At 73.1% G+C, this 56,526-nt stretch carries 52 protein-coding genes and 1 riboswitch (2 of these 53 only partly in view); of the genes, 29 read left to right on the top strand and 23 right to left on the bottom strand.

From position 1 onward, the window contains the following. The 3 genes from C1N81_RS38210 to C1N81_RS38200 all read left to right on the top strand — a co-directional run. Positions 1 to 508, top strand: partial view of a response regulator gene (locus C1N81_RS38210; protein ID WP_394435975.1) — the 3' portion only. Its footprint begins 182 nt before the window's first position; 508 of the gene's 690 nt are visible here — the last part of the coding sequence; its start codon lies off the left edge, out of view; its stop codon occupies positions 506 to 508. Between the two features lie 77 nt (positions 509 to 585). Further along, entirely contained in the window at positions 586 to 2,025 is a 1,440-nt protein-coding gene (locus tag C1N81_RS38205) for a sensor histidine kinase (RefSeq protein WP_394438506.1), read from the top strand. Then, a complete protein-coding gene (locus tag C1N81_RS38200; protein WP_394435974.1) occupies positions 2,022 to 2,717 on the top strand; it encodes a hypothetical protein in 696 nt (231 codons plus the stop codon). The genes C1N81_RS38205 and C1N81_RS38200 overlap by 4 nt, the downstream gene beginning before the upstream one ends. Positions 2,718 to 2,722: 5 nt before the next feature. Here C1N81_RS38200 and C1N81_RS38195 read toward each other — a convergent pair whose 3' ends face one another. Further along, positions 2,723 to 3,436, bottom strand: coding sequence for a class I SAM-dependent methyltransferase (locus C1N81_RS38195; protein ID WP_394435973.1), 714 nt, complete (start codon positions 3,434 to 3,436; stop codon positions 2,723 to 2,725). 316 nt (positions 3,437 to 3,752) lie between these two features. Here C1N81_RS38195 and rho point away from each other — a divergent pair, with 316 nt between their 5' ends. The 7 genes from rho to C1N81_RS38160 all read left to right on the top strand — a co-directional run bounded on the left by rho (position 3,753) and on the right by C1N81_RS38160 (position 11,523). Continuing rightward, on the top strand, positions 3,753 to 4,886 hold the full coding sequence (rho, locus tag C1N81_RS38190) for a transcription termination factor Rho (protein WP_394435972.1): 1,134 nt from the start codon (positions 3,753 to 3,755) through the stop codon (positions 4,884 to 4,886). Positions 4,887 to 4,916: 30 nt separating this feature from the next. Further along, positions 4,917 to 5,408, top strand: coding sequence for a GNAT family N-acetyltransferase (locus C1N81_RS38185; protein ID WP_394435971.1), 492 nt, complete (start codon positions 4,917 to 4,919; stop codon positions 5,406 to 5,408). An 83-nt stretch (positions 5,409 to 5,491) separates the two neighbouring features. Then, positions 5,492 to 5,995 carry an inorganic diphosphatase gene (locus tag C1N81_RS38180; protein ID WP_394435970.1) on the top strand — a complete coding sequence of 168 codons (504 nt, stop codon included), beginning with the start codon at positions 5,492 to 5,494 and terminating at the stop codon, positions 5,993 to 5,995. 28 nt (positions 5,996 to 6,023) lie between these two features. Continuing rightward, a riboswitch (cobalamin riboswitch) is annotated at positions 6,024 to 6,255 on the top strand. Positions 6,256 to 6,285: 30 nt separating this feature from the next. Further along, positions 6,286 to 7,389 (top strand): Nickel transporter NicT, encoded by a 1,104-nt coding sequence (locus tag C1N81_RS38175; RefSeq protein WP_394435969.1) that lies wholly within the window; start codon positions 6,286 to 6,288, stop codon positions 7,387 to 7,389. 330 nt (positions 7,390 to 7,719) lie between these two features. Continuing rightward, positions 7,720 to 8,943, top strand: a complete 1,224-nt coding sequence (locus C1N81_RS38170; RefSeq protein WP_394435968.1) for a hypothetical protein — start codon at positions 7,720 to 7,722, stop codon at positions 8,941 to 8,943. 238 nt (positions 8,944 to 9,181) lie between these two features. Next, the gene (locus C1N81_RS38165) at positions 9,182 to 10,681 is read left to right on the top strand and encodes an MFS transporter (protein WP_394435967.1); all 1,500 of its coding nucleotides are present in this window, start codon (positions 9,182 to 9,184) and stop codon (positions 10,679 to 10,681) included. A 128-nt stretch (positions 10,682 to 10,809) separates the two neighbouring features. Next, positions 10,810 to 11,523: a dienelactone hydrolase family protein gene (locus tag C1N81_RS38160; protein ID WP_394435966.1), complete on the top strand. Its 714-nt coding sequence runs from the start codon at positions 10,810 to 10,812 to the stop codon at positions 11,521 to 11,523. Positions 11,524 to 11,617: 94 nt separating this feature from the next. On the opposite strand, the gene C1N81_RS38155 is transcribed toward C1N81_RS38160, so the two are convergent. From C1N81_RS38155 to C1N81_RS38145, 3 genes are all read right to left on the bottom strand, one after another. Then, positions 11,618 to 13,582 (bottom strand): M13 family metallopeptidase, encoded by a 1,965-nt coding sequence (locus C1N81_RS38155; RefSeq protein ID WP_394435965.1) that lies wholly within the window; start codon positions 13,580 to 13,582, stop codon positions 11,618 to 11,620. A gap of 99 nt (positions 13,583 to 13,681) precedes the next feature. Further along, positions 13,682 to 15,901, bottom strand: coding sequence for an NADP-dependent isocitrate dehydrogenase (locus C1N81_RS38150; RefSeq protein WP_394435964.1), 2,220 nt, complete (start codon positions 15,899 to 15,901; stop codon positions 13,682 to 13,684). A 146-nt stretch (positions 15,902 to 16,047) separates the two neighbouring features. Next, positions 16,048 to 16,743: a hypothetical protein gene (locus C1N81_RS38145; RefSeq protein ID WP_394435963.1), complete on the bottom strand. Its 696-nt coding sequence runs from the start codon at positions 16,741 to 16,743 to the stop codon at positions 16,048 to 16,050. Between the two features lie 313 nt (positions 16,744 to 17,056). Here C1N81_RS38145 and C1N81_RS38140 point away from each other — a divergent pair, with 313 nt between their 5' ends. After that, the gene (locus tag C1N81_RS38140; RefSeq protein ID WP_394435962.1) at positions 17,057 to 18,445 is read left to right on the top strand and encodes an MFS transporter; all 1,389 of its coding nucleotides are present in this window, start codon (positions 17,057 to 17,059) and stop codon (positions 18,443 to 18,445) included. 65 nt (positions 18,446 to 18,510) lie between these two features. Here the strand turns inward: C1N81_RS38140 and C1N81_RS38135 are convergent, their stop codons facing one another. The 6 genes from C1N81_RS38135 to C1N81_RS38110 form a co-directional block, all read right to left on the bottom strand. Then, positions 18,511 to 20,436 (bottom strand): helix-turn-helix domain-containing protein, encoded by a 1,926-nt coding sequence (locus C1N81_RS38135; RefSeq protein ID WP_394435961.1) that lies wholly within the window; start codon positions 20,434 to 20,436, stop codon positions 18,511 to 18,513. 22 nt (positions 20,437 to 20,458) lie between these two features. Then, positions 20,459 to 21,250, bottom strand: coding sequence for a 3-hydroxybutyrate dehydrogenase (locus C1N81_RS38130; RefSeq protein ID WP_394435960.1), 792 nt, complete (start codon positions 21,248 to 21,250; stop codon positions 20,459 to 20,461). Positions 21,251 to 21,358: 108 nt separating this feature from the next. Next, positions 21,359 to 21,838, bottom strand: a complete 480-nt coding sequence (locus tag C1N81_RS38125; RefSeq protein ID WP_394435959.1) for an NUDIX hydrolase — start codon at positions 21,836 to 21,838, stop codon at positions 21,359 to 21,361. Between the two features lie 35 nt (positions 21,839 to 21,873). After that, positions 21,874 to 23,484, bottom strand: a complete 1,611-nt coding sequence (gene lnt, locus C1N81_RS38120; protein WP_394435958.1) for an apolipoprotein N-acyltransferase — start codon at positions 23,482 to 23,484, stop codon at positions 21,874 to 21,876. Between the two features lie 100 nt (positions 23,485 to 23,584). Further along, positions 23,585 to 24,160 (bottom strand): hypothetical protein, encoded by a 576-nt coding sequence (locus tag C1N81_RS38115; protein WP_394435957.1) that lies wholly within the window; start codon positions 24,158 to 24,160, stop codon positions 23,585 to 23,587. Positions 24,161 to 24,237: 77 nt separating this feature from the next. Then, on the bottom strand, positions 24,238 to 25,008 hold the full coding sequence (locus tag C1N81_RS38110) for a glutamate racemase (RefSeq protein WP_394438503.1): 771 nt from the start codon (positions 25,006 to 25,008) through the stop codon (positions 24,238 to 24,240). 73 nt (positions 25,009 to 25,081) lie between these two features. On the opposite strand from C1N81_RS38110, the gene C1N81_RS38105 reads away from it, so the two are divergent. Then, the gene (locus C1N81_RS38105; RefSeq protein ID WP_394435956.1) at positions 25,082 to 26,254 is read left to right on the top strand and encodes a glycosyltransferase; all 1,173 of its coding nucleotides are present in this window, start codon (positions 25,082 to 25,084) and stop codon (positions 26,252 to 26,254) included. 7 nt (positions 26,255 to 26,261) lie between these two features. Here the strand turns inward: C1N81_RS38105 and C1N81_RS38100 are convergent, their stop codons facing one another. Then, entirely contained in the window at positions 26,262 to 27,524 is a 1,263-nt protein-coding gene (locus C1N81_RS38100) for a TerD family protein (RefSeq protein WP_394435954.1), read from the bottom strand. A 278-nt stretch (positions 27,525 to 27,802) separates the two neighbouring features. On the opposite strand from C1N81_RS38100, the gene C1N81_RS38095 reads away from it, so the two are divergent. The 4 genes from C1N81_RS38095 (at position 27,803) to C1N81_RS38080 (ending at position 32,379) form a co-directional block, all read left to right on the top strand. Beyond that, entirely contained in the window at positions 27,803 to 28,240 is a 438-nt protein-coding gene (locus C1N81_RS38095; RefSeq protein ID WP_394435953.1) for a DUF6643 family protein, read from the top strand. 68 nt (positions 28,241 to 28,308) lie between these two features. After that, entirely contained in the window at positions 28,309 to 29,130 is an 822-nt protein-coding gene (locus C1N81_RS38090) for an MOSC domain-containing protein (RefSeq protein WP_394435952.1), read from the top strand. A 101-nt stretch (positions 29,131 to 29,231) separates the two neighbouring features. Then, positions 29,232 to 29,837: an Rv1733c family protein gene (locus tag C1N81_RS38085; RefSeq protein WP_394435951.1), complete on the top strand. Its 606-nt coding sequence runs from the start codon at positions 29,232 to 29,234 to the stop codon at positions 29,835 to 29,837. Positions 29,838 to 29,967: 130 nt separating this feature from the next. Beyond that, positions 29,968 to 32,379, top strand: a complete 2,412-nt coding sequence (locus C1N81_RS38080; RefSeq protein WP_394435949.1) for a right-handed parallel beta-helix repeat-containing protein — start codon at positions 29,968 to 29,970, stop codon at positions 32,377 to 32,379. On the opposite strand, the gene C1N81_RS38075 is transcribed toward C1N81_RS38080, so the two are convergent. After that, positions 32,349 to 34,736 carry a hypothetical protein gene (locus tag C1N81_RS38075; protein WP_394435948.1) on the bottom strand — a complete coding sequence of 796 codons (2,388 nt, stop codon included), beginning with the start codon at positions 34,734 to 34,736 and terminating at the stop codon, positions 32,349 to 32,351. The genes C1N81_RS38080 and C1N81_RS38075 overlap by 31 nt on opposite strands. A 236-nt stretch (positions 34,737 to 34,972) precedes the next feature. Here C1N81_RS38075 and C1N81_RS38070 point away from each other — a divergent pair, with 236 nt between their 5' ends. After that, entirely contained in the window at positions 34,973 to 35,824 is an 852-nt protein-coding gene (locus C1N81_RS38070; protein WP_394435947.1) for a DeoR/GlpR family DNA-binding transcription regulator, read from the top strand. Between the two features lie 137 nt (positions 35,825 to 35,961). Next, positions 35,962 to 36,447: an SRPBCC family protein gene (locus C1N81_RS38065; protein WP_394435946.1), complete on the top strand. Its 486-nt coding sequence runs from the start codon at positions 35,962 to 35,964 to the stop codon at positions 36,445 to 36,447. A 71-nt stretch (positions 36,448 to 36,518) separates the two neighbouring features. Here the strand turns inward: C1N81_RS38065 and C1N81_RS38060 are convergent, their stop codons facing one another. Further along, the gene (locus C1N81_RS38060; protein ID WP_394435945.1) at positions 36,519 to 37,742 is read right to left on the bottom strand and encodes an L-cysteine desulfhydrase Cds1; all 1,224 of its coding nucleotides are present in this window, start codon (positions 37,740 to 37,742) and stop codon (positions 36,519 to 36,521) included. 320 nt (positions 37,743 to 38,062) lie between these two features. On the opposite strand from C1N81_RS38060, the gene C1N81_RS38055 reads away from it, so the two are divergent. Both C1N81_RS38055 and C1N81_RS38050 read left to right on the top strand, forming a co-directional pair. Continuing rightward, positions 38,063 to 38,377 carry a hypothetical protein gene (locus C1N81_RS38055; protein ID WP_394435944.1) on the top strand — a complete coding sequence of 105 codons (315 nt, stop codon included), beginning with the start codon at positions 38,063 to 38,065 and terminating at the stop codon, positions 38,375 to 38,377. 238 nt (positions 38,378 to 38,615) lie between these two features. Next, positions 38,616 to 39,176, top strand: a complete 561-nt coding sequence (locus tag C1N81_RS38050) for an ATP-binding protein (protein ID WP_394435943.1) — start codon at positions 38,616 to 38,618, stop codon at positions 39,174 to 39,176. A 115-nt stretch (positions 39,177 to 39,291) separates the two neighbouring features. Here the strand turns inward: C1N81_RS38050 and C1N81_RS38045 are convergent, their stop codons facing one another. Together C1N81_RS38045 and C1N81_RS38040 are read right to left on the bottom strand one after the other, a co-directional pair. After that, positions 39,292 to 39,555, bottom strand: a complete 264-nt coding sequence (locus tag C1N81_RS38045) for a hypothetical protein (protein WP_394435942.1) — start codon at positions 39,553 to 39,555, stop codon at positions 39,292 to 39,294. A gap of 124 nt (positions 39,556 to 39,679) precedes the next feature. Next, positions 39,680 to 39,976 (bottom strand): SHOCT domain-containing protein, encoded by a 297-nt coding sequence (locus tag C1N81_RS38040; protein WP_394438500.1) that lies wholly within the window; start codon positions 39,974 to 39,976, stop codon positions 39,680 to 39,682. Between the two features lie 180 nt (positions 39,977 to 40,156). On the opposite strand from C1N81_RS38040, the gene C1N81_RS38035 reads away from it, so the two are divergent. Then, complete coding sequence (locus C1N81_RS38035) at positions 40,157 to 40,720, top strand: TetR family transcriptional regulator (protein WP_394435941.1); 564 nt, start codon at positions 40,157 to 40,159, stop codon at positions 40,718 to 40,720. 72 nt (positions 40,721 to 40,792) lie between these two features. Next, positions 40,793 to 41,377: a DUF4865 family protein gene (locus C1N81_RS38030; protein ID WP_394435940.1), complete on the top strand. Its 585-nt coding sequence runs from the start codon at positions 40,793 to 40,795 to the stop codon at positions 41,375 to 41,377. A gap of 15 nt (positions 41,378 to 41,392) precedes the next feature. Here C1N81_RS38030 and C1N81_RS38025 read toward each other — a convergent pair whose 3' ends face one another. Next, complete coding sequence (locus C1N81_RS38025; RefSeq protein WP_394435939.1) at positions 41,393 to 42,649, bottom strand: ROK family protein; 1,257 nt, start codon at positions 42,647 to 42,649, stop codon at positions 41,393 to 41,395. A 79-nt stretch (positions 42,650 to 42,728) separates the two neighbouring features. Continuing rightward, complete coding sequence (locus C1N81_RS38020) at positions 42,729 to 43,388, bottom strand: alpha-ketoglutarate-dependent dioxygenase AlkB family protein (RefSeq protein ID WP_394435938.1); 660 nt, start codon at positions 43,386 to 43,388, stop codon at positions 42,729 to 42,731. A gap of 226 nt (positions 43,389 to 43,614) precedes the next feature. On the opposite strand from C1N81_RS38020, the gene C1N81_RS38015 reads away from it, so the two are divergent. From C1N81_RS38015 to C1N81_RS38005, 3 genes are all read left to right on the top strand, one after another. Continuing rightward, on the top strand, positions 43,615 to 44,394 hold the full coding sequence (locus tag C1N81_RS38015; RefSeq protein WP_394435937.1) for a DeoR/GlpR family DNA-binding transcription regulator: 780 nt from the start codon (positions 43,615 to 43,617) through the stop codon (positions 44,392 to 44,394). A gap of 112 nt (positions 44,395 to 44,506) precedes the next feature. Then, positions 44,507 to 45,712 carry an MFS transporter gene (locus C1N81_RS38010; RefSeq protein ID WP_394435936.1) on the top strand — a complete coding sequence of 402 codons (1,206 nt, stop codon included), beginning with the start codon at positions 44,507 to 44,509 and terminating at the stop codon, positions 45,710 to 45,712. Positions 45,713 to 45,843: 131 nt separating this feature from the next. Then, positions 45,844 to 46,581 carry a maleylpyruvate isomerase family mycothiol-dependent enzyme gene (locus C1N81_RS38005; protein WP_394438497.1) on the top strand — a complete coding sequence of 246 codons (738 nt, stop codon included), beginning with the start codon at positions 45,844 to 45,846 and terminating at the stop codon, positions 46,579 to 46,581. Between the two features lie 21 nt (positions 46,582 to 46,602). On the opposite strand, the gene C1N81_RS38000 is transcribed toward C1N81_RS38005, so the two are convergent. Then, on the bottom strand, positions 46,603 to 47,019 hold the full coding sequence (locus tag C1N81_RS38000; RefSeq protein ID WP_394435935.1) for a MarR family winged helix-turn-helix transcriptional regulator: 417 nt from the start codon (positions 47,017 to 47,019) through the stop codon (positions 46,603 to 46,605). A gap of 86 nt (positions 47,020 to 47,105) precedes the next feature. Here C1N81_RS38000 and C1N81_RS37995 point away from each other — a divergent pair, with 86 nt between their 5' ends. Beyond that, positions 47,106 to 48,611 carry an MFS transporter gene (locus C1N81_RS37995; protein WP_394435934.1) on the top strand — a complete coding sequence of 502 codons (1,506 nt, stop codon included), beginning with the start codon at positions 47,106 to 47,108 and terminating at the stop codon, positions 48,609 to 48,611. A 9-nt stretch (positions 48,612 to 48,620) separates the two neighbouring features. On the opposite strand, the gene C1N81_RS37990 is transcribed toward C1N81_RS37995, so the two are convergent. The 3 genes from C1N81_RS37990 to C1N81_RS37980 form a co-directional block, all read right to left on the bottom strand. Next, positions 48,621 to 49,286 (bottom strand): response regulator, encoded by a 666-nt coding sequence (locus C1N81_RS37990; RefSeq protein ID WP_394435933.1) that lies wholly within the window; start codon positions 49,284 to 49,286, stop codon positions 48,621 to 48,623. After that, entirely contained in the window at positions 49,283 to 50,722 is a 1,440-nt protein-coding gene (locus tag C1N81_RS37985) for a sensor histidine kinase (RefSeq protein WP_394435932.1), read from the bottom strand. The genes C1N81_RS37990 and C1N81_RS37985 overlap by 4 nt, the downstream gene beginning before the upstream one ends. Positions 50,723 to 50,808: 86 nt before the next feature. Next, positions 50,809 to 51,555 carry a TetR/AcrR family transcriptional regulator gene (locus C1N81_RS37980; protein WP_394435931.1) on the bottom strand — a complete coding sequence of 249 codons (747 nt, stop codon included), beginning with the start codon at positions 51,553 to 51,555 and terminating at the stop codon, positions 50,809 to 50,811. Between the two features lie 367 nt (positions 51,556 to 51,922). On the opposite strand from C1N81_RS37980, the gene C1N81_RS37975 reads away from it, so the two are divergent. Further along, positions 51,923 to 52,402, top strand: coding sequence for a nitroreductase family deazaflavin-dependent oxidoreductase (locus C1N81_RS37975; RefSeq protein ID WP_394438494.1), 480 nt, complete (start codon positions 51,923 to 51,925; stop codon positions 52,400 to 52,402). A gap of 17 nt (positions 52,403 to 52,419) precedes the next feature. On the opposite strand, the gene C1N81_RS37970 is transcribed toward C1N81_RS37975, so the two are convergent. Beyond that, the gene (locus C1N81_RS37970; RefSeq protein ID WP_394435930.1) at positions 52,420 to 53,643 is read right to left on the bottom strand and encodes a geranylgeranyl reductase family protein; all 1,224 of its coding nucleotides are present in this window, start codon (positions 53,641 to 53,643) and stop codon (positions 52,420 to 52,422) included. A 143-nt stretch (positions 53,644 to 53,786) separates the two neighbouring features. Between C1N81_RS37970 and C1N81_RS37965 the strand changes: the two genes are divergently transcribed. Both C1N81_RS37965 and C1N81_RS37960 read left to right on the top strand, forming a co-directional pair. After that, on the top strand, positions 53,787 to 55,148 hold the full coding sequence (locus C1N81_RS37965) for a dipeptidase (protein ID WP_394435929.1): 1,362 nt from the start codon (positions 53,787 to 53,789) through the stop codon (positions 55,146 to 55,148). Positions 55,149 to 55,217: 69 nt separating this feature from the next. Next, a complete protein-coding gene (locus C1N81_RS37960; protein WP_394435928.1) occupies positions 55,218 to 56,048 on the top strand; it encodes an MBL fold metallo-hydrolase in 831 nt (276 codons plus the stop codon). 13 nt (positions 56,049 to 56,061) lie between these two features. Here the strand turns inward: C1N81_RS37960 and C1N81_RS37955 are convergent, their stop codons facing one another. Then, positions 56,062 to 56,526, bottom strand: partial view of an NUDIX domain-containing protein gene (locus C1N81_RS37955; RefSeq protein ID WP_394435927.1) — the final stretch only. The gene runs 531 nt beyond the window's last position; the window shows 465 of its 996 coding nt (coding positions 532-996); the start codon falls outside the window, past its right edge; its stop codon occupies positions 56,062 to 56,064.

The raw sequence follows: 56,526 nt of genomic DNA, 5'->3' as shown, positions 1-56,526 counted from the left end.
CGACGTGTGCCGCAGGGTGCGGGAGACCGAGCAGCTGCCGATCATCATCGTGACCGCCAAGGGCGACGACGTGGACGTGGTCGTCGGCCTGGAGGCGGGCGCGGACGACTACGTCGTGAAGCCGGTGCGGGCCCGGGTCCTGGACGCCCGGATCCGCGCGGTGCTGCGCCGCGCCGACGCCCCGGTCCCGGCGGGCGCGGCCCCGCGCGTCGAGTCGCACGGCTCGCTCTCCATCGACCGGACCGGACTCGCCGTCGCCCGGCACGGCGAACCGGTCCTGCTCGCCCCCTCCGAACTGCGCCTCCTGCTGACCCTGTCGGCCTCGCCCGGCCAGGTCTTCAGCAGGCAGCAACTCCTCGAAGCCGTCTGGGAGCACAGCTACCACGGGGACATCCGGCTGGTCGACGCCTGTGTGAAGCGGCTGCGCGCCAAGCTGGGCGAGTCCCGCGCGGAGCCCCGCTGCGTCGAGACGGTGCGCGGCTTCGGCTACCGCTTCCGGGCGGCGTGAGCGAGGCCGAGGGCGAGCGCGGACCGCTGTGGGCGTGGTCCGCCGCCCGGCGCTCCCTGAGCAGTCTGCGGGTCAGGCTGCTGCTCTCCTTCGTCCTGGTCGCCGCCGTGAGCGCGCTCGGCACCGGTGCCCTGACCTTCAGGGAGGCGCGGACCGGGGTGCTGCAGCAGAGCCAGGACACCGTGGTCAACCAGTTCAGGCAGAGCGTGAACGCGCTGATCCCCACGGTGCCGCCCGCCCCGGGCCGGGCCGATCTCGACCATCTCGTGGAGCAGCTCGCCCGCGACCACCGCCAGGAGGGCTGGCGGGTCCTGGCCACGTACGGGCGGGTCACGGCGGACTCCGCCCCCTCCCCCGGACCCGGTCAACTGACGCCGCAGCTGCGGAAGTCGGTCTCGACCCGTGCCGTCGCCGTCTTCCAGCGCGTCCGTACGGAAGGGCGGTCCGTCCTCGTCGTCGGGCTGCCGGTCACCTACGGAGCGGACGCCTCGGCCGCCCGCACCCTGTCCGGCCTCTCGCTCTACCTCGTGGTGCCGCAGAAGACCGAGCAGACCTACGTGAACGCCCTGGTCACCGCCGTCGAACGGGCCACCCTGCCCGCTCTCGGGCTCGCCGTGCTCCTCGCCCTGCTGCTCGCGCGCGGGGTGCTCCGCCCCGTACGGGCGCTGCGCGGCGCGACCCGCCGCATGGCCGGCGGACACCTCGACACCCGGCTCGACGTCCAGGGCTCCGACGAACTCGCCGAACTGTCGCGGGCGTTCAACGACACCGCCGCCGCCCTGGAGGCATCCGTCGCCGAGCTGCGCCGCATGGAGGACCGGGCGCGCCGCTTCGCCGCCGACGTCTCGCACGAGCTGCGCACCCCGCTGGCGGCGATGAGCGCCGTCACCGACGTGCTCGCCGACGAGGCGCCGGGCCTCACCGGCGACACCGGGGACGCCGTGCGGCTGATCACCGAGGAGACGGTGCGCCTCACCCGGCTCGTCGACGACCTGATGGAGATCTCCCGCTTCGACGCGGGGGCAGCCCGGCTGCACGCGGACGACCTCGACGTGGCCGAGTCCCTGCGGCGCACCCTCGCGGCGCGCGGCTGGCTCACGGAGGTGGAGACCGACCTGGCGGACGGGGTGCGCGCCCGGGTCGACCCGCGCCGCCTAGACGTCGTCGTCGCCAATCTGGTCGGCAACGCGCTGCGGCACGGCGGCCGCCCGGTGACGCTGACGCTGCGCCTGACGGAGAACGCGACGGGCCGGGGGCCGGGGCCGTGGCTGGTCATCGAGGTCGCCGACCGCGGGCCCGGCATCGCGGCGGAGGCGCTGCCGCACGTCTTCGACCGGTTCTACAAGGCCGGGCCCGCCCGGAGCCGCAGCGAGAGCAGCGGTCTGGGGCTCGCCATCACGGCGGAGAACGTCCATCTGCACGGCGGCCGGGTCCGCGCCGCCAACCGGCCGGACGGCGGCGCCCTCCTCACCGTCGTCCTGCCCGTGAACCCGGACGCCGGAGGGGAGGTGCGATGAGGCACGGCAAGCGGTGGAGGGCGCGGGCCCTGGGAACGGTGGCGCTCGCGCTCGGCCTGGCGGGGTGCGGGGTGCCGCCGTCGGAAGTGGTCGAGGTGGGCGAACCGGCGACCGGGATGTCCCCGGCGACCGTGGTCTACTTCCTGGCCGATGACGAGCCGACCGGCCGCCCGGCACATCCTTCCGGCGAGGCACCGCCGAGTGTGCCCCGTGCGGCGAACGGCCCGGGGAGTCTGCGGGGCGCGCCCCGCCCGGCGGCGTCCACCGGGACCGACCCCGTCTCGTACGCGGTGCGGCAGCTCCTCGCCGGGCCGACCGCCGTGGAGGCCAGGACGCTGGCCACGGCGCTGCCACGGCTGAAGGACCCGTCCCGGCTCGGCGTGGAGACCGGCGGCTCCTCGGGGACCGTCGTCGTCCGCTTCCCGCCGGGCAGCGACCGGCCGTCCGCCACCGGACTGCGCCAGCTGGCCTGCACCGTCGGACGGGCCCACGTCCCGCACGCGGCGGAGAGGACCGGGTCCCTCCCCGTGCCCACGCCGCCGTCGGCCGACGGCGCGGTCGGCGGCCCGGCCGCCGCCGCGGTGCCGGAGGAGGCCGATCCTGTCGAGGTCCGCGTCACCGGCCGGGGATCGGCCGGGGAGCCGGACAGCGGCTGGCAGGTCACCGTGGCCGCCGAGCGCTGCCCGTCATGAACGGCTCAGGCGCGCCGCGTGGCCACGACCAGGCGGCAGCGTGGGCTGCCGTCGGGCCGCTCGCCCAGCTCCGGCAGGTCCCGCAGCGCCACGTCGAACCCGGCCGACGTCAGCTCCCGCCGTACGTCGCCGAGCCGGAACGGCCGGTAGTACATGACGAACGGCGGCCGCCACACGGCGTTGCGCACGCGCATCACGCCGTCGAAGCCGAGCATCAGCCAGTACCCGGGCGATCCCGGCCGTGCGGGAGCGGGCAGCGGGAACGCGAACTGCCCGCCGGGGCGCAGCACTTGACGCACCTGGGCGAAGAGGTCCGGGTACTGGCCCGGCAGGAAGTGGCCGAACGCGCCGAAGCTGACCACCAGGTCGAAGACCGGCCGGAAGGGCAGCGCGAGGGCGTCGCCGCGCACGTACGAGGCGGCCGGTTCGCCCGCGCGCGCGACGGTCAGCATGCCCGTGCTGAAGTCGACGCCCACGGTCCGCCCCGCGCACACCTCGCGGAGCACGCCGAGCCCCGCCCCGGTCCCGCAGCACAGGTCGAGCCCGTTCTCGTACGGGCCGAGGTCGAGCAGCGCCCGCGCGACCGGCGTGAGGACGCTGTCCGGGGTGCGGAACGGGGTGTGGTCGAACTTCGGGGCGAGCAGGTCGTAGCCGCGCTCGACCGACGACAGCGCCTGAACGGCCAGCTCGCGGAGGGTGGGGCCCTGCGGTGTGAACATGGCCGCTCAGCATAGGTCCGCCGCGCCGGGAAGTCCGCTGTTGCCTTCGACCCGGATGTGAGTGCTACAGTGCGGTTGGCACGTGTGTACGCCCCCTCTGTGGCGCCGGTGCCGAATTTCTCTCTCTTTCTCTCAGCGCCTGTCGCGCACGCATTCTCCGTCCGACGACGGTCCGCACCGCCAGGCTCCCTTCCGGCCACGGGCTTCTCCGCCCGTCGCACGGGGCGTGATGTTCCGCCCCGCCTCTCGCCGGTCCCCCCCCTTCCCTTCTCCGCTCCGCGTACGAACCGCGTCCGCGAAAGGACCGTGATCGACCATGACCACCACCACTCTGGAAGCACCCGCCACGCAGGTGAGAACAGCCGCCGGCGTCCTCGACATCGGCGCGAACGGGGCGGGCCACCTGCGCGCCGCCGACCTGCTGGCGACCCCGCACGACGTCCAGGTCCCCGCCGCCCTCGTCCGCCGGTTCGGCCTGCGCAAGGGCGACTTCGTGGCCGGGCCGTGCGGCAGGCCGCACACGCTCACCCACGTGGAGAGCGTCGACGGCGCCCCCGTCGACGCCGTCCAGGGCCGCCCCCGCTTCGCCGACCTCACCCCGCTCCACCCGTCCGAACGCCTGCGCATGGAGGCGCCGGCGAGCGGCCTCGGGGGCCGCGTCGTCGACCTCTTCGCGCCGGTCGGCAAGGGGCAGCGCGGCCTGCTCGTCGCACCGCCGAAGACCGGCAAGACGGTCTTGCTGCAACAGCTCGCCGCCGCCGTCGCCGCCAACCACCCCGAGGCCCACCTCATGGTCGTGCTCGTCGACGAACGCCCCGAGGAGGTCACCGACATGCGGCGCTCCGTGCGCGGCGACGTGTACGCCTCCACCTTCGACCAGCACGCCAAGGCGCACATCGCCCTCGCCGAACTCGCCGTCGAACGGGCCAAGCGCCTGGTCGAGCGCGGCCGCGACGTGGTCATCCTGCTCGACTCCCTCACCCGGCTGTGCCGCGCCCACAACAATGCGGCGTCCTCGGGCGGGCGCACCCTCTCCGGCGGCGTCGACGCCGCCGCGCTGCTCGGGCCCAAGTGCCTGTTCGGGGCCGCGCGGAACACCGAGGAGGCCGGCTCCCTGACGATCCTCGCCACCGCGCTCGTCGACACCGGCTCCCGCGCCGACGACTACTTCTTCGAGGAGCTCAAGAGCACCGGCAACATGGAGCTGCGCCTCGACCGCGCGCTCGCCGACCGCCGCGTCCACCCGGCCGTCGACCTCGCCCCCTCCGGCACCCGCCGCGAGGAACTCCTGCTCTCCGCGCCGGAGTTGGCCGCCGAGCGCGGACTGCGCCGGGCGCTCCACCACCGGGACGGCAGCGCCTCCTACGAAGCGCTGCTCGACAAGCTGCGCCACACCCCCGACAACGCCGCGTTCCTGCGCCAGGTCCACTCGACGGTCCCCGCGGTCTGACACCACGCCGCCATACGTGATACTCGGCGTATGAGCTCGAGCACGACGCGCCCCGGCGGTGCCCACGGCATCACGGTGCGCAGGGCCACCGCGCGCGACGCCAAGCGGCTGACCCGGCTCGTCCGCGGCTCCCGCGCCTACGAGGGCCCGTACGCGCCGATGGTCGCCGGCTACCGGGTCGGCCCGGACTACATCGAGGCGCACCGGGTCTTCGTCGCGGTCCGCCCGGCGGACGAGCGCGTCCTCGGCTTCTACTCCCTGCTCCTGGTCCCGCCGGAGCTGGACCTGATGTTCGTCGCGAACGACGCGCAGGGACTCGGCATCGGGCGCCTCCTGATCGCCCACATGCGGGACGAGGCGCACGCCGCCGGGCTCGACCACGTCCGCGTCGTCTCCCATCCGCCCGCCGAGGGCTTCTACCGCAGCGTCGGGGCGCGGCGCACCGGCACGGCGGTCGCACGCCCCCCGGCCGTCGCGTGGGACCGCCCCGAACTCGTCTTCCCCATCGACCCCGCCGTCTGAGGTCCGAGGGGTTCCGCCCCGGGCCCGCTCGGCGCACACTCGGTGGCAATTCGAGCGGGCGGCAATGCGGCAAGGAGGCCACATTGGGCGGCAGCGAGACGCGCGGCGACGCGTTCGACGTGATCGTGGAGATCCCGCAGGGCTCCCGGAACAAGTACGAGATGGACCATGAACTCGGGCGCATCCGGCTCGACCGGATGCTGTTCACCTCGACCCAGTACCCCGCGGACTACGGCTACGTGCAAGGCACCCTCGGCGGCGACGGCGACCCGCTGGACGCGCTGGTGCTGACCGGCGACGCGACGTTCCCCGGCTGCGTCATCGAGTGCCGGGCCATCGGCATGTTCGTCATGAGCGACGAGAAGGGCCCGGACGAGAAGATCCTGTGCGTGCCCGCGCACGACCCGCGCCACTCGGGCACCCAGGACATCGAGGACCTCCCCGAGTTCGACCGCCTGGAGATCACCCACTTCTTCGAGGTCTACAAGGACCTGGAGCCCGGCAAGTCCGTGGAGGGCTCGCACTGGGAGGGCCGCGACAAGGCGTACGAGGAGATCCGGCGGGCGCGCGAACGCCGGGAGGGGTAGCCGCCCGCGGCGCCGCGGGGCCCGTCCCTTAAGGTGGGCGGGCCGTGGTGCTCGGGAAGACCGGTGACGGCCCCCAGGGGTCAAGTCCGGAGCGGCCCTCGCCACTGTGATCGGGTCCCGCACCGTCTCCTCCGCCGGACGGGGCTGGTGCGGAGCACGCCGTTCCACCACGCCACTGGCCGCTCTCGGGCGGCTGGGAAGGCAGGAGCGGCGGCGCACGCCCGTAAGCCAGGAGACCGGCCACGGCATCTCACGAAGTGATCCACGAGGTGCTGGAGCGTGATCAAGGCATGACCCTGCCCGGGAACTCCCCCGAGGTCTCCCCCGCTTTCCGCTGGCGCCGTGAGGACACCGTCCGTACGGCGGGTCTCCTCGCGGTGATCGCGGCGCTGCACGTCGTCGCGTTCGGCGTGCTGTTCCTGCTGGTCGTGCCCGAGCACTACGAGGTCGGCAACAAGGCGTTCGGCATCGGGCTCGGCATCACCGCGTACACGCTCGGGATGCGGCACGCGTTCGACGCCGACCACATCGCGGCCATCGACAACACCACCCGCAAACTCATGGCCGACGGCAAGCGCCCCGTCTCGGTCGGGTTCTGGTTCGCGCTCGGCCACTCCAGCGTGGTGGTGGCGATGGCGGCGCTCGTGGCGGGCGGCGCGGCGCTCGCCGGTGTGCTCCTGGACGACGGATCCCGCACCCACCAGGTGCTCGGCGTGGTCGGCACGACGGTGTCGGGCACGTTCCTGTATGTGATCGCGGCCCTCAACCTGGTGGCGCTGCTCGGCATCCTGAAGGTGTTCCGGGCGATGCGCGAAGGCTCGTACAACGAGCGAGAACTGGAACAGCACCTGGATTCCCGCGGGTTCATGAACCGTGTCCTCGGCCGCTTCACCAAGTCGATCACCCGCCCCGGCCAGATGTACCCGCTCGGCTTCCTCTTCGGCCTCGGCTTCGACACGGCCACCGAGGTGACGCTCATGGTCATGGCGGGCAGCGGGGCCGCGGCCGGACTGCCCTGGTACGCGATCCTCTGCCTGCCCCTGCTCTTCGCGGCGGGCATGAGCCTGTTCGACACGCTGGACGGCACGTTCATGAACTTCGCCTACCAGTGGGCGTTCTCCAACCCGGTGCGCAAGGTGTTCTACAACCTCACCATCACCGGGCTCTCGATCGCCGTCGCCTTCTTCATCGGCACGATCGAACTGGTCGGCGTCCTGCACGAGAAACTCGCCCTGACCGACGCGGTGACCGGCTGGATCGCCGGCCTCGACCTCGACAACGTGGGCTACGTCATCGTCGGCCTCTTCGTCGCGGTGTGGGCGGCGGCGCTCGCGTACTGGCGCCTCGCCCGGGTCGAGCAGCGCTGGTCGGCGCGGGTCGCCGAAGGCGGGTAGGGCGGGGCCCGTGCCGGGTCCTGTGGCGCGGGGGGCCACGGGGGCGCGCGAAAGCGGGCCGTTCGGCCCAGCCAGGAGGGTCACTCGGCCCGCATACCAGGGCCGTCCCCCTGGGGATACTGCTGAGCAGAGCCTCCCGTGCCCTCGCTCTCCCGCCGCGGCGCACGGTCGAGGCCCGGGCCCGCCGGTCGCAGTGGGGGGAGCTGCAATCGGCGGGCCCGGCACCTTCTCCCTCCGGGGGCCTGATGCTGTCGGTCCCGGGGCGGAGCCGCCCGGGGAGATAAGGTTTCGGGTCGAACCGCACGCGCCCGAGCACCCAGGAGCACCTACGTGACCGTAGCCATCGACTCGTCCGAGCCACCCGTTCCGTCCGGCGAGGACACCGGGGAGACGACCGCCGCGGAGCAGACCCCGGAGGCGGACGTGCCCGAGGCCCGCCATGCCGAGGACGACGGAAACGGGGCGGGCCGGCTGGACGCACCGGACCGGCCCGGACCGGCCGACTCCGACGGCGGTGAGAACTTCTGGCAGCCGGCGGATGCCGAGGGCGCCGGGGGGCACGTCGTACCGGAGGTCATCGCTCGTGACGCCCGTGAGTTCGGGGTCTATGCGCGTACCGGTGGATGGACGTTCGCTCTGAAGGTGGCCAGGAGTGTGCGCCCCGGGGGCCAGCCCGCCGGGGAATCACCGAAGGTCTCCGCACGGAGGTTCGCCGAGCTGGCCGAGTGCTCCGCCGACCGTGTCATGCGGTTCTACAAGGCGTGGGACCGGGCGGCGGACGACGGCGTGGTCCCGCAGTTCGAGGCGCTGGCGCCGGGCGCGGAGACCGAGTTGCCGGACGCCGACCTGTGGCTGCAGTACTACGCGTCCCGTTCCAGCGCGACCAGCGTGCGCGGTCAGGCGATCACCGAGGCCGCCGAGGCGGAGGGCATCCGGCCGACCAAGGCCCTGGAGGTCGCCGAGAACCCGACGGCCCTGCGGGCCGCGATCCTCGCCGACCCGGGCACCGCGGAGGCGGCCCGCAAGGCGCTGCTCGACCGCATGGACGAGGACCCGCTGCTCCGCTCGGACCTGGCCCGCGACATCGTGCGCACGGACGATCTGAAGAAAGCGGTCGCGGAGGAGTCCAAGACCGGCGACCGCCTCGAGTACGTTCGGAAGATCGCCGAGGAGGGCCAGGTCAAGACGGCCGCCGGCCAGAAGATCGAGGCGCCGCAGGAGCTGCGCGAGGAGGCCGAGCGGCATCTCTCCCTCATCGACGAGCTCGACGAGGACGAGGAGGCGGGCGAGTGGGCCCGCGAGGCGTACGACTCCGTACGCACGCTCATCGCGGAGACCGTCGAGGCGGACCCCGAGCTGCGCGTGCAGGAGCGCCGCGCGAAGTTCTACAGCAGCCTGCAGAAGGCGACGAAGGCGTTCGAGGAGCTGACCTTCGACGACATCCAGGAGATCGACGACATCTACGAGGACGACATGGTCCGCCGCCTGGAGGAGCTGCAGACCGCCCTCTCGGCGTGCATCAGCGCTCTGCAGACCGCCCAGCAGAAGGGCTGACCCGCCCCGCCCGTACGGACTCGCCCGATGCCCGGCCTCCCCTCGTGGGAGCGCCGGGCATCGGCGTCCGGGGGCGTGTCGCGCACATCACGCCACCCTCCCCCAGCGAAACGTTGCCGTTTCGCTTACGGAGTCGTACGCTCGTCGAGGCGGTGAACGAAACCGTTTCGTTTCTTTCCCGCACGCTCTCATCCCCGGACTCTCATCCCCGCACTCTCATCCCTGGAGTGGCCTCCTCATGTCCCAGACGACAGCGGCCGACGCGACCGGCGTGGCGACCCCGCCGGATCCCAAGGTCTCGGCCCGGCGCTGGTGGATCCTCGGCATCATCGGCATCGCGCAGCTCATGGTCGTGCTCGACGCGACGATCGTGAACATCGCGCTCCCCTCGGCCCAGCAGGACCTCGGCTTCACCGACGGCAACCGGCAGTGGATCGTCACCGCCTACGCCCTCGCCTTCGCCTCCCTGCTCCTGCTCGGCGGCCGCATCGCCGACCTCTTCGGCCGCAAGCCCGCCTTCCTGATCGGTGTCGCGGGCTTCGCGGGCGCCTCGGTCCTCGGCGGCGCGTCCACCAGCTTCGGCATGCTGGTGACGGCCCGCGCCCTGCAAGGTGTCTTCGGCGCGCTGCTCGCACCGGCCGCCCTCTCCCTGCTCAACACGACGTTCACCGACGCGAAGGAGCGCGCCAAGGCGTTCAGCGTCTACGGCGCCATCGCGGGCGCGGGCGGCGCGGTCGGACTGCTGCTCGGCGGCGTCCTGACCGACACGCTCGACTGGCGCTGGACGCTGTACGTGAACCTCGTCTTCGCCGTCGCCGCCTTCATCGGCGGCTGGGTCCTCCTGAGCAACCACCGCGACGCGGCGGGCGCCAAGCTCGACCTGCCCGGCACGGTGCTCGTCTCCGCCGGCCTCTTCTCCCTCGTCTACGGGTTCTCGAACGCCGAGACGCACGACTGGGGCTCCCCGCTGACCTGGGGCTTCCTGGCCGCGGGCGCGGTCCTGCTCGCCGCCTTCGCCTGGTGGCAGACGCGGGCCAAGCACCCGCTGCTCCCGATGCGCGTCCTGCTCGACCGGGACCGGGCCGCCTCGTTCGTCACCGTCCTGATCACGGGCGCGGGCATGTTCGGCGTGTTCCTCTTCCTGACCTACTACCTCCAGCTGAACCTCGGCTTCAGCCCCACCAGGACGGGCCTCGCGTTCCTGCCGATGATGGCCACCCTGATGGTCATGGCGCAGGTCTCCACGACGGTCCTGGTGCCGCGGATCGGCCCGAAGGTCGTCATCCCGGCCGGGTTCGCCGTCGCCGCGATCGGCATGGCGTGGCTGACCGGCATCGGCCTCGACTCCGGGTTCACCACGCACGTCCTGCCGCAGCTGCTGCTCATCGGCGCGGGCCTGGGCGCCGTGATGCCGCCCGCCATGGCGCTGGCCACCAGCGGCATCGCCGCCGAGGACGCGGGCGTCGCCTCCGCCACCGTCAACACCATGCAGCAGGTGGGCGGTTCGATCGGCACCGCGCTGCTGAACACGCTCGCCGCGAGCGCCGCCACCAGCTACCTCTCGGGCCGCAACCCGGCGGACAAGCTGACCCGGGCGCAGGCCACGATCGAGAGCTACACGACCGCGTTCTGGTGGTCGGCGGGCTTCTTCGCCGCCGGCGCGGTCATCGCCTTCCTGCTGTACCGGCGCGGGGCCGTCCAGCAGGACCCGGACGCGGCACCGGTCGTCCACATGTGACGTCGTACGCGCCGCGTCCACCCGCAGGGGCCGCCGTTCGCAGGGAGACGGCGGCCCCTGCGCATGTCCGGGCGGGGGCAGTGGCATCGTGGGAGTCGATCATCGAGCTTCAGCCCAGGAGGCACCTCGTGACGGACACCCCCGGCACCCCCCGCGCCACCGGCCGCACGGCCCACCAGAACGTGACGTTCGACAGCAACGGCACCCCTGCCCACGGCTATCTCGCCCTGCCGCCCACCGGCAGCGGCCCGGGCGTCATCGTCATCCAGGAGTGGTGGGGCCTGACGGACCATATCGCCGACGTGACCGACCGCCTCGCGGGCGAGGGCTTCGTCGCCCTCGCGCCCGACCTCTACGGCGGCAACGTGGCGCACGACTCCGACGAGGCGCTGCGCATGATGCGGGACCTGCCCGTCGAGCGCGGCGTCGAACTGCTCTCCGGCGCCGTCGACCACCTGCTGTCGCTGCCCGAGGTCACCTCGGACTCCGTCGGCGCGGTCGGCTTCTGCATGGGCGGCGGTTTCGTCCTCTATCTGGCGGCCAAGGACCCGCGGGTCAGCGCGGCCGTCCCGTTCTACGGCGTCATCCAGGGCGAGGTCCCCGACTTCTCGGGCCTGAAGGCGCAGATCCTCGGCCACTACGGGGAGCGGGACCAGTCGATCCCGGTGCCCACCCTCAACGGCCTGCGCCGCGCCATCAAGGACCAGTCGGGCATCGAGGCGGACCTGCGCCTCTACCCGGCGGACCACGCCTTCTTCAACGACGGCCGCCCGGAGGTGTACGACCCGGAGGCATCGGCGAAGGCATGGACGGCGACGCTGGACTTCCTGAAGCAGATCTAGCCTCGCTCTTGTACGAGAGGCAGCGGGGTCCGGGGCGGAGCCCCGAGACGGCGGGTCCGGGAGGCGCCGACCTCCCGGACCCGCCCCACCTCGACTACCAGATCCGCACCCGATCAGCCGGATCGAGCCACAACCCGTCCCCCACGGCAGTGGAGAACGCCGAGTGGAACTCGTCCAGGTTCCGCACGATGTTCGCCCGGAACTCCGGCGGCGAGTGCGGGTCGATCGTCAGGTACTGCTGCTCCTGCTCCTTGCGCCGCTTGGTGCGCCAGCAGTATGCCCAGTTCAGGAAGAGCCGCTGGGAGCCGCTGAGCCCGTCCTCGCCGACCGGCACCTCCGCCCCGTCGAGCGCGATCAGGTAGGCGGTGTGGCCGATGGTGAGGCCGCCGAGGTCGCCGATGTTCTCGCCGACGGTCAGGGAGCCGTTGACGTACTCGCCGGGCAGGTTGCGCGGCGAGAAGCCGTCGTACTGCTTGATGAGCGCCTTGGACTTGCCCTCGAAGGCGGCCTTGTCGTCGGCGGTCCACCAGTCGTTCAGGTTGCCCTGTCCGTCGTACTGGGCGCCCTGGTCGTCGAAGCCGTGGCCAATCTCGTGGCCGATGACGGCGCCGATGCCGCCGTAGTTCTCGGCGGCGTCCGCGTCCGGCGAGAAGAACGGCTTCTGCAGGATGCCGGCCGGGAAGCAGATCTCGTTGGTGCCCGGGTTGTAGTAGGCGTTGACCGTCTGCGGGAGCATGAACCACTCGTCGCGGTCGACCGGCGCGCCGATCTTGGCCATCTGGCGGTCGTGCTCGAAGGCGTCGGCGGCGTGCGCGTTGGCGAGGAGGTCGTCGGCGACGACGGTGAGCGCCGAGTAGTCGCGGAACCGGTCCGGGTAGCCGATCTTCGGGCGGAACGTGGCGAGCTTCTCGTACGCCCGCTCCTTCGTCTCGTCCGTCATCCAGTCCAGGGCGGCGATGGACTGCCGGTACGCCGCGAGGAGGTTGGCGACCAGCTCGTCCATGAGCGCCTTGGACGTCGGCGGGAAGTGCCGCGCCACGTACTCCTTGCCGACGGCCTCGCCCATGGCGCCCTCGACGAAGGCGACGGCGCGCTTCCAGCGGGCGCGCAGCTCGGGCGTGCCGTTGAGCGTGCGCCCGTAGAACTCGAAGTTGTTGCGGACGAACGCGGAGGACAGGTACGGGGCGGCGTCGCGCACCACGCGCACCGTCAGCCAGTCGCGCCACTGCTCGATGGGCGTCTCGGCGAGGACGGTGGAGAGGTGGGCGAGGTAGGAGGGCTGGCGGACACAGGACTGGGCGAGCGTGTCGTCGTTGCCGCCGAGCCCGGTGACGTAGCCGCGCCAGTCGAACTCCGGGGCCAGCTTGGTGAGTTCGTCGAACGTCGTCAGGTTGTACGTCTTCTGCACGTCACGTGTCTCGGCGCGCTCCCAGTGTCCTGCGGCGAGCCGCGTCTCCAGGGCGAGGACGGTGCGTGCGGCGGCGGCCGGGTCCGGGTGCTCGGCGAGCGTGAGCAGCTCGGTGAGGTAGGCCTCGTACTTCTCGCGGGTCTCGGCGAACTTCTCGTCGCGGTAGTACGACTCGTCGGGCAGGCCGAGGCCGCCCTGGAGGATGTTGTAGAGGTAGCGGTCGGAATCGCGGTCGTCGGTGTCGATGTACGAGCCGAAGAGGCCGGAGCCGCCGAGGCGCTCGAAGCGGCCGACGAAGGCGGCGAGCTGCCGTGTGCCGGTCAGTCCTGCCACCTCCGCGAGCAGGGGGCGCAGCGGGTCGAGGCCGCGGGCCTCGACGGCGTCCTCGTCCATGAACGACGCGTAGAGGTCGGCGATCTTGCGCGCCTCGTCCGGGGCGAGGCCGGTGGGGCCGCCCGCCGCGGTCTCCTGAATGATCTCCTTGACCTGCTGCTCGGCGACGTCGACGAGCTGCACGAAGGGGCCCCAGCTGGAGCGGTCGTCGGGGATCGGCTCGGTCGCGAGCCAGCGGCCGTTCACGTGGCCGAAGAGGTCGTCCTGCGGTCGGATCTCCGGGTCCATGCCCGGACGTGCGTCATCCAGAGTGCTCATCGCCGCAGCCTACCCAGGTCAGACCGGTAAAAGCGTGCCGGATGCGACACCGCCCCGGACGGCGGGGAGCCGTCCGGGGCGGTGTGCGGTGCCGGTGGATCAGGCGAGGGAGGCGAGCGCCTCGTTCAGCGTCTGCGACGGACGCATGACGGCGGCGGCCTTCGCCGGGTCGGGCTGGAAGTAGCCGCCGATGTCGGCCGGGCTGCCCTGGACGGCGATCAGCTCGTCGACGATCTTCTGCTCGTTCGCGGAGAGCTTCTCGGCGAGCGCGGCGAACGCCTTGGCGAGCTCCGCGTCGTCGGTCTGCCGGGCCAGCTCCTGGGCCCAGTAGAGGGCGAGGTAGAAGTGGCTGCCGCGGTTGTCGATGCCGCCGACGCGGCGGGTCGGCGACTTGTCCTCGTTGAGGAAGGTGCCGGTGGCGCGGTCGAGGGTCTCGCCGAGGACCTTGGCGTGCTTGTTGCCGGTGGTGGTGGCGAGGTGCTCGAAGGAGACGGCCAGGGCGAGGAACTCACCGAGGGAGTCCCAGCGCAGGTAGTTCTCCTTGACGAGCTGCTGGACGTGCTTGGGGGCGGAGCCGCCGGCGCCCGTCTCGAAGAGGCCGCCGCCGTTCATCAGCGGGACGACGGAGAGCATCTTGGCGCTGGTGCCCAGCTCCAGGATGGGGAAGAGGTCGGTCAGGTAGTCGCGGAGCACGTTGCCGGTGACCGAGATGGTGTTGAGGCCCTGGCGGATGCGCTCGACGGAGAGCTTGGTGGCGTCCTCCGGGGAGAGGATCCGGATGTCCAGGCCCTCGGTGTCGAACTCCGGCAGGTACTGCTCGACCTTCTTGATCAGCTGGGCGTCGTGGGCACGGCCCTCGTCCAGCCAGAAGACGGCCGGGTCGCCGGTGGCGCGGGCGCGCGTGACGGCGAGCTTGACCCAGTCCTTGATCGGGGCGTCCTTGGTCTGGCAGGCGCGGAAGATGTCGCCCTCGGAGACGGTCTGCTCCAGGACGACGTCGCCGGCCTTGTTCACCAGGCGGACGGTGCCCGTGGTGGGGATCTCGAAGGTCTTGTCGTGCGAGCCGTACTCCTCGGCCTTCTGCGCCATGAGGCCGACGTTCGGCACGGAGCCCATGGTGGAGGGGTCGAAGGCGCCGTTGGCGCGGCAGTCGTCGATGACGACCTGGTAGACGCCCGCGTAGGAGGAGTCCGGGATGACGGCGAGGGTGTCGGCCTCGGCGCCGTTCGCGTCCCACATGTGGCCGGAGGTGCGGATCATCGCGGGCATGGAGGCGTCGATGATGACGTCCGACGGGACGTGCAGGTTGGTGATGCCGCGGTCGGAGTCGACCATGGCCAGGTCCGGGCCCGCGGCCAGCTCGGCCTCGAAGGACGCCTTGATGTCGGCGCCGTTCTCCAGGGCCTCCAGGCCCTTGTAGATGCCGCCGAGGCCGTCGTTCGGGGTGAGGCCCGCGGCGGCCAGGTCGGCGCCGAAGCGGGCGAACGTCTCCGGGAAGAAGGCGCGGACGACGTGGCCGAAGATGATCGGGTCGGAGACCTTCATCATGGTGGCCTTGAGGTGCGCGGAGAAGAGGACGCCCTCCTCCTTGGCGCGGGCGACCTGGGCGGTCAGGAACTCGCGCAGGGCGGCGACGCGCAGCACGGAGGCGTCGACGACCTCACCGGCGAGGACCGGGACGGACTCGCGCAGGACGGTGGTGGTGCCGTTGTCGGCGACCAGCTCGATGCGCAGGGCGTCGTCGGCGGCGATGACGGTGGACTTCTCGGTCGAGCGGAAGTCGTTGACGCCCATCGTGGCGACGTTCGTCTTGGAGTCGGCGGACCAGGCACCCATGCGGTGCGGGTGGGCCTTGGCGTAGTTCTTGACCGAGGCGGGGGCGCGGCGGTCCGAGTTGCCCTCACGCAGGACGGGGTTCACGGCGGAACCCTTGACCTTGTCGTAGCGGGCGCGGATCTCGCGCTCCTCGTCCGTCTTCGGCTCGTCGGGGTACGCGGGCAGCGCGTAGCCCTGCTCCTGCAGCTCGGCTACGGCGGCCTTCAGCTGCGGGATGGACGCCGAGATGTTCGGCAGCTTGATGATGTTGGCCTGCGGCGTCTTCGCCAGCTCGCCCAGCTCGGCGAGGGCGTCGGGGATGCGCTGGCCCTCCTCCAGGTACTCCGGGAACACGGCGAGGATGCGGCCGGCCAGGGAGATGTCACGGGTCTCGACGCGCACACCGGCGGTGGACGCGTAGGCCTCGATGACCGGCAGGAAGGAATACGTCGCGAGGGCCGGGGCCTCGTCAGTGTGCGTGTAAATAATGGTCGAGTCAGTCACCGGGGGCTCCGCTCCACGTCTTCCATCGTCGTCTGCTGTCGTGCGCATATTGCTCGACATCAAGATATCTCGTGCCGGGCTCAATCCCGAAAGGGCCCCGCTCCGGTCATGACCGGCAGCCCCCGATCAGGGGCGAAAGATCCCGGTCACGCGTGATAGAGCACCCGCACCACCATCGTGTCGGCGGGCAGTCCGTCCAGGTGGGCGTTGAACGCCCGGTCGTAGTCCGGCCCCCCGGCCTCCACCCACCGCCCGTCGAGGGTGAGCAGCGCGGGGGTGGGGAGCACGGCGGCGACATGGCGGGCCACGTACGTCTCCAGATCGTCGTCGAGGTGAGTGGCGGGATCCCCGGTGAACCGCTCCTCCAGGGCGGGGTCGGCGTCGATCGCGCGGATCAAGGGCTGTTCCCGGAACGCCGCCACGGCCGCCTCCCGGCCGAGGTCGGCCTCGAACCGGTGGAAGGGGAGCGCCGGCGGGTGGCGGGCGGCGAAGAGCTGGTAGGCCCTCCAGTCGTCGCTCCTGCGCCGGGCCTCGGCCGCGCGGGGTGTACCGAGGTCGAGGAGGCCTCGCGGACCGCCGTGGCAGCGGGAGGGCGGCAGGTCCCCGGAGGGCTCGACCCAGTCGTCGTGGCGCACGAGCCGCGGGTCGTCCTCGTAGCCGGGGAGCACGTCGAAGAGACAGTTCGCCCCGGAGACATGCCAGTAGTCCCACTCCCCCACCCGGTCCGGATCGGGGTGGTCCTCACGGTCGTACCGGTAGGGGGCCATGGCCTGCCCGATCGCCCGCTTCAGCCCGGCCGGGCCGACGGGCGGCAGACAGACGGTGATGCGCTGCTTGCCCACGCTCTTCCCTTCCCATGTCCTGATCGGCCCACCTTGGCAGGCCGCACCGGCCGGAGGGCCGGCGGGAGGGTCGGCGGGAGGGTCGGTGGGCTGCCCTCACCCCTGGCTCCCCTCACCCCTGGCCTCCCTCACCCCTGGCCTCCCTCACCCCCGCGGCCCGGCGCGCTCCCGCGGGCGTCACCGGTGGGGGCCGCACGCACACCCGTGGGCCCAACTATGGGTGTCCACCACATGTGCGCTCGATCGGCGCGTTCCTACGGTGTGGCGACACGAACCCGTCCCCGTCCCCGTGACCCGCCCGGAAGTGGTACCCATGGCCGCCTCTGCATCCGCTCCGTCCGCCCCCGCCAGCCTCAAGCGCATCGTCGCGGCGAGTCTCATCGGCACCACGATCGAGTGGTACGACTTCTTCCTCTACGGCTCCGCCGCCGCGCTCGTCTTCAACAAGCTGTTCTTCCCCGAGTCCGACCCGCTCGTCGGCACCCTGCTCTCGTTCCTGACCTACGCCGTCGGTTTCGCGGCGCGCCCGCTCGGCGCGCTCGTCTTCGGCCACTACGGCGACCGCCTCGGCCGCAAGAAGCTCCTGGTCCTGAGCCTGCTGATGATGGGCGGCGCGACCTTCGCGATCGGCCTGCTTCCGACCTACGCGAGTGTCGGCGCGGCGGCGCCCGTCCTGCTGACCCTGCTGCGCCTGGTCCAGGGGTTCGCCCTCGGCGGCGAGTGGGGCGGGGCGGTGCTGCTGGTCTCCGAGCACGGGGACGCCGAGCGGCGCGGTTTCTGGGCGTCGTGGCCGCAGACCGGCGCCCCCGCGGGACAGCTCCTCGCGACCGGCGTCCTCTCCGCCCTGACCGCGCTGATCTCGGACGACGCGTTCACCTCGTGGGGCTGGCGCATACCGTTCCTGCTCTCCGGTGTCCTTGTGATGGTCGGTCTGTGGATTCGTCTCTCTGTCGATGAATCGCCCGTCTTCAAGGAGGCCCTGGCCCGCGCCGAGGCGCGCAAGGCGGAGGCCGGGGCGGTGGAGAAGATGCCGCTCGTCGCGGTCCTGCGCCACCACTGGCGCGACGTCCTGGTCGCGATCGGCGCCCGTATGGCCGAGAACATCAGCTACTACGTGATCACGGCCTTCATCCTCGTGTACGCCACGACATCGGCCGGGGTCTCCAAGCAGACCGCGCTGAACGCCGTCCTCATCGCCTCCGCCGTGCACTTCGCGGCCATTCCGGCCTGGGGTGCGCTGTCGGACCGGGTCGGACGCCGCCCGGTGTATCTGCTGGGCGCGGCGGGCGTCGGCCTGTGGATGTTCCCGTTCTTCTCCCTCGTCGACACCGCGAGCTTCGGCAACCTGATCCTCGCCGTCACCGTCGGCCTCGTCCTGCACGGCGCGATGTACGCCCCGCAGGCCGCCTTCTTCTCCGAGATGTTCGCGACCCGGATGCGCTACTCCGGCGCCTCGATCGGGGCCCAGTTCGCCTCGGTGGCGGCGGGCGCGCCCGCGCCGCTCATCGCGACGGCGCTGCTCGCGGACTACGGCAGTTCGACGCCGATCGCGCTGTACGTGATCGCCGCCGCGCTGCTCACCCTGATCGCCGTCGGCGTTGCGAAGGAGACCCGCCACCGCGACCTGGCCGGCATCGAGCCGCAGGACGGCGCCACGGGCGAGCCCGCGGCCGAACGCCGGGCGGACGTGCACAGCGTCTGAGCGAACCGGACCACCCGCGCCGACCCCGTACGCCGCGCGCGTACGGGGTCGGCGCGGGTCCGGGGTCAGCGCGGGTCCGGGCCCGCGAGCCGGTGCAGCCGCAGTGCCAGCTGGATCTCCAGGGACCGCGCGGGCGCCTGCCAGTCGGCGCCGAGGAGCCGCCCGATCCGCTCCAGACGCTGGGCGACGGTGTTCACATGGACGTGCAGGGCGTCCTTCGTACGGGCCGGGCTCATCCCGGACGCGAAGTAGGCGTCGAGCGTGCGCACGAGGTCGGTGCCCCGGCGTTCGTCGTAGGTGACGACCTCGCCGATGGTGCGGGCGACGAACCCGCCGATGTCGCGGCTGTCGGCGAGCAGCAGCCCGAGGAAGCCGAAGTCCTCGGCCGCCGCGCCCTCGCCCGCGCGGCCGAGCAGGCGCAGCGCGTCGAGGCAGCGGCGGGCCTCGGCGTACGCGAGCGCCGCCGCGTCGGCCCGGGTGGCGAGGTCCGCGACGGGCGCGGAGGCCCCGACAGTGACCGGTTCGTGGATCGCCGCCGACAGCCGCTTGGCGACGTGCGCGGCGATGTCGGAGGCCGTGCCGTCCGCACGCAGCGGCAGGAGCAGGACCGTACCGCCGTCGCGTGCGGCGGCAAGGCCCTGCCGCGTCGCCGCGAGGTGGCTGGCCGCCGACCACAGGCGGCGGCGCGTGGCGGCCTCCTCCTCGGCGTCGGCACCGGCCGTCTCCGGGCGGGCGGCGAGCACGGCGTGCGCGGTGTCGAGGTCGGCGTGGAGCCGGGCGGCGCGCTCGCGCAGCAGGCGCGGATCGTGGTCACGGGCGTCGAGCAGGTCGTCCAACAGCTCCCCTCGCACCCGCTGTTCCGCCTCGGCTGCCGAACGGCGCGCAAGGAGCAGCAGGGACGTGACCATCGCGGCGCGCTCCAGGGTCCGCTGGTCGACGGGGTCGAGCCGGCCCTGGCCGCGCAGCACGAGGGCGCCGAGGAGTTCGCCGCCGGCGGCGACGGCCGCGACCCAGTCGTCGCCCCGGCGCACCGCGTGGCCCTCGGCGCGGGACGCCTCGAGCGCCTCGCCCGGCGCGGTGTCCGCGTCGCTGAACTCGACGGTGCCGTCGAGGACTTGGGAGACGGCGGCGGCCACGTCGTGCACGCCGCCGCCGCGCAGCACCAGTTCGGCGAGGCGGTCGTGGACGTCGGAGGCGCGCTCGATGACACCGCTGCGGTCGCGGATGATCGCGTTGGCCCGCTCCAGCTCGCCGAGCGCCTCGCGGGTCTCGGTGAGCAGGTTCGCGGTGTCGATGGCGGCCGCGGCGAGCGCCGCGAACGAGCCGAGCAGCGCGATCTCCTCGCGTGCGAAGACCCGCGCGCGGCGGTCGGCTGCGAACAGGACGCCGATCACGTGCGGCCCGAGCGACAGCGGCACCCCGAGGATCGCGACGAGGCCCTCGTCGTGGACCCCGGCGTCGATGGTGCGGGTGTGCTGGAAGCGCACGTCCTGCCCGTAGTTGTCGGTGACGTAGGGCCGTGCGGTCTGCGCGACGAGCCCGCCGAGCCCCTCCCCCATCCCCAGCCGCAACTGCTGGAACCGGGCGGCGACGGAGCCCTCGGTCACGCGCATGTACGTGTCCCCGCGCGCCGGGTCGTTCAGCGTCAGGTACGCCACGTCGGTGCCGAGCAGCGACCGGGCCCGCTGCACGATGGCCGGGAGCACGGCGTCGAGGTCGCGGAGTCCCGCCAGGTCGTGGGCGGTCTCGAACAGCGCGGACAGCTCGGCCTCGCGGCGCCGCCTGCCCTCCATCTCCTCCCGCACGCCGAGCGCGAGCCGCTTGGCGCGCTCCAGGGCGGCTGTGCGCGTGGGGTCCGCGCCCTCCGCGCGCGCGAGCAGCACGGGTTGTTCGTAGGCGTCGGCGGAGGCGCCCCGGGCGAGGAGTTCCAGGAACGGGGCCTGGGGATCGGCCTGCTCGGCCTGCGCCGGGTGCGGTGGGTGCTGCTCCATGGGCAACAGGATCACCCGCGTCTCAGTGAGCGGTCCAGCCTCCGTCGAGGGTCAGCGACGCCCCTGTCATGAAGGACGCCTGCGGTGTGCACAGGTAGGCGACGGCCTCCGCGACCTCGTCGGGTTCGACGAGCCGCTTCACCGCGCTGTCCTGCAACAGCACCTCGCCGACCACCCGGTCCTCGTCGATGCCGTGGGCGGCGGCCTGGTCGGCGATCTGCTTCTCGACGAGCGGGGTGCGCACGTAGGCCGGGTTGACGCAGTTCGAGGTGACGCCGTGCGGGGCGCCTTCGAGCGCCGCCGTCTTGGACAGCCCTTCGAGTCCGTGTTTCGCGGCGACGTACGCCGATTTGTACGCGGAGGCGCGCAGGCCGTGCACCGACGACACATTGACGATGCGGCCCCAGCCCTGCTCGTACATGTGCGGCAGGGCGCCCCTGATCAGCCGGAACGGGGCCTCCAGCATCACCGTCAGGACCGTGTGGAACACCTCGGGCGGGAACTGCTCGATGGGGCGGACCAGCTGGAGCCCCGCGTTGTTGACGAGGACGTCGACGCCGCCCGCCGCCGCGGCCTCCGCGGCGTCGAGGTCGGTCAGGTCGAGGACGTACGGTTCGACGCCGTCGGTCCGCGCGGCCAGCGCGTCGAGCCCCTCCCGGTCCAGGTCGACCGCCCGGACCTTGGCGCCCGCGGCGGCGAGCCGCAGGACACAGGCCCGGCCGATGCCGCCGGCGGCGCCGGTGACGAGTGCGGTGCGCCCGCCGAGGTCGAGCGGGGCGGCGGAGGGGGCGGCGAGTGGGGTGCGCGGGGTCATGCTCCGCACCCTAGGCAGCGCGCGGACGCCTCCCGATGTGGGCGGCACCCATACTTCGGCGCCCGCTCATGGTCCGCCCGCACCCCCGCGGCCGGATCGAGCGGGGCCTCACCTCTCCCCGATGCCCTCGAACCAGGTGGGCGCGGACTCGGTGGCGAGCTTGATCCGGTGCAGGTCGATCCTGCCGAGGCGGGGCAGGGCGTCCAGGGCGAACCAGTCGACCTCGAGGGACTCGTCGTCGTTCACCCGGCAGTCGGTGGTCGTGGCCCGGCACAGGAAGGTGATGTCCATGAACTGGCACTGATCGCCGTTGTCGTACGTCACCGGCTCCAGGGCCTGGACCGACAGGACGCGCTCGGCGACGCACTCGACGCCGGTCTCCTCCTCCACCTCGCGCGTCGCGACCACCGCGGGCTGCTCTCCGGGATCGGCGATCCCCCCGGGCAGCGCCCAGCGGCCCGTGTCGCTGCGGCGTCCGAGGAGCACCCGCTGCTCGTCGTCGAGGACGACCGCGGTGACGCCCGGCAGGTAGAGCAGCTGGTGGCCGGCGCTGGCCCGGATGGTGCGGATGAATTCTGGAGTCGCCATACCCCCGACCCTAACCGCATGGCCGAAGGGCCCGCTCAGCCCTGTCCGCGCCGTTCCCGGCGGCCCCGCACGAAGGCTCCGGCGAGGCCGCCGGCGCCGAGGACGACCAGGAGCGCCTCGGGCCAGGCGCCCACGCGCGTGGCGAGCGTCCGCGAGGTGCGCCGGGGCACGTCGGCGAGGAGTGTGTCGGCCTCGAACATGCCGGTGTGCTGGGCCACGGACCCGTCGGGCCGGATGACGGCGCTGATGCCGCTCGTGACCGGGACCATGACGGCCCGGCCGTGCTCCACGGCGCGCACCCGGTCCATGGCGAGCTGCTGGTAGGTCATCTGGCTGCGTTCGAACGTGGCGTTGTTGCTCGGCACGGACAGGATCTGCGCGCCCTCGCGGACCTGGTCGCGCACGACGTCGTCGAAGGCGGCCTCGTAACAGGTCACGTTGCCGATCTTCGTGCCCGCCATGTCGAAGGCGACGGCCTTGTCGCCCGGGACGAACTCGCCCGCGCGGTCGACGTCCTTGCTGAAGATCCGGAAGAAGCCGCGGTACGGCATGTACTCGCCGAAGGGCTGGAGATGCCGCTTGTCGTAGACCGCGCCGGGCCCGGTCCTCGGGTCCCACAGGATCAGCCGGTTGCGCTCCGTGCCGTCCTTCGCGGTGACGACGGCGCCCACCGAGATCGGGGCGCCGACGGCCCGCGCGGCCTTGCTGATCTCGTCGTACGCGTCCTGGTTGACGTACGGATCGATGTCGGAGGAGTTCTCCGGCCACAGCACCAGATCGGGCCGCCTCACCTCGCCCGACGTGATCTTCGCGGCGAGCTTCATCGTCTCGCGTACGTGGTAGTCGAGGACGGCCCGGCGCTGGGCGTTGAAGTCGAGGCCCATCCGCGGCACGTTGCCCTGGATGAGCGCCACGCGCGCGGTGCCGTCCTGCGCGGCGTTCGACACGAGGGGCGCGGCCGCGGCTCCGGCGATCACGGGGGCGACGGTGGCCACCGCGGCGATGACGACCGCCCGGTCGCGTACGAGGTGTGCGCCGCCGACGGCGGCACGGCGCAGGGAGACGACGCGGAGCACCAGCGCGGCCAGGCCGAAGCCGCACAGCACGACGGCGAAGCCGAGCAGCGGGGTGCCGCCCAGCGAGGCGAGCGGCAGGAAAACGCCGCTGGGCTGCCCGAAGGCGACCTTGCCCCAGGGGAAGCCGCCGAACGGGAAGCGGGCGCGCAGCGCCTCGTCCGCGATCCAGACACCGGCCGCCCACAGCGGCCACAGCGGGAGCCGCGACACGTACGCGATGCCGAGCCCGGCGAGGGAGACGAGCAGCGCCTCGGCGGCGGCGAGCGCCAGCCACGGCAGCGGGCCGACGTCGACGCCGGTCCACGACAGGAGCGGCACCATGTAGGCCAGGCCGAAGACCAGCCCGAGGCCGAACCCGGCCCGCAGCCGCCGCCCGTGCACGGCGAGCCCGAACAGGGCGAACGACAGGGGCGCGAGCCACGGCAGCTCGCGCGGCGGGAAACTCGCCCAGAGCAGCAGCCCGGCGACCGCCGTCAGGCCGACGGGCACGAGCCGTCGCAGGCGGGAGGGGCGAGCGTTCGGTGCTGCGGGCTCGTCCGAGGGGGCGACGGGCGGTGCGGTGGCGGTCACCCGGGGAGTGTACGGCGCGCCCCTGTCCACGGGACATGCCGGTCGGACGGGGGCGGGCGGCTCGCCGGAGGCCGCGGGACCGGGCCGGTCTCCCGGGGCGTCAGAGGGCCGGACCGGAGGCCTTCGGCTTGGGCTTCGGCGTGAGGCGGTCGCGGATGTGGCGGACGGCGCTCTCCGCGTCGTCCACGGTCACCGTGAACTTGCGGCCGTCACCGAGGATCAGCACCAGGCCCTCGCCGCGGCGCACCACGACGGCCGTACCGATCTCGGGGCGCCAGCGGTAGCCCCAGCCGCCCCACTGCCGGGGTGTGACGCTGGGCGCGAAGTCCGCGTCGACGACATGGGCGAGCGGGATCTTGCGGCGCGGCACCCCGACATGGCCGCAGCGCACCTCCAGGTGGTCCTTGTCGACCTTCACGGCGACGTGGAGGAAGGCGAGGGTGCCGAAGAGGATGAGCAGTCCGGCGGCGATGAGTCCGACCACCGACATCGCCAGGGCGGCGATGCCCGTGGCCCACGAGCTGACCACGGCGAGCTCGATGCCGAGCGCGAGGCAGGCGAACCCGCCCAGGGCGAGGAGCCACTGCACGCGGTTGCGCGCGCGGCCGGTCCAGATCTCGCTCCCGTGGGCGGAAGTGCGTCGCCCGGGGTGCTCGTCGGCGGCGTTTTCCCTCATGCACACGAGCCTACTCATGTTCCGGGGCGAAGGCACGAGATCGCGGAGCGTGACCGCTCCGCATGGCGGCGCGCCGCTCAGCCGACCTGGCTGACGGCCTGCAGCGACCGCCCCTCGGCATAGGTGAGTGCGGCTTCCGGGAGCGTCGCCGTACGGCCGCTGAGGATGACGGTGAGTGACCCGCGGGCGGCCGGGCCCGGGGCGGGCCGCTCACCGATCCGGCGCAGCGCCTGCGCGGCCACGGCACCGGCGCTGCCGAACAGGGCGAGCGGGGCGGCGCCCGGCTGCTGGACGGCGGCGCGGATGCGCTCGGCGACCAGTTCGTAGTGGGTGCAGCCGAGGACGACGGCCTTGACGTCGGGCGGGGTGAGCGCGGCGGCGGCCGCGATCGCCCGGTCGATGCCGTCCTCGTCGGCCCACTGCACCGCGTCGGCGAGCCCGGGGCACGGCACCTCGGTGACCTCGACACCGGCCGCGAAGTCGCGGATCAGGCCCCGCTGGTAGGGGCTGCCGGTGGTGACGGGCGTGGCCCAGATGGCGAGCGGGCCGCCACCGGTCGCGGCGGGCTTGATCGCGGGGACGGTGCCGATGACGGGGATCGCCGGTTCGAGCGCGGCGCGCACGGCCGGAAGGGCGTGCACGGACGCCGTGTTGCAGGCGATGATCAACGCGTCGGGGCGGTGCGCGACGGCGGCCTCGCAGGCGGCGAGCGCGCGCTGGGTGATGTCCTCGGGGGTGCGCGGACCCCACGGCATGCTGTCCGGGTCGGAGGAGAGCACGAGATCGGCATCCGGCCGCAGGTTCCGTACCGCCACGGCCGCCGCGAGCAGCCCGATTCCCGAGTCCATGAGCGCGATCTTCACCCGGAAACCATAGACGATGGGTCCGACAAGGCGGCCTCGGTGGGGCAGACTGCGACGGATGGACGTCGTTGCGTGGATCACCGCGGCCTCGCTCGCCGCATGGCTGTGGCTGCTGCTCTGCCAGGGCTTCTTCTGGCGGACCGACCTGCGCCTGCCGCCGTCGACGGAGCCCGCGCACTGGCCGGACGTGTGCGTGGTCGTCCCGGCCCGCGACGAGGCGGCGGTCCTGCCGGACAGCCTGCCCTCCCTGCTCGCGCAGGACTATCCGGGGCGGGCAGAGGTCTTCCTCGTGGACGACGGCAGCAGCGACGGTACGGGCGAGGTGGCGCGGGCGCTGGCCGCGCGCCACGGCGGGCTTCCGCTGACGGTCGGCTCCCCCGGCGAGCCGCCCGCGGGCTGGACGGGCAAGCTGTGGGCGGTCCGGCACGGCATCGGCCTGGCACGCGCGCGTGGTCCGGAGTTCCTGCTGCTCACCGACGCGGACATCGCGCACGAGCCGGACAGCCTGCGCGGCCTGGTGGCGGCGGCGCACACGGGCGGCTTCGACCTGGTGTCGCAGATGGCGCGGCTCCGGGTGGCGAGCGCGTGGGAGCGGCTCGTGGTGCCCGCGTTCGTCTACTTCTTCGCGCAGCTGTATCCGTTCCGGCGCATCGCGAAGAAGGGGTCGCGGACGGCGGCCGCGGCGGGCGGCTGTGTCCTGCTGCGGACGGCGGCGGCCGAGCGGGCGCGCATCCCGGACGCCATCCGGCAGGCGGTCATCGACGACGTGTCGCTCGCGCGCGCGGTGAAGCGCTCCGGCGGCCACATCTGGCTGGGCCTCGCCGAGCGCGTCGACAGTGTGCGGCCCTATCCGCGCCTGGCGGATCTGTGGCGCATGGTGTCGCGCAGCGCGTACGCCCAGCTGCGCCACAATCCGCTGGTCCTGCTCGGCACGGTGCTCGGGCTCGCCCTGGTGTACCTGGTCCCCCCGGCCGCCCTCTGCGCGGGCCTGCTGGCGGGCAGCGCGCCGACCGCTCTGCTTGGCGGGCTCGCGTGGGCGGTGATGACGGGAACGTACCTGCCGATGCTCCGCTACTACCGCCAACCCTGGTGGCTCGCCCCGCTGCTGCCCTTCACCGCGTTCCTGTACCTCCTGATGACGGTCGACTCGGCGGTGCGGCACTACCGGGGCCGGGGCGCGGCGTGGAAGGGCCGTACGTACGCCCGCCCCGACGCCGCGCCCGAGCGGTGAACCGCCGCTATTTGCGGCCGGGCGTCCAGTTCATGCCCCATCCGTAGACCTGGTCGACGGTGCGCTGCGGGCTGACGCCGCGCTCGGGGACGAGGTAGCGGGCCTCGCGCTGGACGGTCAGGTCGCCGCCGTTGTGGGTGATCAGGGCGAGGGCGCACACGGTGGAGGGCACCGTGCACTCGTCCAGGGAGAAGTCGATGGGCGCCCCGTTGAGCGGCTGCAGCGTCACGGTCGCGTGCAGGTCGGCGAAGCTGCGCGCGCCCTCGTAGATGGTGACGAAGATGAGGATGCGGCGGAACGCGTCCTTGTGGTCGAGGTTGATGCTCAGGTTCTCGCCGGTGGCGACGGACCCGCTGCGGTCGTCGCCGTCGAGGTGGATGTACGGGGGCTGGTGCAGCGAGCCGAACGCGTTGCCCAGGGCCTGCACGACGCCCTTGCGGCCGTCGGCGAGCTCGAAGAGGGCGCACAGGTCGAGGTCGAGGTCCCGGTGCAGGGCGGTCGCCCGGCCGCGCTTGCTCCCCCAGCCGCTGAACTGCTTGCGCACCTCCCAGTTGAGGTTGACGCGCATCGTGCCCGAGGTGCCGCCCTGCTTGGCCAGGGAGACGCTGGGCGCCGCCTTGGTGAGCGTGACCTTGGAGAGGCGTACGGGGGCGGCGGCGGACGGGGCGGGCGGGGCCGCCGGGGCGGGTGGCGTCGCCGGGGCGGGTGGCGTCGCCGGGGCGGGTGGCGTCGCGGCCGGCGGCGCCGTGTGCTGCGGCTCGTCGACGCTGATCCCGTAGTCCGTGGCGAGCCCTTCGAGGCCGCTGTCGTACCCCTGGCCGACCGCGCGGAACTTCCAGGCGCCCTGGCGGCGGTACAACTCGCCGAGCACGAAGGCGGTCTCCACCGTGGCCTCGGCGTCGAAGCGGGCGATTTCGGTGCCCGCCGCCGCGTCGAGGACCCTGATGTAGAGGCCGGGCACCCGGCCGAAGGCCCCGCCGTCCGCGGACGCGGCGAGGACGATCCGCTCGATGTCCGCCTCCACGCGCGCGAGGTCGACGAAAAGGGTGTCCGTGACCGCGCCGCCCGCCGTGCTCTTGCCCTCGTGGCGGACCGCCCCCGAGGCGTGCGCGGGCTGGTTGTAGAAGACGAAGTCGGCGTCGGAGCGCACCTTTCCGGCGACCAGGAGGAGCGCCGAGGCGTCGGCGTCGGGGACGCCGGGGCCGGAACGCCATCCCAATTCGACGCGCACGGCCGGGGCCGGCACGGCGACATTCGAACCTTTGCTCATTGTCATGTCTGCCCCCAAATCGAGATCGCGGATTCCACCGCCAACCTATTCCCCGGCCCGGATATGGACCCCACAAGCGCGCACAGAGACCGACGAAGATCACCGTCCAACCCGTCGGTAACCCGACAGGAACGCGGCATTTACACGATCCCGACGTCCCGTGGCGACCGCTTTGCTCAAGTTCGCTCACATTGGGGACATGCAGTCACGCCCGACACGCAAAAGAACCCTCTTATCGGTCTCCCCAACGACCACATCGTGGGCTTAACTTATGTGCCATGACCTCCCCCCGCTCCACCTATGGCGGCGGTTACTACTCCGCGCCGTCCTTCCCGGACACTCCGATCTACGACTCCCTCGTCGCAGAACGGGGCACCCCCCAGATCGCCCCGATCCGGGTCCCCTCCGCGTACGACACCGGTAGTCATCTGCCCGCTCTGCCGGCCGCCCTGCCCGCACTGCCGGCCGCCCCGTCGCCGCAGTACGGCTACGCGCCGCAGCAGCACGCCCCCATGCAGCCCGCGATGCAGGCGGCGCCGACCGCCTACATCCCGCAACAGGCCGCGGGGCCGCGCGGCTACCCGGGCCCCCAGGCGCAGCCGCAGCGCCCGGCACCCGGCACCGGCTACGAGTCGATGCGCCCGGCCGCGCCCCGGCCCGCCCCGGCCCCGTACGAGGATCCGTACAACAACCGCCAGCAGTACCGGGGTTACTGAGAGCCTGTCTGCGACGCCGAAACCTTGCTGCGCGCGGGGCCGTCAGTGCCTGCTGGCAGGATGGCCCCATGTCGCAACCTGTACTCAGTTCGATCCATGTGTACCCGCTGAAGGCGGTTCGGGGGCACGCGCCGCGTGAGGCGGCCGTGGAACCGTGGGGGCTGGCGGGGGACCGCCGCTGGGTACTGATCGACGCCGAGCAGAAGGCGGTCACGCAGCGCCAGCACCCGCGGCTCGCGCCCGCCGCCGCCGAGCAGCTGCCCGGCGGCGTCCGGCTGTCCGCGCCCGGCATGGAGCCGCTCACCGTCGAGGTGCCCGCCGCCACCGGCACGACGCCGTTCCAGCTTTTCAAGGACAAGGTCGAGGCGGTGCCCGCCGACCCGCGCGCGCACGCGTGGTGGAGCGCCTACCTGGGGTCGGACATACGGATGCTGCACCTCGACGACCCGGCGACCAGGCGGCCGATCGACCCTCGGTACGCGCGGCCCGGCGAGACCGTCAGCTTCGCCGACGGCTACCCGCTGCTCGTCACCACCCTCTCCTCCCTCGACGCGCTCAACTCGCTGATCGCGCAGGGCGACCACGCCGACGAGGGCCCGCTGCCCATGAACCGTTTCCGGCCGAATGTGGTCGTCTCCGGGACGGCTCCCTGGGCCGAGGACGACTGGACCCGCATCGCCATCGGCGAGGTCACCTTCCGCGTCGCCAAGAAGTGCGGCCGCTGCGTGGTCACCACCACGGACCAGGACACGGCCGAGCGCGGCAAGGAGCCGCTGCGCACGCTCGCCCGCCACCGCCGCTTCGGCGACCAGCTGTGCTTCGGGACGAACCTGGTGCCCGAGACGCCCGGCACGGTGCGGGTGGGAGATCCGGTCGGCGTCCTCGAATAACCGTCGCCCCCTCGGGAACCCGAAGGCCCGGCACGCTCGTTGGAGGACAATGGCTGCCTGGTACGTCGGGGGCAGTTCGGGGACGGAAGGGGGTGCAGTCCGTGCGAGCGATCACCGGCCTCTGGCGCTGGCGCCGCAATCCGCTGTGCCGCAGGACCGACCTGGCGGAGGCCTGGGTCGCACTGGTCGCGCTGGTCCTCATGACCGTGGCCGCACCGGTCACCGGCGCCGTCGCGGGGGCCCTCTCGCGCGACGCCCTGTACCGCTCGGTCCGGGCCCAGCACGAAGAGCGCCACGAGGTGCGGGCGACGGTGGTCGAGAAGCTGGCGCAGCCGCCGCTCGACCCCGATCCGGAGACCTCCACCGCGCGGGACGCGCACAGCCGGGTCCTCGCCACCTGGAGAGCGCCTGACGGCACGCACCACCGGGACCGCGTCATCGCCCAACTGGCGTCACCGCGCGCGGGCGACACCTTCCCGCTGTGGATCGACGGCACGGGCCACGTCGTGGGCCGCCCGCTCGACCGGGCCACCGCCGCCACGCACGCGGTGCTCGCCGGGATCGGCACGGCCGCCGCCCTGATCGGGCTCGTGGAGGGCGCCCGCCGCATCGTCGTCTGGCGCATGGTCCGTCGCCGGTACGCGCGTTGGGACCGCGCCTGGGACATCGCGGGTCCCGACTGGGGCCGGACGGGCACGGGCAGCTGACCAGGGTCCGGCTCCGGTCAACCCCTGTCGTCCGCGCACGCTACGGTGGACCCACCTTTCGCAGGACAAGCGCGCCGGGCAGGGCGCGGAGGCGACCCGCGGGACGACGAGGTGGGGGCAGATCAGCGCCATGGCACAGGGCACGGTCCAGGTGACGCACACCGGCACATCGCGGTGGCGGCGCCGCACGGGTGAGTACGCGTCGCTGGCGGCCGCCCTGGAAGCGGCCGGTGACGGCGACATACTGACGATCGCCCCCGGCACGTACAGGGAGAACCTCGTCGTCACGCGCGCGGTGACCCTGCGCGGCCCGGAGGGCACCCCCGGCTCGGTGCGCATCGCGCCCGCCGACGGGGTGCCGCTGACGGTGCGGGCCTCGGCGACGGTGCAGGACCTGCACATCGAGGGCCAGGACGTGGCGGCGCCCGCGCTCCTCGTCGAGGAGGGCGCCCCCGAGCTCGCCGGGATACGCGTGGTCACCCGCTCCGCGTCCGGCATCGAGGTGCGCGGCGGCGCCCGGCCCACGGTGCGGCGCTGCACCGTGGACAACCCGGCGGGCATCGGCATCGCCGTCCTGGACGGCGGGGGCGGTGTCTTCGAGGAGTGCGAGGTCGTCGCCGCCGGGCAGGCGGGCGTCGCCGTCCGCGGGGGCGCGCACCCGCGCCTCGAGCGCTGCCGGGTGCACCACACATCGGGCTCGGGGCTCTCCGCGACCGGCGAGCACACCGGCCTGGAGGCCGTGGGGTGCGAGATCTACGAGGTCAAGGGCTCGGGCGTGCAGGTGACCGGCCGGGCCGCGGCCCACCTCACCGACTGCGACGTGCACCGCACGACGGCCGACGGGGTCACGCTCGACACGGACGCGGTCCTCACCCTCGCGGACTGCCGCATCCACGACGTCCCGGAGAACGCGATCGATCTGCGCTCCCGGTCCGTGCTCACCCTCACCCGGTCCACCGTGCGCCAGTTCGGGCGCAACGGTCTGTCGGTGTGGGACCCCGGCACGCGCGTGGACGCCAACCAGTGCGAGATCCACGACAGCACGGGCGACTATCCGGCGGTGTGGGTGAGCGACGGCGCGACCGCCGTGCTCGACGCGTGCCGGGTGCACGACGTGCCGGACGCCCTGTTCGTGCTCGACCGCGGCTCCCGCGTCGACGTCGTCGACAGCGACCTCTTCCAGGTGCGCAACACCGCCGTGTCGGTGAGCGACGGGGCGACCGCGCAGCTCGACGACTGCCGCATCCGCGAGGCCGCGACCGGCGCCTGGTTCCGCGACCACGGCAGCGGCGGCACCCTCGCCAACTGCACGGTCGACACCGTGCAGACCGGCGTCATCGTCACCAAGGGCGCCGACCCCACCATCGAGCGCTGCACGATCGCTTCCCCCGCCGAGGCGGGCTTCTACGTGTCCGCGGGCGGCCGCGGCAGCCTCACCGGCTGCCGCGTCACGGGCAGCGGCGGCTACGGCTTCCACGTGATCGACGGCTGCCGCACGACGCTGAAGAAGTGCCGTACGGAGCGGTGCGCGCGCGGCGGTTACGAGTTCGCCGAGGACGGCCCGCTCGTCGAGGAGTGCACCAGCGACGAGAGCGGTGGCGTCCGCCCCGGCGGAGCGGCGTCCGCCGCCGCCGAATCGGCCGTGCAGACCGCCACCCAGACCGTCGGGCTCCTCGGCACGGTGCCCGACCAGCGGCCCGCGGCCCCCGCGGCGGAGGCGCCGAAGCCGGCCCGTACGTCGAAGGACGTGCTGAGCGAACTCGACGCCCTGGTGGGCCTGGAGGACGTCAAGCGGGAGGTGCGGGCGCTCACCGACATGATCGAGGTGGGGCGCAGGCGGCAGGAGGCCGGCCTCAAGGCGGCGTCCGTCCGCCGCCACCTGGTCTTCACCGGCTCCCCCGGCACCGGCAAGACGACGGTGGCCCGGCTGTACGGTGAGATCCTCGCCGGGCTCGGCGTCCTCGAACAGGGCCACCTCGTCGAGGTGTCCCGCGTCGACCTGGTCGGCGAGCACATCGGCTCGACCGCGATCCGCACGCAGGAAGCCTTCCAGAAGGCCCACGGCGGTGTGCTGTTCATCGACGAGGCGTACGCCCTCTCCCCCGAGGACTCCGGGCGCGACTTCGGCCGCGAGGCCATCGACACGCTCGTGAAGCTCATGGAGGACCAGCGGGACGCCGTCGTCGTCATCGTCGCGGGCTACACGGCGGAGATGGAGCGGTTCCTGTCGGTCAACCCGGGTGTCGCGTCCCGCTTCTCACGGACCATCACCTTCTCCGACTACGTGCCGGAGGAGCTGCTGCGGATCGTGGAGCAGCAGGCCGAGGAGCACGAGTACCGGCTCGCGCCGGGCACGCCGGAAGCACTGCTGAAGTACTTCACGGCGCTCCCGAAGGGCCCGGCGTTCGGCAACGGCCGCACCGCGCGCCAGACGTTCGAGTCGATGGTGGAGCGGCACGCGGGCCGGGTCGCGCAGGTCGACGAGCCGAGCACCGAAGAGCTGACGCTGCTCTACCCGGACGACCTGCCCGAGCTGCCCTGAGGCTCGGGCCGCTGCCGCGGGACACCGGGTGTGAGGCGCGCGAGCAGTTTCCTGCGCTCCTCGGCGAAGACCGGGTCTGCCTGGTAGTCGCCGTGGCCGAGGATCGGCGCGGGCAGCGGGTGCCGCTCGGTGCGGCCGTAGGCGAGCGGGTCGAGGAGCGGCGGGTGGTCGACCACGGGCCCGCATTTGCCGGGCAGGTCGATCGGGCCGCCGATCGGGTCCGTCCTGCGGTGCAGGCTGCGCCAGCAGTCGACCTGCCGGTGCAGGGAGGCCAGGGCGGCGGGGCCGAAGTGCGCCGGGAACCAGCGCCCGTACAGGCGCTCGAGCGGTGTCCCGTAGGTGAGCAGTCCGACGCGCTTGCGCACGGTGGGGTGCAGCTGCCAGGCGGCCGCGGCGGCGAGGACGCTGCCCTGGGAGTGTCCTGACAGGATCAGGCGGCCGCCGGTGGCGCGGGTCCAGGTGGCCATGCGCCAGGTCAGGTCGGGGACGGCGCGCTCCGCGTAGCAGGGCGGCGCGAAGGGGTGCGCGGCGCGCGGCCAGAAGGTGCCCACGTCCCAGAGGATGCCTATGGTGCGGCGCGCGGAGGGGTCCTTGTAGGCGCGGCGGCCCCAGGTGACGAACGCGATGAAGCCGGCGCCGATGAACCAGGAGCCCAGCGCCTGCGCGGTGTCGGCGGCGCCCTGGACGACCGGGTAGGAGCCTTCGGCGGCCACGCCGGGCACCTCGCCCGTGGCCCAGGCGCCGACGACGGCGAGGACCCCCAGGAGCAGCGTCACCGCCGAGACGACGCCGACGATCAAGGGGGCCTGGTCGGTGAGGGCGGCACGCGCGCGGGTGCCCGCGATGCGCTCGGTGCGGGCGGCGTCGGTGACCTCGCCCGGCTCGGTGGTGTTGTCGGGGCGGGCGTCCAGGCCGTAGTCCTCGGCGACCCGGGCCTTCTCGCGCTTCTTCACGCGCGCGGTGCGGATCGCGAGCGCGGCGCACAGCACGGCGAGGACGACCAGGAGCGGCGGGATCACGGACGCCTGCCAGGAGAGCAGGACGGGCGGTCCGTCGATCAGGCCGCTGGTGCCGTCGAGCCAGTCGGCGACGCGCTGGGCGATGCCGCCGGTCATGACGCCGCCGAGGGCGCAGGCGAGCATCGCGGTCGCCGGGCCGCCGAGGCCGCGCAGGGCGGTGCGCGGGTCGCGGGCCCTGCCGTAGATCACCTTCGCGACGACGGCGAGCGCCACCACGAGGGCGCCCTCGACCAGGGCGATGCCGCCGAAGACGGCGTCGCCGGGCAGGCGCCCCGAGGAGCGCCACTCGGGGCGCGACCAGGCCGCGTACACCATGCTCAGCGCCAGCAGGACGAGGGCCGCGTACGGCAGGGCGCGGACGACCGCGCGGTCCAGGGCGATGTCCAGGGTGTTCTCGCTGCGGCCCCGGTGGACGACGACGCCGACGACGGCGACCGCCCCGGCGAGCAGGCCGCCGACCAGGACCCAGCCGAGGACGTCGAGGAGCGCGGGGCCGCCGGGCGCCCGGTCGTGGCGGGCGGCGGACGTGCCGACGGCGGCGGCGACGGTCAGCAGCCCCGCGGCGGCGTGCGCGGCGCGCAGCCTGGCGACCAGGCGGCGTCCGTACCAGAAGCCGGGCTTGCCGAGGGCGGTGCTGCCGTCCCCGTTGTCCGGCTCGGGCTGGTGGGGCAGCGGGAGCTGGGACTCGTAGGCGCTCCAGGTGCGGTGCGAGAGGTACCAGAGCAGGGCCGTCAGGGCGGTGGGGACGAGCGCGGCGAGGGCGAGGCGGCGGCCGGGCTGGCTCCACCAGCCGCCGTCGCCGTGCGCGTCCACGGAGAGGAAGCCGAGCCAGGCCCGCTGTTCGCCGCAGGCCGCCGTGCCCGCGCACTGCCAGGCCGTCAGGTCGAGCGCGACCTCGCACGCCGCGGCGACGAACAGCACGGTGAGCGTCAGGCCCGCCAGGCGGACGAGCAGGCCGTACAGGCGGACGGTGCGCGACCGGCGGCGGGCGTTGGGCCGCATCCAGTGGGCGAGGTTGACGACCATGAAGGGCAGCAGCACCAGCCACAGGGCCCGTGATCCGTTGCCGGAGGTCAGGTTGCACCACACGTACGCCTCGGGCACCGGTTTGCCGCGGTAGTCCTCGGGGCGGCTCTCCGCGTCCACGTCCTCCGCGCGGCGGAACATGGCCGCCGTCCCGTCGCCCGCCACCCGGACGGTGCGCGGGTCGTCGAGCATCTCCTGGGGCGTGGTGCCGCCCACGCCGTGGACGAGCAGTTCGAGGGCGGTCTCGTCGGCCGCCGTCCGCACATCGCTTCCGCCGGTTTCGTCCTTGCTGTGATCGTTCTCGCGCGTCATCGTGCGTGTCCCCCGTTCCTCAACACCAGCAGGATCCCCGTTCGGCGCGCGCGTGCACCTTCTCCGTCACGGAATCTCCCCGATCGTTGCGGCACCGATGTGTGCGGCGCCCTCGCGGGGGGTGGTACGGCGGTGGTACGGCTGTCGGTGGCACGTGCGAGGATGACGGCGCAGCAGAGCACACCGTGTGGCACCCCGCGTGAGAGGCGGGATTCGGCGAAGGGACCCGACGGGACGTGAGCGAGAATCAGAACCTCCTCGCGGAGCAGCGCCGCTCCCTGATCCTCGACGAGGTCCGCCGCCGCGGCGGCGTCCGGGTCAACGAACTGACCAGGAAGCTCGGCGTCTCCGACATGACGGTCCGCCGCGACCTCGACGCGCTGGCCCGCCAGGGCGTCCTGGAGAAGGTGCACGGCGGCGCCGTCCCCGTCGTCGAGGCGAGCTCGCACGAGCCGGGGTTCGAGGCCAAGTCCGGGCTCGAGCTGACCGCCAAGGAGGACATCGCGCGCGCCGCCGCGACGCTGGCCGCGCCCGGCACCGCGATCGCCCTGTCCGGCGGGACGACGACGTTCGCGCTGGCGCAGCAGCTGCTCGACGTGCCGGACCTGACGGTGGTGACGAACTCGGTGCGGGTCGCCGACGTGTTCCATGTGGCGCAGCGCAGTGCGGGCACCCGGCAAGGGGCCGCGACCGTGGTCCTCACCGGCGGGGTGCGCACGCCGTCCGACTCCCTCGTGGGGCCCGTCGCCGACCAGGCCATCGCGGCGCTCCACTTCGACGTGCTGTTCCTCGGCGTGCACGGCATAAGCCCGGAGGCCGGTCTGTCCACGCCGAACCTCGCGGAGGCGGAGACGAACCGGCGGCTCGTGCAGTCCGCGCGGCGTGTGGTCGTCGTCGCCGACCACACCAAGTGGGGGACGGTGGGCCTGAGTTCGTTCGCCTCTCTCGACCAGGTGGACACGCTGGTGACGGACGCGGGGCTGCCGGTGGAGGCGCGGGCCGAGATCGGTGAGCATCTGCGGCTCGTCGTGGCCGGGGAGCCGGGACCTTCGGGCCTGTCGGGCGGCGAGGGCGGTACAGACATCTGACAGGGCTGCGGCTAGTGTGACTGCACTCGGTCAACTGCCCTTGCCGCTGGGCCCCTTGAGGCCGTCTGCCCGCTGAGGCCGCCTGCCCCTTGGGGACGCCTGCCCCTCGGGGCTTCCCGTTCGGAGGCTGAACGTTCATGGCACGTCGACTCCGCCCCGTCGCACTCGACTTCGTCGAGACGGCCCCGCTCCGGTTCGTGTTCGCCCGTGAGGTGTCGGCCTCGCCCGAGGCGGTGTACCGGGCGCTGGCCGAGGAGGTCGCAGACTGGCCCCGGTGGTTCTCCGCGGTGACGTCGGCGCGGCCGCTGGAGGGCGGGGCGCGGCGGGAGATCCGGCTCAAGGGCGGCACGCGGTTCCTGGAGACGGTCGTCGCGGCGGAGCCCGGGGAGCTGTACGCGTACCGCGCCGACCTGACCAATGCGCCCGGGATGCGCGCCCTGGTGGAGGAGTGGCGGATCGTGGGCGTGCCGGGTGGGGCGGCGCGGGTGCAATGGACTTTCGCGGCGGACGGGACGGCTCTGTTCCGGGGGGTCATGAAGGTGGGGCGGGCCGGGCTCGGGCGGGCCTTCCGGGACGCGGTCGGGGCGCTCGACGCTCGGCTCGCCTCCGCGCCCCGCGCTTGAGCTGAGGATCACGGGGCTCCGGCCCGGACCCCACTCCTCAAGCGCCGGAGAGGCTCAGAAAACGGGCCCACTCAAGGGCCGGTGGGGTCCGAAGGATCGGTGGGGTCCGAAGGGCCGGTGGGGCTCGAAGGGGCGGTGGGGCTCGACCCGGGCCATCTGCCCGTCGCCAACAGCTGGTCGATCGTGTGCGCGTACGGCCTGATGTCCAGGCCCTGCCGCTCCAGCCAGTCGTCCGCATAGTACTTGTCGAGGTACCGGTCGCCCGGGTCGCACAGCAGGGTGACGACGCTGCCCTTGCGGCCCTCGGCCACCATCTCCGCGACGATCTTCAGGGCGCTCCACAGGCCCGTGCCGGTCGAACCGCCCGCCTTGCGGCCGATCGCGCGCTCCAGGGCGCGGACGGCGGCGACGCTCGCCGCGTCGGGGACCTTCATCATGCGGTCGATGGCCCCGGGGACGAAGCTGGGCTCCATGCGGGGGCGGCCGATGCCCTCGATGCGGGAGCCGCAGTCGCTGGTGGCGTCGGGGTTGTCCGTCGTCCAGCCCTCGAAGAAGCAGGAGTTCTCGGGGTCGGCGACGCAGATACGGGTGTCGTGCTGCATGTAGTGCACGTAGCGCGCGAGCGTCGCCGAGGTGCCGCCGGTGCCGGCCGTGGCCACGATCCAGGTCGGACAGGGGTACCGCTCCAGCTCCAGCTGGCGGTAGATCGACTCGGCGATGTTGTTGTTGCCGCGCCAGTCCGTGGCCCGTTCCGCGTACGTGAACTGGTCCATGTAGTGCCCGCCGGTGCGGGCGGCGAGCGCGGCCGACTCCTCGTACATCGTCCGGGAGTCGTCGACGAAGTGGCAGCGGCCGCCGTGGAACTCGATCAGTCGGCATTTCTCGGCGCTCGTCGTACGCGGCATCACCGCGATGAAGGGGACGCCGATCAGCTTCGCGAAGTAGGCCTCCGAGACGGCGGTGGAACCGCTGGACGCCTCGATGACCGGGCGATTCGGCCGGATCCAGCCGTTGCACAGGCCGTAGAGGAAGAGCGAACGGGCCAGACGGTGCTTGAGACTGCCGGTGGGGTGGGTCGACTCGTCCTTGAGATAGAGGTCGATGCCCCAGTGCTCGGGGAGCGGGAACCGCAGGAGGTGGGTGTCGGCCGAGCGGTTGTTGTCCGCCTGAACCTTGCGGACGGCCTCTTTGAGCCATGTTCGGTATGCGGTGTCGGTGTGGTCGACGTCGAGCGTCGGCAGCGGCTCACCGGCCGCGCCGTCGCCTGCGGGACGGTCCTGCTTTCCTGTGCTCACCGCGCGGCTCCTTTGCGTATTTTCGCGCGTCGGCCAGGGCGGAACATGTCGGAGCGACGTGTCGGACGAGCCGGTGCGAACCCGGTCGGAGATGACCGGACGCCTCGATCATAGACACCTCGCGCACGCTTCTCACCTGCATAAACACCCCTTTGAGGGGCTCAAAGGCAGACCTGGCGTCGAGGGGGAACGCCCGTACGAACGGGCACATATTCCAGATGCGCCTGCTGCTTCACACCGCGTCCACATGTGTACTGGTGCCAATGGCCAGGTACGTGCAAACTGCACCGCACGGACGCACTACGAGGGGGCGAAACGGCATGACGGAGCCGGAGTTCACGGCGACGGGCGTGCGGATCGGGCGGCGGCTGCGCTCGCTGACCCGGGCCGGGCAGATCCGGATCGCGGGCGGCAGGCTCGAACTGCTCACGAGTTACGGCAGTGAGATCGACAGCGCTCCTCTGCGTGAAGTCCGCGCCGGCAAGCCCTGGTTCGGCCCCGACGACAGCGCCACGGCGGAGGTCGACGGGCGGCGGTATCTGCTGCGGCTCGGAGGGCAGAGCGCCGACGCCGGGCCGCCGACGGCACGCCGGTTCATCGAGGCGGTACGCAGCGCCACCGCCCGCACCACCTGAGATCCACCGACGTCTGCCGCCCGTCCGTCGCGCGCCCTCACCACGCGCGAGCGACCGCCGGAGTTGCAGCGCCACACCCCCTGGGTCACGCTGGTCACGCATCACTACTCAGGGTTTACCGGCGATAACGCTGCGAACCAGCCCGCCGGACACGTAGCGGGCGGTCCTGCCACAGCGTGATCGCTCCGCTCGATCCGCACTCGTCTTCTTCCGGACCTCTTTCGGGGAGTCGCAGCCCGTGATCAGCCAGCCGAGCAGGCATTGCACGGTGGAGCTCCAAGCCCTGCCGTCGCGGATCGGACAGGTCCGCAGAATCGTATCGGCGCAGTTGCGCTACTGGCATCTCGACCCATTGATCGATCTCGCGGAGCTCGGCATCACCGAGCTGCTCACGAACGTGCACCGGCACGTCGAACCGGACAAGAACTGCACGGTCGAGATCGAACTCCGCAGGGAGCGGCTGACGCTCTCGGTACACGACCACGACCCACGTCTTCCCGAAGTGCGGGAGGACGACGTGCCCGCCGACGCGGTCTGCGCCGACGCGGCGTGCGACGACCTGGACGCGCTCTCGACCTGCGGTCGTGGCCTCGCCCTGGTCGCCGCCGTCAGCGAGAGCTGGGGGGTGCGGCCGCACGGGGACGGCGGCAAGGTCGTCTGGTTCACCCTCCCCGCCCCGCCCCCCGCGAAGGCGCTGCCGCCGATCCCGGTCCACACCGCGATCACCCCGCTCCACGCGGACGCGCCCGACCGCCCCACGTCCGCACACGCTCCCGCCCGGTCGGCCGTCGCAGGCTGACCGGGCGGTGACACTTCGCATCCGCGGGGTGCGGGGGGGCGGCGTTGGGGCGGGGCGGCATGTGGAGCGCCGGGCCGGTCCGGCACACCCATCCGCGAGGGTGCACCGGACCGGCTCAGGCGCCCCCCTCCACGGGGGTGCGCCGGACCGGGACGACGTCCCCGTGGGCCCGGTCCGGCGTCCCCACCCGTGGCGGCGCGCACCGGGCCGGTCCGGCGTCCCCGTCCGTGGCAGTGCGGTGGGCCGGGCCGACGCCTCCGTACCTGGCAGTGCGGCGGGCACCCGTACGGCCGAGGTGGCGGCCGAGCACGGGCGCCGAGCCCAGGCAGGCGACGACACCCACGGCTGCCGGGAGCAGCCTGGAAAGGGCGCTGATCACCAGCTCGCCCTGCGGTAACGGGAATTCGATGGGTCCGCAACAGGGCATGCTCACGCGTGCGTTGTGCCACGACCTGACGGCGTCGTCGACGCGCGCGGCGGACGGATGAGAGGCGCGGCGCCCGTCATGCCGCACCGCCCTTGCCGGTCGCCGGGCGCCCGAACTCCTCGTTCAGGACGGAGAGCCGGCGCCAGTACTCGTCCTCGTCGATCTCACCGGCGGCGAACCGGCGGCCGAGGACGGCGATCGGCGATTCCGCGTCGACGCGCGGTGCAGCGGGCCGCCACGGTCCGCGCCGGCCGCGCCACGCGGTGCGGCGCAGGAGGGTGACGACGCCGACCGCGACGGCCGCCCAGACGAGCGGGAAGAGAAGGATCCACGGGCCGGGGCCGTCGCCGCCGAAGTGCGCGAGTGTCTGCATCTGACTCATCTCCCGAAGGTGTGCCGCGTGTGCGGGTGTCCGATGCCTTGAGCGTCGCGCGGGGAGGGGGCCCTGGTCGTCGTGCGGCCGGCGGCACCGCGCGTACCACCACGGGAGTACGCGCGGCCTCCGTCCGCTGCTATCACCTTCTGTGTAACTACTAGTAGGTACACTCACGGCGTGAGCACTCAGGAGCGACTCATCGAGACCACCCGCGAACTCCTGTGGGAGCGCGGCTACGTCGGCACCAGCCCGAAGGCGATCCTGCGGGGCGCGGGCGTCGGCCAGGGCAGCATGTACCACCACTTCACCGGCAAGGAGGACCTGGCGCTGGCCTCGATCCGGCGCACCGGCGAGGAGATGCGGGCCGGTGTCGACCGGTTGCTCGGCGCGGGCGGAACGGCGTACGAGCGGGTCGAGGCGTATCTGCTGCGCGAGCGTGACGTCCTGCGCGGCTGCGCCATCGGGCGGCTCACGATGGATCCGGACGTGCTCGCCAGTGATGCCTTGCGCACACCCGTCGACGAGACCCTCGCACATGTCAGGAACCGGCTCGCCGACGTGCTGCAAGAAGGTGTCGACAGCGGGGAGTTCGGGACACACGTGGTTCCGCACGACCTCGCGGCGACGATCGTGGCGACTGTTCAGGGCGGTTACGTGTTGGCCCGCGCCTCCCGCGACACACACGCCTTCGACGCGGGTGTGCGCGGCCTGCTGTCGCTCCTCTCCCCCGCGACCGACTGACGACCCGCCGAGCACCGACCGAGGTCTGAGGGCCGAGGACGAGGACCGAGGACGAGGAGAGGACCGACGACCATGCACGCGATGCAGTACGAGATCACGCTCCCGGCCGACTACGACATGGGGATCATCCGCGCGCGGGTGGCGGCGAAAGGGCACCTGCTCGACGACTTCCCCGGTCTGGGCGCGAAGGCGTACCTGATGCGGGAGCGCGGCGTCGACGGCTCGCCCGTGAACCAGTACGCGCCCTTCTACCTCTGGACCACGCCGCAGGGCATGAACGCCTTCCTCTGGGGCGCCGGTTTCCAGGGCATCGTGCGGGACTTCGGCCGCCCGGTCGTCCAGCACTGGACGGGCGTGGCGTACGAGGAGGGCCGGGCGCCCGGGGACACCGCGCGGGCGGCCGTACGGCGGCGGATCCCGGTCGGGGCGGACGCCGATCTGCCGCGCATCATGGCGGAGGCGGCGGAAAACGTGGCCGAACTCGCCTCCGCCGGGGGCGTGTTGTACGCGGCCGCCGCCGTCGACCCCCGCACCTGGGAGCTGCTGACCTTCTCGGTGTGGGACCACGCGTCCCCGGAGGCGCCCGGCGACGTGTTCCAGGTGCTGCACCTGTCGCAGCCCGAGCGGAAGCTGCTGCCGCGCGGGAGGCAGTGGTAGCGGGGCGCCGGCGCGTCAGGCCTCGGCGAGCGCCCCGAGCGGGTCGTCGAGCACGGGCTGCCAGGCCAGTTCGGCGGCGCCGACGAGGCTGTTGTGGTCGAGCGTGCAGGCCAGGATGGGGACGCCGCCGCTGCGCCCCCACAGGCTGCGGTCGGCGACGACGGCCCGGAGCCGTTCGGGGGCGGCGTCCAGGAGGGTGCGGTGCAGGCCGCCGAGGATGATGCGGTCCGGGTTGAGGATGTTGACGAGCCCGGCGAGGCCGAGGCCGAGCCGGTCGACGAGTGCCTCGAGGGCCGTGCGCACCCCGCGGTCGTCCGGCGCTTCGGCGAGCAGCGCGCGGGCCTGGTCGAGGAGGGAGCCGTCGGGGTCCGGGTCGCGGCCCGCGGCGACGAGGAAGGCCAGCGGGTCGGCCTCGACGTCGAGGCAGCCGCGGCTGCCGCAGTGGCAGGGGCGGCCCTCGGGGTTGACGGTGAGGTGGCCGACTTCGAGGGCGAGGCCGGAACTGCCGGTGTGCAGGCGGCCGTCGATGACGAGGGCGCCGCCGACACCGCGGTGGCCGGTGGCGACGCAGAGCAGGTCGCGGGCGCCGCGTCCGGCGCCGTGCCGGTGCTCGGCGAGCGCGGCGAGGTTCACGTCGTTCGCGGCGAAGGCGGGGATGCCGAGGTCCGCCTCGCGCACGCAGTCGGCGAAGATCTGCCGCACCGGGGCGCCCGCGGGCCACGCCAGGTGCAGCGGGTTGAGGGCCGTGCCCTCGGGCTCGGCGACGGCGGACGGCACGGCGAGCCCCGCGCCGACGCACCGCCGACCGGTCGTCTCCAGGAGCCGGACGCCCGCCTCCACGACGGAGCGCAGCACGTCCGCCGGGTCCGGGTCGATGATCGCGCAGCCGGGTGTGGTGGCGACGATGCGGCCGCCGAGTCCGACGAGCGCCGCGCGGTACCCGTCGGAGTGCACCTGCGCGGCGAGCGCCACGGGCCCGTCGTCGGCGACGGAGAGGCGGTGCGAGGGACGGCCCTGGGAACCGGCCGCGGCGCTCGGCCTGGCGTCGATCCGGATCAGGCCCAGCGCTTCGAGTTCCGCCGCGACGGCGCCCGCGGTGGCGCGGGTCACGCCGAGTTCGGCGGTGAGGACGGCGCGGGTCGGCGCCCGCCCGGTGTGGACGAGTTCGAGCGCGGGACCGAGCGCGCTGCGGCCCCGTTCGAGGCGCGGTGGCCGCGCTCCGCCGCCGCCCGCCGCGTGGCCTCCGGTTCCGGCGGCAGCCTGCCCGCCCATCAGCAACTCCTCGCCCTGATCACGGTCAGGAATGGTAGCCGGTGAACGCGGCCGGCCGGTCGGGGAACACCTCGACGGCTCACAGTCCGCTGACGCGCAGGGTGATGTTGAGCCGCCCTTCCAGGCCGAGGTCCGGCGGCGCGGTTCCGTCCAGGGTGCGGGGCACCCCGTGGTACGCGAACCGGGACGGGCCGCCGAACACGAAGAGGTCGCCGCTGTGCAGTTCCACGTCGGTGTACGGCTGCGTACGTGTCTCCGTGTTTCCGAACCGGAAGACACATGTGTCGCCGAGGGAGAGCGAGACGACGGGCGCGGCCGATCGCTCGTCGCGGTCCTTGTGCATCCCCATGCGGGCGTCGGCGTCGTAGTAGTTGATGAGCGCGATGTCGTACGGGTCCGGTGGCTCCTGGCCGCCGTAGGCGGCGACGACGGCGCGCCGCCCCAGGTCCGCGAGGTCGGGCGGCATCGCCTTCACCGGCTGCCCGTCGCCGTCGACGGCGGTGCGCGCGTACCCGTACGGGAACCAGTGCCAGCCGAGTCCGAACTGCCGGACCGTCATCCGGCCCCCGCCGGGCAGCCGCACCTCGCGCAGCCCGGCGGGCGGGCGCGCCCACGTCCGGCACGACTCGACGAGGGCGCGCTGTGCGGCCGGGTCGAGCCAGTCCGGGACGTGGACCGCGCCGGGGGCGATCTCCTCGGGCGGGCGGGCGAACAGTCCGGGTCCGTGCATGCCCACCATCCTGCGCCATGAACCACGAGGCGCCGCAGCCGACGAGCGCGACCCGCTCCCCGGTGACTCACTCACAGCGATGCTTGTTCGTGCACGGTATGGCGAGCGCTCAATCAGCATCTAGCAGTCACCCGCATACGGCTATGGTCTGTCCCACCGAGCCAAGTTCCCTGAGCCGAGTTCCCTGAGCCGAGACCGAGCCGACACCGAGCCGATCGACGATTGGAGGTCGCGGATGTCCCGCGACGCCCGCTGGAAGTCCCTCCTGGAGCTGCTCGTCGAGCGCGGGCGCCTCGACGTGGAGGAGGCGGCGACCGACCTTGGCGTCTCCGCGGCGACGATCCGGCGCGACTTCGACCAGCTCGCGGAGCAGCAGATGCTGGTGCGCACGCGCGGCGGCGCCGTCGTGCACGGCGTCAGCTACGAACTCCCCCTGCGCTACAAAACCGCGCTCGGCGCCGCCGAGAAGCAGCGCATCGCCAAGGCGGTCGCCGAACTCCTCACGCCTGGCGAGGCCGTGGGGCTGACCGGCGGCACGACGACGACGGAGGTCGCCCGCGCCCTCGCCGTCCGCCCCGACCTCGCCTCCGGCACCCCGGCGCTCACCATCGTCACCAACGCCCTGAACATCGCCAACGAGCTGGCGGTCCGCCCCCAGTTCAAGATCGTCCTGACCGGCGGGGTCGCGCGCCCCCAGTCGTACGAGTTGATCGGCCCGCTCGCCGACGGCGTACTCGGCCAGGTCACCCTGGACACGGCGGTCCTCGGCGTCGTCGGCCTCGACGTCACGCACGGCGCCTCCGCGCACGACGAGGCCGAGGCGGCGATCAACCGGCTGCTCTGCGAGCGGGCGGAGCGGGTCGTGGTCGCGGCGGACTCCAGCAAACTGGGCCACCGCGCCTTCGCCCGCATCTGCGGCACGGCACAGCTGGACGTCCTCGTCACGGACACGGCGGCCGACAAGGAGACGCTGACCCGGTTCGAGGAGACCGGGGTGCAGGTCATCGCGGTCTGAGCGGATCGGCCGGGGACGGGCGCGCGGGGCAGGTTCCCCGCGCGCCTTTCGCGTACCAGGGCCCGCGGCAGCCCCCTTGTCCCGAGCCGGAACCTCCGCCTACCCTGACTTTGTGCCGCTACTGAACAAACTCGGGACCGTCAGCGCCGACGGCCCGCACCGCTCACCCCTGTCCCGCCTGCGCCTCGTGCTCACCGTCTTCTTCGCCCTCGACGGGTTCGTCTTCGCGGGCTGGGTGGTCCGCATCCCCGCGATCAAGGAACAGACGGGGGCGTCCGCGAGCACGCTCGGGCTCGCGCTGCTCGGAGTGTCGGCCGGAGCGGTCGTCACGATGATGCTGACGGGCGGGTTGTGCCGCCGCTTCGGCGCGCACGCGGTGACGGTGGCCTGCGGCGTGCTGCTCCCGCTCACCGTCGCCCTGCCCCCGCTGACCCACTCCCCGCTCGCGCTCGGCCTCGTCCTGCTGGCGTTCGGCGCGGCCTACGGCGGCATGAACGTGGCGATGAACAGCGCGGCCGTCGATCTCGTCGCCGCGCTGGGCCGCCCCGTCATGCCGAGCTTTCACGCCGCGTTCAGCCTCGGCGGCATGGTGGGGTCGGGCCTCGGCGGCCTGGTCGCGGGGCAGTTGTCGCCGACCCGGCACCTCCTCGCCATCACCGTGATCGGCCTCGTGGTCACGGCGGCGGCCGCACCGACCCTGCTGCGCCAGACCCCGCCGGCCCCGCCGGAACGCCTCCGGGACGAGGGCGCCGCCCCGCGCCCCGTCGGCCGCCGCGCCCACGGCCTCGTCCTCGTCTTCGGGCTCATCGCCCTGTGCACGGCCTACGGGGAAGGGGCCCTGGCCGACTGGAGCGCGCTCCACCTCGAAGAGGACCTGCACGCGCATCCGGGTATCGCGGCCGCCAGTTACTCCTGCTTCGCGTTCGCCATGACCATCGGCCGGCTCTCCGGCACGGCCCTGCTCGAACGGCTCGGCAGGACCCGCACGATGGTGTACGGCGGGGCGACCGGCGCGGCCGGAATGCTGCTCGGCGCGCTCGCCCCCTCGGTGTGGCTGACCCTCGTCGGCTTCGCGGTGACCGGGCTCGGCCTGGCGAACCTCTTCCCCGTCGCCATCGAACGGGCCGGCGCCCTCGCGGGCCCGACCGGCGTCGCCGCGGCCTCCACCCTCGGCTACGGCGGCATGTTGCTCGGCCCGCCCGCGATCGGTTTCATGGCGGACTGGTTCTCCCTGCCCACGGCCCTGACGAGCGTCGCGCTGCTCGCGGCGGTGGCCGCCACCATAGGCTTCGCGACCCGCAACGCGGCGACCACCTGAAGGCGTCCCTCAGCACGAATCCGGGAGACCGGCGGCCCGCGCCGCCGCCCGCACGCCCGTATCCCAATCCCCGGAAATCACACCCCCGGACGCGCGTCACCCGGCACACTCGCCCCATGGAGACTCGTCCCATGGAGACCGCCGAGCACCTTCACGTCCTGGACACCGAGGGCCGCCGGCTCGCGGCCGCCGCCGAACAGGCGGGCGTCGACGCCAAGGTGCCGACCTGCCCCGGGTGGCAGATCCGGGACCTGGTGCGGCACACGGGCATGGTGCACCGCTGGGCGGCGGCGTTCGTCGCGGAGGGGCACCAGGAGCCCCACCCCGACGGGGGCCTGCCCGACCTCGACGGGGAGGAACTTCTGGACTGGTTCCGGCGGGGACATACGTATCTCGTCGACACGTTGACGCAGGCGCCGCCCTCCGTGGCGTGCTGGTCGTTCCTGCCCGCCCCGAGCCCGCTCGCCTTCTGGGCGCGGCGGCAGGCGCACGAGACGACGGTGCACCGGGTCGACGCCCAGTCGGCGCTGGCGACGGCGCCGGACCCGATCGCCGAGGACGTCGCGGTCGACGGGATCGAGGAACTCCTGCTCGGCATGCACGCCCGCAAGAAGAGCCGGGTGCGCTCCGAGGCGCCGAAGGTGCTGCGGGTGCGGGCGACGGACGCCGACGCGACCTGGACCGTCCGCATCACGCAGGACCCGCCCGCGACCGAGCACGGCGCGGCCGGTGAGGCCGACTGCGAACTGGCGGGCCCCGCCGCGCGTCTCTACCTCTCGCTCTGGAACCGGCTGCCGTTCCCGTCTCTGACGGGCGACGCGTCGGTGGCCGCGCTGTGGCGCGAACGCTCGGCGATCACCTGGAGCTGAGCCGCGGGGCCGCCTCGAAGATCAGTCCTCGGGCGCCAGCATCCGGCTCAGCACGGCCCGCTGCAACGGCCGTACCTCGCCGTGCAGTGCGCGCCCCTTGGGGGTGACGCAGACCCGCACGCCGCGCCGGTCCTCGCTGCACATCCCGCGCTCCACGAGCCCGTCCTTCTCCAGGCGCCCGATGAGGCGGGAGAGCGCGCTCTGGCTGAGATGGACCTGCGCCGCGATCTCCTGCACCCGGAAGCCCTCGGTGCCGTCCTCGGCCGTGCCCCCGGCGAGGACGTCGAGCACCTCGAAGTCGCTGGCGCCCAGGCCGTGCTGGTGCAGCGCGCGGTCAAGTTCGCACATCGTGCGCGCGTGTATCGCGAGGATGTCCCGCCACTGGTCCACGAGGTCCGACGCGGCCGCGGCCCTCGGTCCCGACTTCTGTGCCGCCATGCTCGCACGGTAGCAGAAAAACCCTCTTTATTGCGTCAGCATTAAATGCACTTGCACTCAATGCACGTGCATGTACATTGCTCCGCATGACTTCTCCGCTCTCCTCTGCTCCTTCCTCTCCCGAGGCGTCCCAGGAGCACTGGTCCCCCCGTCTGTGGGGCACGTTGCTCGTGCTGTGCGCGGCGATGTTCCTCGACGCGCTCGACGTGTCGATGGTCGGCGTCGCCCTGCCCTCGATCGGCTCGGAACTGGATCTCTCGACCGCCACCCTGCAATGGGTGGTCAGCGGCTACATCCTGGGCTACGGCGGCCTGTTGCTGCTCGGCGGCCGCGCGGCCGACCTGCTCGGGCGGCGCCGCGTCTTCCTCGTAGCCCTCGGCGTCTTCGCGGTGGCGTCCCTGCTCGGCGGCCTCGTCGACTCGGGGCCGCTGCTCATCGCGAGCCGTTTCATCAAGGGTCTCAGCGCCGCGTTCACCGCGCCGGCCGGCCTGTCGATCATCACGACGACGTTCGCCGAGGGCCCGGTGCGCAATCGCGCCCTGTCCATCTACACCACCTGCGCCGCCACCGGCTTCTCCATGGGCCTCGTCCTCTCCGGACTGCTGACGGAGGCCAGCTGGCGCCTGACCATGCTGCTTCCCGCGCCGATCGCCGTGATCGCGCTGCTCCTCGGCCTCAAGCTGATCCCGCACAGCGCCAAGGAGGAGAACCACCGCGGCTACGACGTCCCCGGCGCCGTCACCGGCACCCTCGCCATGCTGCTGCTCGTCTTCACCGTGGTCCAGGCCCCGGAGGCGGGCTGGGGATCGGCCCGCACCCTGCTCTCCTTCCTCGCCGTCGCGGTCCTGCTGACCGTGTTCGTCCGCATCGAGCGCCGCTCGCCGGGACCGCTGATCCGGCTCGGCGTGCTGCGCTCCGGTTCGCAGATCCGCGCCCAGATCGGCGCGATGACCTTCTTCGGCTCCTACGTCAGCTTCCAGTTCCTCGCCACGCTGTACCTGCAGTCGCTGCTCGGCTGGTCCGCGCTCAGCATGGCGCTCGCCTTCCTGCCCGCGGGCGCCCTCGTCGCCCTGTCGTCGACGAAGGTCGGCGCGATCGTGGACCGCTTCGGCACCCCGCGCGTGATCGCGGCGGGCTTCACGCTCATGGTCGTGGGCTACGCCCTGTTCCTGCGCATCAGCCTCGACCCGGTCTACGCGGCCGTCATCCTGCCGACGATGCTGCTGATCGGCGCCGCCTGCGCCCTGGTCTTCCCGTCCCTGAACATCCAGGCCACCAACGGCGTCCACGACGACGAGCAGGGCATGGTCTCCGGTCTGCTCAACACGTCCGTGCAGGTCGGCGGCGCCATCTTCCTCGCGGTGGTGACGGCGGTCGTGACGGCCGGCGCCCCCGAGGGCGCGTCGCCGCAGGAGGTCCTCGACAGCTTCCGCCCGGGTCTCGTCGTGATCACCGCGGTCGCGCTCGTGGGTCTGCTCGTCACCCTGACGGGCCTGCGCACACGCCGCCGCACACGGGACTCGGTCGTCGTCGTGAAGTCCCTCCCGCAGGAAGCGGCGGCCGTGGAGGAAGGGCTCGCCCTGCGCGACTGACCCGTCGGCTCATCCCAGCCAACCAGGCCGTACGAGCCCCGACTCGTAGGCGAGGACGACCAGTTGGGCGCGGTCGCGCGCGCCCAGCTTGACCATCGTCCGGCTCACATGGGTCTTGGCGGTGAGCGGGCTGACGACGAGGCGGCGGGCGATCTCCGCGTTGGACAGGCCGATACCGACGAGCGCCATCACCTCCCGCTCCCGCTCGGTGAGCCCGGCCAGCGACGCCGCCGCCTCCGGCTCCTTCGAGCGGGCCGCGAACTCGGCGATCAGCCGCCGGGTCACCCCCGGCGAGAGCAGCGCGTCCCCCTCGCCGACGGCCCGCACGGCGCGCAGCAACTCCGCCGGTTCGGTGTCCTTGACGAGGAACCCCGAGGCACCGGCCCTGATCGCCTCGAAGACGTACTCGTCGAGCTCGAAGGTGGTCAGCATGACGACCTTCACCTCCGACAGGTCCGGGTCCGCGCCGATCCGGCGGGTGGCGGCGAGCCCGTCCAGGAGCGGCATCCGGATGTCCATGAGGACGACGTCGGGGCGCAGCTCGCGCACCGCGCGCACCGCCTCCTCCCCGTCGGCGGCCTCGCCCGCTACCTCGATGTCGCCCTGCGCGTCGAGCAGCGCCCGGAACCCGGCGCGCACGAGCGACTGGTCGTCGGCGAGCAGTACGCGGATCAACGCGGTGCCTCCTCTGGCGGCGAGGGCGGGGATGGAGGTGAGGAAGGTGAGGGCGGGGGTGGAGGTGAGGGCAGGGATGGAGGTGAGGGCGGGGGTGGAGGTGAGGGCAGGGGCGGGTCTTGAGGTGCGGACGGCCCGGTGGTGAGCGGCAGTTCGGCGACGACCCGGAAGCCGCCGTCGGGGCGCGGGCCCGCCTCGATCGTCCCACCGAGGGCGGCGGCGCGCTCGCGCATCCCGGCGAGCCCGTTGCCGCTGCCGCCCGCCTCGGCGTGGCTCGAGGGCCCGTCGTCGTCGACGGTGAGCGTCAACGAGGCGTAATGGTAAGCCAGTTGCACCTGGGCGCGGCGCGACTCCGAATGCCGTACGACGTTGGTCAGCGCCTCCTGCACGATGCGGAACGCGGCGAGGTCGGCGCCGGGCGATAGCGGTGGCCGCTCGCCGTCCGCCTGGACATCGACGGTGAGCCCGGCCGTGGCCGCCTGTTCGACGAGTTCGGGCAGCCGGTCGAGCCCGGGGGCGGGCGCCCGGGGCGCGGCTCCGGGCGCCCGCAGCGTGTCGAGGACCTGCCGCACCTCCCCGAGCGCCTCCTTGCTCGCGTCCTTGATGGTGGTCAGCGCGGTGCGCGCCTGCTCGGGGTCGGAGTCGAGCAGGGCCAGGCCGACACCCGCCTGCACATTGATCACGGAGATCGAGTGCGCGAGCACGTCGTGGAGTTCACGGGCGATGCGCAGCCGCTCCTCGTCGGCCCGGCGCCGCGCCGCCCGCTCACGCTCGGCCCGCGCCTGTTCCCTCTGCTGGCGCCGGACCCGGACGAGTTCGGCGACCGCCACGACAGCGAGCACCCACGCCGCGACGATCCCCTCCTGCCCCCACGGCCGCGGCCCGTCGCCGGACGGCGGCAGGTACGCGTACAACCAGTGCGCGATCAGGAGATGGCCCAGCCAGAGCAGCCCCACGGCGGACCAGGCCGCCCACCGGCGCCCGGCGACGATCGCCGCGAAGCACGCCAGGGCGACCGTCACGAAGACCGGCCCGTACGGATAACCGGCCCCCAGATAGACCGACGCGCACACCACCGTGGCGAACGCGACCGGCACCGGATGGCGGTGCCGCCACAGCAACAGCAGACAGCCGGTGATCAGCAGCAGGCGCGCGGACACGTCGAGGGCGACCCGGTCGCTCTGGCCCCGCGCGGCGACGTGCGACCCGAGGAGTACGAACGCCGTCACCAGCGCCGTGGAGCGCCAGGGCCACCGGGCACCGCGGGGCAGGGCCCACCAGGCGCCCGGCCACGGCGGGTTGCCGCCTTGGGGGTCGCCGCCACGGGAGTCGCCGTTACGCGGTTCCCCGTCACGCGGGCCGCCGCCATGCGGGCCGCCGCCACGGGAGTCGCCGTCACGCGGGTCGACCCCGGCGCGCATTCGCTGCTGCTCCATGCCGCCACGCTAGGCGCGCGGGCCGTGGCGGGCGTCCGCCGGGCGAGGTGATCACCCGTACTCCCCGGGGAGTACGGGCCCGGCCGCTACCTCAGCAGACCGACGCCGTGGGCCAGGTTCGCGGCGGCGTGGGCGAAGAACGCGGCACGATCCTCGACGACCCGGTGGAACTGGCCGAACACCTCGAAACCGACCAGGCCGAACAACTGGGCCCACGCGGCGACGAGCGCGACCGCCACCTCGGGCGGCAGGTCCGGCGCCAGATCGGCGGCCATCCGGTGCGCCTCGGCCCGCACCCCGGACTTCAGCGGCGACAGAGCCACGCCCTTGTCCTCGTAGGCATCCCGGACGACGGCGATGAGCAGCAGGCCGACCCGGGAGGCGGCCGGGACCGTGGTCGCGGGGGCGGTGTACCCGGGCACCGGCGAACCGTAGATGAGCGCGTACTCGTGCGGGTGGCCGAGGGCCCATACCCGTACGGCCTGGCAGACGGTGACCCAGCGGCCCGTCGGCGTCACCGGCTCACCGGGCTCCCCGATCTCGCGGTACGCCGCGTCCGCCCGCTCCGCCGCCTCACCGAGGGAGTCGTACGCGTCGATGATCAGGGCGGTCAGCAGGTCGTCGCGGCTGGGGAAGTAGCGGTACAGGGCCGAGGAGACCATGCCGAGCTCGCGGGCGACGGCGCGCAGCGACAGCTTGGCGGCGCCGTCCTCGGCGAGCTGTCTGCGTGCCTCGTCCTTGATGGCGGCGGTGACTTCCTGCCGGGCGCGGGCGCGGGCTCCCTGCGTGGTGCCTCCGGCGGGGCGCGGGGGTGTGCTGCGGCTCGTACTCATGGGGGCAGTGTCGCACAGGGCGAGAGCGCTGCCCTTGTTTCGGATCGGCGCACTCAGAACGGATCGGAGCACTCGAAGTAGGTCAGCGCTCTTGAGATAGGTCAGCGCTCTTGTAGTAGGTCAACGCACTCGAAAGAGATCGATGCACACAAGTGAGAGCAGTGCTCTTGCTATGGAGCACCAGTCTCGTGCAGACTGCTCTCAAGCGAGAGCAGTGCTCTCGGTTTCCGAACCCCGCCGCTGCCGCCAGGAGGCCCCGATGTCCGCGACCCCCACCACGACCACGACCCAGAGCGCGAGCCCGAGCACGACCCAGAGCCCGACCCCGAGCACGGCCCAGAGCCCGACCCCGAGCACGGCCCAGAGCGTGACCCCGAACGCGACCTCGGGTACGAGTGCTCCCGCCCACGTCCGCAAGCCCGGCTGGTTCACCGTCAACGTCCTGAACCGGTCCGTCGCCTGGCTGACCCGGCGCGGTCTCAGCGTCTGGGGCTCCCGGGTCCTCGCGGTGCGCGGCCGCAAGAGCGGGGCCTGGCGCACCACGCCCGTCAATCTGCTGACCTTCGACGGTCAGCAGTACCTCGTCGCCCCGCGCGGGCACGTGCAGTGGACCCACAACATGCGGGCGGCGGGCGGCGGGGAGCTGCGCCTGGGCCGCAGGGCCGACGCGTTCACCGCCGTCGAGGTCGCCGACGACGACAAGCCGGCCGTGCTGCGCGCCTACCTCAAGCGCTGGAAGGCGGAGGTCGGGGTGTTCTTCGACGGGGTGGGCCCGGACTCCACCGACGCGGAGCTGCGCCGCATCGCCCCGGACCACCCCGTCTTCCGGATCACGCTCACCGGCTGAGCGTCAGACGTTCGGTGTCAGTGGTCGAGGCGCGACAGTGCGCGGCCGGCCAGCGGATGGGTGCGGACCAGTTCGCCGAGCGTGGTCGAGCCCCGGGTGATGCGTGCGAACGCGTTCCACGCCGGGCGGAAACCGGTGAGGACGGCGTGCAGCACCCCCGGCCTGCGCTCGAAGACGGTCAGCATCCGCTTGCCGACGGCCATCTCGACGCCGAGCCCGGCCTTGATGGCGAAGGCGTAGTTCAGCGCCTGGCGGCGGGCGTCCACCGCGTCGTGCGCCTCGGCGACGCGCACCGCCCACTCCCCCGCGAGCCGGCCCGAGCGCAGCGCGAACGAGATGCCCTCGCGGGTCCACGGTTCGAGCAGCCCTGCCGCGTCGCCGCAGACCAGGACGCGGCCGCGGGAGAGCGGCGAGTCGTCGGCGCGGCAGCGCGTGAGGTGCCCGGAGGAGACCGCCGGTTCGAACCCGGCGAGGCCGAGCCGCCCGATGAAGTCCTCCAAGTACCGCTTGGTGGCGGCCCCTTCGCCGCGGGCCGAGATGACGCCGACGGTCAGGGTGTCGTCCTTGGGGAAGACCCAGCCGTAGCTGCCGGGCATGGGGCCCCAGTCGATGAGGACGCGGCCGCGCCAGTCGTCGGCGACCTCCTGCGGAACCGGGATCTCCGCCTCCAGGCCGAGGTCGACCTGGTCGAGCTTGACGCCGACGTGCGCCCCTATGCGGCTCGCGCTGCCGTCCGCGCCGACCACGGCACGGGCCAGGATCGTCTCGCCGTCCTGGAGGACGACGGCGACCGTGCGCCGGTCGGGCACCTCGCTGCCGTGCTGCTCGACGCGCGAGACAGCGGTGCCGGTGCGCAGTTCGGCGCCCGCCTTCTGGGCGTGCTCGACGAGCTGCGCGTCGAACTCGGGCCGGTTGATCAGCCCGAACAGCATGTTCTTCGAGCGCCGGGTGCGCGCGTACTTGCCGTTCAGGGAGAACGTCACCGCGTTCACCCGGTCCTTCAGCGGCAGCTCGAAGCCGGGCGGCAGCGAGTCGCGGGACGGTCCGATGATGCCGCCGCCGCACGTCTTGTACCGGGGGATCTCCGCCTTCTCCAGGAGCAGCACCCGCCGTCCGGCGACCGCGGCCGCGTACGCGGCGGACGCCCCCGCGGGGCCGGCGCCCACCACGACGACGTCCCACACCTCCATGGCCCGCTCGTCGTCCATGTCGCCCTCGCCCGTCGAGTTCTCGCTGCTCACGTTGGTCTACTGCTCCCGATCAGCTGCCTGCCGCACGTTTCTCACGCATCCTACGGCGGGCCGCCCCGTGACCCACCGCGGGAGGATCATGCGAGGATCGTCGCCACACCCTGCACAACGTCGCACCTACGAGGAGCGTGCCCATGTCGCCGCATCCGATCGCCGAGACCGTCGCCGCCCTGCTCCCGCGGGCCAAGGCCGAACTGGCCGAGCTGGTGGCCTTCAAGTCGGTGGCGGACTTCGCTCAGTACCCGAAGAGCGAGAGCGAGGGTGCGGCCAACTGGGTCGCGGACGCGCTGCGCGCCGAGGGCTTCCAGGACGTGGCCCTGCTCGACACCCCCGACGGCACGCAGTCGGTCTACGGCTACCTGCCAGGACCCGAGGGCGCGCCGACCGTCCTGCTGTACGCGCACTACGACGTGCAGCCGCCGCTGGACGAGGCGGGATGGGTGACGCCCCCGTTCGAGCTGACCGAGCGCGAGGACGGGCGCTGGTACGGGCGCGGCGCCGCCGACTGCAAGGGCGGCGTGCTGCTCCACCTCCTGGCGATCCGCGCCCTGAAGGCGAACGGCGGGGTGCCGGTCAGCGTCAAGGTGATCGCCGAGGGCTCCGAGGAGCAGGGCACCGGCGGCCTGGAGCGCTACGCCGAGCTCCACCCGGAGCTGCTGCGCGCCGACACGATCGTCATCGGCGACGCGGGCAACTTCCGCGTCGGCCTGCCCACCGCGACGGCCACGCTGCGCGGCATGACCCTGGTCCGCGTCGAGATCGACACCCTCGAAGGCAACCTCCACTCCGGCCAGTTCGGCGGCGCGGCCCCCGACGCCCTGGGCGCCCTCGTCCGCGTACTGGACTCGCTGCGCGCCGAGGACGGCTCGACGACCGTCGACGGCCTGGAACCGGACGCGGCCTGGGACGGCCTCCAGTACGACGAGGACGCCTTCCGCAAGGACGCCAAGGTCCTCGACGGGGTCGAGCTGATCGGTTCGGGGACGGTCGCCGACCGCATCTGGGCGCGGCCCGCCGTCACCGTGCTCGGCATCGACTGCCCGCCGGTCGTCGGCGCGACGCCGTCGGTGCAGGCCGGCGCTCGCGCGCTGATCAGCCTGCGGGTGCCGCCGGGCACGGACGCCGCCGAGGCGACGAAGCTCCTGATGGCGCACATCGAGTCGCACACCCCGTGGGGCGCCCGCGTCCGCGTCGAGCAGGTCGGCCAGGGCCAGCCGTTCCGCGCGGACACGACGAGCCCGGCGTACGCCGCGATGGCCGACGCGATGGCGGAGGCCTACGACGGCCAGGAGATGCAGTACGCGGGCCAGGGCGGCTCCATCCCGCTCTGCAACACCCTCGCCTCCCTCTACCCGCAGGCGGAGATCCTCCTCATCGGCCTGAGCGAGCCGGAGGCGCAGATCCACGCGGTGAACGAGAGCGTCTCGCCCGAGGAGCTGGAGCGCCTCTCGGTGGCGGAGGCCCGTTTCCTCCAGAAGTACGCCGCCGCCAAGTAGTCCGGGCGGTTTCTTCGCCGAGAGCCGAGAAGCGGGGGGTCGGGGCGACCGCGTTCGTACGGTCGCCCCATGACGACCGATCCAACCCGTCCGACCCGTCCCACCCGTCCGACCCGTCCCACCCATCCGCCCGACCCGACGGCCCCGTCTCGGCCTCCGTATCCGCTGACGGACACGGTCGACCTCACCCCGCACCTGCGCCTCCTGCGCTTCCCGGTCGGGCAGGCCTACCTCTGGCGCGACGGCACCGGACCCGGCGCCGAACTGACCCTGATCGACGCGGGCGCGGCCGGTGCCGGGCGGCCGATCGCCGACGTCGTACGTGATGGGGGCCAGGCCCCCGAGGACGTACGGCGGATCGTGCTCACCCACTTCCACGAGGACCACGCGGGCGGCGCCGGGGAGTTCGCCCGGCTGAGCGGCGCCGAGGTGTACGCGCACCGGCTCGACGCACCGTACGTGCGCGGCGAGGCCCCGGAGCCGCAGCCGGTGTTCGAGGACTGGGAGCGGCCGCTCCACGCGCGGGCACTGGCGGCCCTGCCGCCCCGCCCCGACCACCCGGAACTGCCGTTCGCCGTACGGGAGTTGGCTGAAGGCGACGTTCTCGACTTCGGGGGCGGGGCGCGGGTCGTGGGCGTGCCGGGACACACGGACGGCTCGATCGCGCTGCATCTGCCCGCGCACGGGGCCCTGTTCACCGGTGACGCCGTGGCCGCGTCACCAGTGGACGGCCAGGTGGTCCTCGGCGTGTTCAACCTCGACCGCACCCGGGCCGTCGCCTCCTTCCACCGGCTCGCCGCGCTCGACACCGACGTGGTCTGCTTCGGCCACGGGGACCCGGTGGTGGGCGGCGCGGGCGCGGCTCTCCGCAAGGCCGCGTCGGCGTACGAAGGCGCGTAGACCTCGGTCGGTCTCAGCCGACGGGGACTCCGGCCTCCAGATAGTGCGCGGCGCCGCGTTCGCGGGCGCGCAGGGCCCAGCGCAGCCGCTCGTAGCGGACCGGGGGCAGCATCCCGGCCGCCTCGTGCTCGCCGACGAAGCGCCAGTCCCGCAGTTCCGGGCCGGGCAGCAGGACGTGGCGGGCGGCCTCGCTCGTGAGGTGGCCGCCGTCGAAGAGGAGCCGCAGACCGCCGTAGCGGGGCGGCTCCGGTGCTTCCCAGTCGACGACGAGGAGCCGGGGCACGTCGACGAGGTGTATGCCGATCTCCTCGGCGACCTCCCGGATCCCGGCGCGGGCGGGCGCCTCGCCGCGCTCCACGACGCCGCCGGGGAACTCCCAGCCGGGCTTGTAGGTGGGGTCGACGAGGAGCACGCGCCCCTCCTCGTCGAAGAGCAGCACCCCCGCCGCGACCGTCTCGGCGGTCGGCTCCGGGGTCTG

The sequence above is a fragment of the Streptomyces sp. SGAir0957 genome, assembly GCF_043523415.1.
Note: the sequence above shows the minus strand (reverse complement) of the source record. Positions and strands in the feature narration are given on the sequence as shown.

Bases quoted from the DNA above. Each gene is read 5' to 3' on its own strand.
- C1N81_RS38200 (WP_394435974.1), top strand. From the start codon at position 2,022: ATGAGGCACGGCAAGCGGTGGAGGGCGCGGGCCCTGGGAACGGTGGCG.
- C1N81_RS38195 (WP_394435973.1), bottom strand. From the start codon at position 3,436: ATGTTCACACCGCAGGGCCCCACCCTCCGCGAGCTGGCCGTTCAGGCG.
- rho (WP_394435972.1), top strand. From the start codon at position 3,753: ATGACCACCACCACTCTGGAAGCACCCGCCACGCAGGTGAGAACAGCC.
- C1N81_RS38185 (WP_394435971.1), top strand. From the start codon at position 4,917: ATGAGCTCGAGCACGACGCGCCCCGGCGGTGCCCACGGCATCACGGTG.
- C1N81_RS38175 (WP_394435969.1), top strand. From the start codon at position 6,286: ATGACCCTGCCCGGGAACTCCCCCGAGGTCTCCCCCGCTTTCCGCTGG.
- C1N81_RS38165 (WP_394435967.1), top strand. From the start codon at position 9,182: ATGTCCCAGACGACAGCGGCCGACGCGACCGGCGTGGCGACCCCGCCG.
- C1N81_RS38155 (WP_394435965.1), bottom strand. From the start codon at position 13,582: ATGAGCACTCTGGATGACGCACGTCCGGGCATGGACCCGGAGATCCGA.
- C1N81_RS38140 (WP_394435962.1), top strand. From the start codon at position 17,057: ATGGCCGCCTCTGCATCCGCTCCGTCCGCCCCCGCCAGCCTCAAGCGC.
- C1N81_RS38135 (WP_394435961.1), bottom strand. From the start codon at position 20,436: ATGGAGCAGCACCCACCGCACCCGGCGCAGGCCGAGCAGGCCGATCCC.
- C1N81_RS38130 (WP_394435960.1), bottom strand. From the start codon at position 21,250: ATGACCCCGCGCACCCCACTCGCCGCCCCCTCCGCCGCCCCGCTCGAC.
- C1N81_RS38125 (WP_394435959.1), bottom strand. From the start codon at position 21,838: ATGGCGACTCCAGAATTCATCCGCACCATCCGGGCCAGCGCCGGCCAC.
- C1N81_RS38115 (WP_394435957.1), bottom strand. From the start codon at position 24,160: ATGAGGGAAAACGCCGCCGACGAGCACCCCGGGCGACGCACTTCCGCC.
- C1N81_RS38110 (WP_394438503.1), bottom strand. From the start codon at position 25,008: ATGGACTCGGGAATCGGGCTGCTCGCGGCGGCCGTGGCGGTACGGAAC.
- C1N81_RS38105 (WP_394435956.1), top strand. From the start codon at position 25,082: ATGGACGTCGTTGCGTGGATCACCGCGGCCTCGCTCGCCGCATGGCTG.
- C1N81_RS38100 (WP_394435954.1), bottom strand. From the start codon at position 27,524: ATGAGCAAAGGTTCGAATGTCGCCGTGCCGGCCCCGGCCGTGCGCGTC.
- C1N81_RS38095 (WP_394435953.1), top strand. From the start codon at position 27,803: ATGACCTCCCCCCGCTCCACCTATGGCGGCGGTTACTACTCCGCGCCG.
- C1N81_RS38090 (WP_394435952.1), top strand. From the start codon at position 28,309: ATGTCGCAACCTGTACTCAGTTCGATCCATGTGTACCCGCTGAAGGCG.
- C1N81_RS38080 (WP_394435949.1), top strand. From the start codon at position 29,968: ATGGCACAGGGCACGGTCCAGGTGACGCACACCGGCACATCGCGGTGG.
- C1N81_RS38075 (WP_394435948.1), bottom strand. From the start codon at position 34,736: ATGACGCGCGAGAACGATCACAGCAAGGACGAAACCGGCGGAAGCGAT.
- C1N81_RS38065 (WP_394435946.1), top strand. From the start codon at position 35,962: ATGGCACGTCGACTCCGCCCCGTCGCACTCGACTTCGTCGAGACGGCC.
- C1N81_RS38055 (WP_394435944.1), top strand. From the start codon at position 38,063: ATGACGGAGCCGGAGTTCACGGCGACGGGCGTGCGGATCGGGCGGCGG.
- C1N81_RS38040 (WP_394438500.1), bottom strand. From the start codon at position 39,976: ATGCAGACACTCGCGCACTTCGGCGGCGACGGCCCCGGCCCGTGGATC.
- C1N81_RS38030 (WP_394435940.1), top strand. From the start codon at position 40,793: ATGCACGCGATGCAGTACGAGATCACGCTCCCGGCCGACTACGACATG.
- C1N81_RS38025 (WP_394435939.1), bottom strand. From the start codon at position 42,649: ATGGGCGGGCAGGCTGCCGCCGGAACCGGAGGCCACGCGGCGGGCGGC.
- C1N81_RS38020 (WP_394435938.1), bottom strand. From the start codon at position 43,388: ATGGTGGGCATGCACGGACCCGGACTGTTCGCCCGCCCGCCCGAGGAG.
- C1N81_RS38015 (WP_394435937.1), top strand. From the start codon at position 43,615: ATGTCCCGCGACGCCCGCTGGAAGTCCCTCCTGGAGCTGCTCGTCGAG.
- C1N81_RS38005 (WP_394438497.1), top strand. From the start codon at position 45,844: ATGGAGACCGCCGAGCACCTTCACGTCCTGGACACCGAGGGCCGCCGG.
- C1N81_RS38000 (WP_394435935.1), bottom strand. From the start codon at position 47,019: ATGGCGGCACAGAAGTCGGGACCGAGGGCCGCGGCCGCGTCGGACCTC.
- C1N81_RS37995 (WP_394435934.1), top strand. From the start codon at position 47,106: ATGACTTCTCCGCTCTCCTCTGCTCCTTCCTCTCCCGAGGCGTCCCAG.
- C1N81_RS37985 (WP_394435932.1), bottom strand. From the start codon at position 50,722: ATGGAGCAGCAGCGAATGCGCGCCGGGGTCGACCCGCGTGACGGCGAC.
- C1N81_RS37980 (WP_394435931.1), bottom strand. From the start codon at position 51,555: ATGAGTACGAGCCGCAGCACACCCCCGCGCCCCGCCGGAGGCACCACG.
- C1N81_RS37965 (WP_394435929.1), top strand. From the start codon at position 53,787: ATGTCGCCGCATCCGATCGCCGAGACCGTCGCCGCCCTGCTCCCGCGG.
- C1N81_RS37960 (WP_394435928.1), top strand. From the start codon at position 55,218: ATGACGACCGATCCAACCCGTCCGACCCGTCCCACCCGTCCGACCCGT.